This window comes from Nocardia sp. BSTN01 (assembly GCF_015354405.1).
Taxonomy (GTDB): domain Bacteria; phylum Actinomycetota; class Actinomycetes; order Mycobacteriales; family Mycobacteriaceae; genus Nocardia.
Genome location: NZ_JADKYP010000022.1, coordinates 56,398 through 103,785, shown reverse-complemented (window position 1 = coordinate 103,785; position 47,388 = coordinate 56,398). Strand labels below are relative to the sequence as shown.

At 68.3% G+C, this 47,388-nt stretch carries 50 protein-coding genes (1 of these 50 only partly in view); 32 read left to right on the top strand and 18 right to left on the bottom strand.

Annotated features, from left to right (window positions below; all coding sequences use genetic code 11):
• The first annotated feature begins 142 nt into the window (after positions 1-142).
• From IRT45_RS19400 to IRT45_RS37030, 3 genes are read left to right on the top strand one after another with little or no spacing between them, the layout of a single operon-like run.
• On the top strand, positions 143-886 hold the full coding sequence (locus IRT45_RS19400; RefSeq protein WP_194807256.1) for a rhomboid-like protein: 744 nt from the start codon (positions 143-145) through the stop codon (positions 884-886).
• Positions 887-931: 45 nt separating this feature from the next.
• Positions 932-1,621 (top strand): endonuclease NucS, encoded by a 690-nt coding sequence (nucS, locus tag IRT45_RS19395; protein WP_194807255.1) that lies wholly within the window; start codon positions 932-934, stop codon positions 1,619-1,621.
• A gap of 8 nt (positions 1,622-1,629) precedes the next feature.
• The gene (locus IRT45_RS37030; protein WP_375540124.1) at positions 1,630-1,932 is read left to right on the top strand and encodes an ATP/GTP-binding protein; all 303 of its coding nucleotides are present in this window, start codon (positions 1,630-1,632) and stop codon (positions 1,930-1,932) included.
• Positions 1,933-2,035: 103 nt separating this feature from the next.
• Here the strand turns inward: IRT45_RS37030 and IRT45_RS19390 are convergent, their stop codons facing one another.
• Positions 2,036-3,028: a hypothetical protein gene (locus tag IRT45_RS19390; protein ID WP_194807254.1), complete on the bottom strand. Its 993-nt coding sequence runs from the start codon at positions 3,026-3,028 to the stop codon at positions 2,036-2,038.
• A gap of 86 nt (positions 3,029-3,114) precedes the next feature.
• Positions 3,115-3,585: a methylmalonyl-CoA epimerase gene (gene mce / locus IRT45_RS19385; RefSeq protein WP_063001320.1), complete on the bottom strand. Its 471-nt coding sequence runs from the start codon at positions 3,583-3,585 to the stop codon at positions 3,115-3,117.
• 156 nt (positions 3,586-3,741) lie between these two features.
• Between mce and IRT45_RS19380 the strand changes: the two genes are divergently transcribed.
• From IRT45_RS19380 to IRT45_RS19360, 5 genes are all read left to right on the top strand, one after another.
• Entirely contained in the window at positions 3,742-4,923 is a 1,182-nt protein-coding gene (locus IRT45_RS19380; protein WP_223273639.1) for an acetyl-CoA C-acetyltransferase, read from the top strand.
• 70 nt (positions 4,924-4,993) lie between these two features.
• A complete protein-coding gene (locus IRT45_RS19375; RefSeq protein WP_036498619.1) occupies positions 4,994-5,347 on the top strand; it encodes a DUF3817 domain-containing protein in 354 nt (117 codons plus the stop codon).
• Positions 5,348-5,408: 61 nt separating this feature from the next.
• Positions 5,409-6,257, top strand: a complete 849-nt coding sequence (locus IRT45_RS19370) for a tetratricopeptide repeat protein (RefSeq protein ID WP_194807270.1) — start codon at positions 5,409-5,411, stop codon at positions 6,255-6,257.
• Positions 6,258-6,360: 103 nt separating this feature from the next.
• A complete protein-coding gene (locus tag IRT45_RS19365; RefSeq protein ID WP_194807253.1) occupies positions 6,361-6,729 on the top strand; it encodes an SSI family serine proteinase inhibitor in 369 nt (122 codons plus the stop codon).
• 6 nt (positions 6,730-6,735) lie between these two features.
• The gene (locus IRT45_RS19360) at positions 6,736-7,257 is read left to right on the top strand and encodes a hypothetical protein (RefSeq protein WP_194807252.1); all 522 of its coding nucleotides are present in this window, start codon (positions 6,736-6,738) and stop codon (positions 7,255-7,257) included.
• Here IRT45_RS19360 and glgB read toward each other — a convergent pair.
• Positions 7,221-9,407: a 1,4-alpha-glucan branching protein GlgB gene (glgB, locus tag IRT45_RS19355; protein WP_194807251.1), complete on the bottom strand. Its 2,187-nt coding sequence runs from the start codon at positions 9,405-9,407 to the stop codon at positions 7,221-7,223. The two genes, IRT45_RS19360 and glgB, sit on opposite strands and share 37 nt — an antisense overlap.
• Positions 9,408-9,441: 34 nt before the next feature.
• The gene (locus IRT45_RS19350) at positions 9,442-11,445 is read right to left on the bottom strand and encodes an alpha-1,4-glucan--maltose-1-phosphate maltosyltransferase (protein WP_194807250.1); all 2,004 of its coding nucleotides are present in this window, start codon (positions 11,443-11,445) and stop codon (positions 9,442-9,444) included.
• 188 nt (positions 11,446-11,633) lie between these two features.
• Between IRT45_RS19350 and IRT45_RS19345 the strand changes: the two genes are divergently transcribed.
• The 4 genes from IRT45_RS19345 (at position 11,634) to IRT45_RS19330 (ending at position 17,379) form a co-directional block, all read left to right on the top strand.
• Entirely contained in the window at positions 11,634-12,395 is a 762-nt protein-coding gene (locus IRT45_RS19345) for a dienelactone hydrolase family protein (protein WP_194807249.1), read from the top strand.
• Between the two features lie 81 nt (positions 12,396-12,476).
• Positions 12,477-15,137: an alpha-glucan family phosphorylase gene (gene glgP, locus IRT45_RS19340; protein WP_194807248.1), complete on the top strand. Its 2,661-nt coding sequence runs from the start codon at positions 12,477-12,479 to the stop codon at positions 15,135-15,137.
• Between the two features lie 137 nt (positions 15,138-15,274).
• Positions 15,275-16,639: an NCS2 family permease gene (locus IRT45_RS19335; protein ID WP_194807247.1), complete on the top strand. Its 1,365-nt coding sequence runs from the start codon at positions 15,275-15,277 to the stop codon at positions 16,637-16,639.
• A gap of 188 nt (positions 16,640-16,827) precedes the next feature.
• Complete coding sequence (locus IRT45_RS19330; RefSeq protein ID WP_194807246.1) at positions 16,828-17,379, top strand: DoxX family protein; 552 nt, start codon at positions 16,828-16,830, stop codon at positions 17,377-17,379.
• 174 nt (positions 17,380-17,553) lie between these two features.
• On the opposite strand, the gene IRT45_RS19325 is transcribed toward IRT45_RS19330, so the two are convergent.
• Positions 17,554-19,674, bottom strand: coding sequence for an ATP-dependent DNA helicase (locus IRT45_RS19325; protein ID WP_194807245.1), 2,121 nt, complete (start codon positions 19,672-19,674; stop codon positions 17,554-17,556).
• A 216-nt stretch (positions 19,675-19,890) separates the two neighbouring features.
• Between IRT45_RS19325 and IRT45_RS19320 the strand changes: the two genes are divergently transcribed.
• Positions 19,891-20,757: an alpha/beta fold hydrolase gene (locus tag IRT45_RS19320; RefSeq protein WP_194807244.1), complete on the top strand. Its 867-nt coding sequence runs from the start codon at positions 19,891-19,893 to the stop codon at positions 20,755-20,757.
• A gap of 12 nt (positions 20,758-20,769) precedes the next feature.
• Here the strand turns inward: IRT45_RS19320 and IRT45_RS19315 are convergent, their stop codons facing one another.
• Together IRT45_RS19315 and IRT45_RS19310 are read right to left on the bottom strand one after the other, a co-directional pair.
• A complete protein-coding gene (locus IRT45_RS19315; protein ID WP_194807243.1) occupies positions 20,770-21,348 on the bottom strand; it encodes an isochorismatase family protein in 579 nt (192 codons plus the stop codon).
• 33 nt (positions 21,349-21,381) lie between these two features.
• Positions 21,382-22,695: a nicotinate phosphoribosyltransferase gene (locus IRT45_RS19310; RefSeq protein WP_309241055.1), complete on the bottom strand. Its 1,314-nt coding sequence runs from the start codon at positions 22,693-22,695 to the stop codon at positions 21,382-21,384.
• A gap of 241 nt (positions 22,696-22,936) precedes the next feature.
• Here IRT45_RS19310 and clpS point away from each other — a divergent pair, with 241 nt between their 5' ends.
• The 10 genes from clpS (at position 22,937) to IRT45_RS19260 (ending at position 30,030) form a co-directional block, all read left to right on the top strand.
• On the top strand, positions 22,937-23,257 hold the full coding sequence (clpS, locus tag IRT45_RS19305) for an ATP-dependent Clp protease adapter ClpS (RefSeq protein WP_375540125.1): 321 nt from the start codon (positions 22,937-22,939) through the stop codon (positions 23,255-23,257).
• Positions 23,258-23,279: 22 nt separating this feature from the next.
• On the top strand, positions 23,280-23,849 hold the full coding sequence (locus IRT45_RS19300) for a DUF2017 domain-containing protein (RefSeq protein WP_194807241.1): 570 nt from the start codon (positions 23,280-23,282) through the stop codon (positions 23,847-23,849).
• 42 nt (positions 23,850-23,891) lie between these two features.
• A complete protein-coding gene (locus IRT45_RS19295) occupies positions 23,892-24,950 on the top strand; it encodes a P1 family peptidase (protein WP_309241054.1) in 1,059 nt (352 codons plus the stop codon).
• Between the two features lie 163 nt (positions 24,951-25,113).
• Positions 25,114-25,536 (top strand): Mov34/MPN/PAD-1 family protein, encoded by a 423-nt coding sequence (locus IRT45_RS19290; RefSeq protein WP_194807239.1) that lies wholly within the window; start codon positions 25,114-25,116, stop codon positions 25,534-25,536.
• A 47-nt stretch (positions 25,537-25,583) separates the two neighbouring features.
• Positions 25,584-25,895 carry a MoaD/ThiS family protein gene (locus IRT45_RS19285; protein ID WP_063001336.1) on the top strand — a complete coding sequence of 104 codons (312 nt, stop codon included), beginning with the start codon at positions 25,584-25,586 and terminating at the stop codon, positions 25,893-25,895.
• A gap of 5 nt (positions 25,896-25,900) precedes the next feature.
• Complete coding sequence (locus IRT45_RS19280) at positions 25,901-26,863, top strand: cysteine synthase (RefSeq protein WP_194807238.1); 963 nt, start codon at positions 25,901-25,903, stop codon at positions 26,861-26,863.
• A 117-nt stretch (positions 26,864-26,980) separates the two neighbouring features.
• Positions 26,981-27,745: a rhomboid family intramembrane serine protease gene (locus IRT45_RS19275; protein WP_194807268.1), complete on the top strand. Its 765-nt coding sequence runs from the start codon at positions 26,981-26,983 to the stop codon at positions 27,743-27,745.
• Between the two features lie 69 nt (positions 27,746-27,814).
• Positions 27,815-28,579: a cyclic nucleotide-degrading phosphodiesterase gene (locus IRT45_RS19270; RefSeq protein WP_194807237.1), complete on the top strand. Its 765-nt coding sequence runs from the start codon at positions 27,815-27,817 to the stop codon at positions 28,577-28,579.
• A gap of 75 nt (positions 28,580-28,654) precedes the next feature.
• Positions 28,655-29,422, top strand: a complete 768-nt coding sequence (gene rph, locus IRT45_RS19265) for a ribonuclease PH (protein ID WP_039776842.1) — start codon at positions 28,655-28,657, stop codon at positions 29,420-29,422.
• A complete protein-coding gene (locus IRT45_RS19260) occupies positions 29,422-30,030 on the top strand; it encodes a non-canonical purine NTP pyrophosphatase (RefSeq protein ID WP_194807236.1) in 609 nt (202 codons plus the stop codon). The genes rph and IRT45_RS19260 overlap by 1 nt, the downstream gene beginning before the upstream one ends.
• Positions 30,031-30,333: 303 nt before the next feature.
• On the opposite strand, the gene IRT45_RS19255 is transcribed toward IRT45_RS19260, so the two are convergent.
• The 3 genes from IRT45_RS19255 to IRT45_RS19245 all read right to left on the bottom strand — a co-directional run bounded on the left by IRT45_RS19255 (position 30,334) and on the right by IRT45_RS19245 (position 32,154).
• A complete protein-coding gene (locus IRT45_RS19255) occupies positions 30,334-30,741 on the bottom strand; it encodes a DUF3817 domain-containing protein (protein ID WP_194807235.1) in 408 nt (135 codons plus the stop codon).
• The gene (locus tag IRT45_RS19250; protein WP_309241053.1) at positions 30,738-31,214 is read right to left on the bottom strand and encodes a transcriptional regulator; all 477 of its coding nucleotides are present in this window, start codon (positions 31,212-31,214) and stop codon (positions 30,738-30,740) included. The genes IRT45_RS19255 and IRT45_RS19250 overlap by 4 nt, the downstream gene beginning before the upstream one ends.
• Before the next feature lie 64 nt (positions 31,215-31,278).
• Positions 31,279-32,154 carry an oxidoreductase gene (locus IRT45_RS19245; RefSeq protein WP_194807233.1) on the bottom strand — a complete coding sequence of 292 codons (876 nt, stop codon included), beginning with the start codon at positions 32,152-32,154 and terminating at the stop codon, positions 31,279-31,281.
• A 231-nt stretch (positions 32,155-32,385) separates the two neighbouring features.
• On the opposite strand from IRT45_RS19245, the gene IRT45_RS19240 reads away from it, so the two are divergent.
• Complete coding sequence (locus IRT45_RS19240) at positions 32,386-34,419, top strand: MDR family MFS transporter (RefSeq protein ID WP_194807232.1); 2,034 nt, start codon at positions 32,386-32,388, stop codon at positions 34,417-34,419.
• 54 nt (positions 34,420-34,473) lie between these two features.
• Here the strand turns inward: IRT45_RS19240 and IRT45_RS19235 are convergent, their stop codons facing one another.
• On the bottom strand, positions 34,474-35,682 hold the full coding sequence (locus tag IRT45_RS19235; RefSeq protein ID WP_194807231.1) for an NAD(P)/FAD-dependent oxidoreductase: 1,209 nt from the start codon (positions 35,680-35,682) through the stop codon (positions 34,474-34,476).
• Between the two features lie 186 nt (positions 35,683-35,868).
• Positions 35,869-36,528, bottom strand: a complete 660-nt coding sequence (locus tag IRT45_RS19230) for a PadR family transcriptional regulator (protein ID WP_194807230.1) — start codon at positions 36,526-36,528, stop codon at positions 35,869-35,871.
• Between the two features lie 378 nt (positions 36,529-36,906).
• Here IRT45_RS19230 and IRT45_RS19225 point away from each other — a divergent pair, with 378 nt between their 5' ends.
• Positions 36,907-37,521: an NAD-dependent epimerase/dehydratase family protein gene (locus tag IRT45_RS19225; RefSeq protein ID WP_194807229.1), complete on the top strand. Its 615-nt coding sequence runs from the start codon at positions 36,907-36,909 to the stop codon at positions 37,519-37,521.
• 31 nt (positions 37,522-37,552) lie between these two features.
• On the opposite strand, the gene IRT45_RS19220 is transcribed toward IRT45_RS19225, so the two are convergent.
• Positions 37,553-38,338 carry a helix-turn-helix domain-containing protein gene (locus tag IRT45_RS19220; protein ID WP_194807228.1) on the bottom strand — a complete coding sequence of 262 codons (786 nt, stop codon included), beginning with the start codon at positions 38,336-38,338 and terminating at the stop codon, positions 37,553-37,555.
• Between the two features lie 85 nt (positions 38,339-38,423).
• On the opposite strand from IRT45_RS19220, the gene IRT45_RS19215 reads away from it, so the two are divergent.
• Entirely contained in the window at positions 38,424-38,861 is a 438-nt protein-coding gene (locus tag IRT45_RS19215; RefSeq protein ID WP_194807227.1) for a hypothetical protein, read from the top strand.
• 41 nt (positions 38,862-38,902) lie between these two features.
• Positions 38,903-39,562 carry a pentapeptide repeat-containing protein gene (locus tag IRT45_RS19210; RefSeq protein ID WP_194807226.1) on the top strand — a complete coding sequence of 220 codons (660 nt, stop codon included), beginning with the start codon at positions 38,903-38,905 and terminating at the stop codon, positions 39,560-39,562.
• On the opposite strand, the gene IRT45_RS19205 is transcribed toward IRT45_RS19210, so the two are convergent.
• Entirely contained in the window at positions 39,559-40,299 is a 741-nt protein-coding gene (locus IRT45_RS19205) for a VIT family protein (RefSeq protein ID WP_309241052.1), read from the bottom strand. The genes IRT45_RS19210 and IRT45_RS19205 overlap by 4 nt on opposite strands.
• Before the next feature lie 101 nt (positions 40,300-40,400).
• Here IRT45_RS19205 and IRT45_RS19200 point away from each other — a divergent pair, with 101 nt between their 5' ends.
• Positions 40,401-41,048 (top strand): class I SAM-dependent methyltransferase, encoded by a 648-nt coding sequence (locus tag IRT45_RS19200; protein ID WP_194807225.1) that lies wholly within the window; start codon positions 40,401-40,403, stop codon positions 41,046-41,048.
• Here the strand turns inward: IRT45_RS19200 and IRT45_RS19195 are convergent.
• Positions 41,020-41,982: an MBL fold metallo-hydrolase gene (locus IRT45_RS19195; RefSeq protein ID WP_228534597.1), complete on the bottom strand. Its 963-nt coding sequence runs from the start codon at positions 41,980-41,982 to the stop codon at positions 41,020-41,022. The two genes, IRT45_RS19200 and IRT45_RS19195, sit on opposite strands and share 29 nt — an antisense overlap.
• A gap of 22 nt (positions 41,983-42,004) precedes the next feature.
• The gene (locus tag IRT45_RS19190; protein ID WP_051024370.1) at positions 42,005-42,451 is read right to left on the bottom strand and encodes a MarR family winged helix-turn-helix transcriptional regulator; all 447 of its coding nucleotides are present in this window, start codon (positions 42,449-42,451) and stop codon (positions 42,005-42,007) included.
• 93 nt (positions 42,452-42,544) lie between these two features.
• Here IRT45_RS19190 and IRT45_RS19185 point away from each other — a divergent pair, with 93 nt between their 5' ends.
• A complete protein-coding gene (locus IRT45_RS19185; RefSeq protein ID WP_194807224.1) occupies positions 42,545-43,492 on the top strand; it encodes a phosphotransferase in 948 nt (315 codons plus the stop codon).
• A 3-nt stretch (positions 43,493-43,495) separates the two neighbouring features.
• Here the strand turns inward: IRT45_RS19185 and IRT45_RS19180 are convergent, their stop codons facing one another.
• Complete coding sequence (locus IRT45_RS19180; RefSeq protein WP_194807223.1) at positions 43,496-44,062, bottom strand: YbhB/YbcL family Raf kinase inhibitor-like protein; 567 nt, start codon at positions 44,060-44,062, stop codon at positions 43,496-43,498.
• A complete protein-coding gene (locus IRT45_RS19175) occupies positions 44,059-44,961 on the bottom strand; it encodes a PHB depolymerase family esterase (protein ID WP_194807222.1) in 903 nt (300 codons plus the stop codon). The genes IRT45_RS19180 and IRT45_RS19175 overlap by 4 nt, the downstream gene beginning before the upstream one ends.
• 82 nt (positions 44,962-45,043) lie before the next feature.
• On the opposite strand from IRT45_RS19175, the gene IRT45_RS19170 reads away from it, so the two are divergent.
• The 3 genes from IRT45_RS19170 to IRT45_RS19160 all read left to right on the top strand — a co-directional run.
• Complete coding sequence (locus IRT45_RS19170) at positions 45,044-45,478, top strand: MarR family winged helix-turn-helix transcriptional regulator (protein WP_194807221.1); 435 nt, start codon at positions 45,044-45,046, stop codon at positions 45,476-45,478.
• A gap of 139 nt (positions 45,479-45,617) precedes the next feature.
• Complete coding sequence (locus IRT45_RS19165) at positions 45,618-46,739, top strand: MCE family protein (protein ID WP_194807220.1); 1,122 nt, start codon at positions 45,618-45,620, stop codon at positions 46,737-46,739.
• Positions 46,736-47,388, top strand: partial view of an MlaD family protein gene (locus IRT45_RS19160; protein WP_194807219.1) — the 5' portion only. Its footprint extends 409 nt past the window's final position; 653 of the gene's 1,062 nt are visible here — the first part of the coding sequence; its start codon is at positions 46,736-46,738; its stop codon lies off the right edge, out of view. The genes IRT45_RS19165 and IRT45_RS19160 overlap by 4 nt, the downstream gene beginning before the upstream one ends.

The window sequence follows — 47,388 nt, the reverse complement described above, 5'->3', positions numbered from 1 at the left end:
TTTGAGAACGATTCGGGTGGGTATCCCCGGGTTCACAGGACTTTCCTAAGTAAGCCTGACACCATTCGGGAGATCGATCGGGATCATGGAAGGTGTCGACCCGGTGCACGCGGTACCGGTCTGGTAGCGGAAGGTGATCCGAATGGTTCTACTCCAGGAGCCGGCCACACAGTCAGCACTGGAGTCCGGCCCCGTACAGGCCGGCCGTTCCCTCACGCTGCGGGATCGATTCAAGCTGCCGATGACCTACAGCTACGGCGCTCTGCTCATCGCGGTGACCGTGCTGGTGTCCGTGCTCAGCGATACGCAGCAGACCCGCGTCATCCAGCATGCGAGCACCAATCTGCACAACCTGCTGGCCGGCCGATTCGGCACCCTCTTCTCGAGCGCGTTCGTGATCGGCGACGGCACCGCGGGCGCTCTGCTCATCCCGCTACTGGTCTGTCTGCTCATTCTGGCGGAATGGCGCTTCGGGGCGCTGTCGCTGCTGCGCATCTTCCTCGCCGGTCATATCGGCGCCACGCTCGTCGTCGCCGGCGGCCTGTGGGTAGCGGTGAGCGTGAAATGGCTGCCGACGAGTATTTCCCTCGCCGAGGACGTCGGGGTCAGCTACGGCGCGATGGCGGTCATCGGATCGCTGATCGTGGTCCTGCCCGCCAAGTGGCGACCCACATGGGCGATCTCGCTGGGCGCGGTCGCCGTCGCGGGCGTCATCATGGGCCATACCTTCACCAACGTCGGGCATCTGATCGCCCTGACGATCGGCCTGCTGACCGGGTGGTTGCTGCTGCGCAGCGGTCATGTCCACGCACACCGGCTCAACCGGTTCGAGATGGGTCTGCTCGTGGTCGCGGCCGTACTCGGGTACATCCTGCTCGTCGGCTGATCGCCCCGCGCGCAAGCGGTCTCGGCGAGGGCCTAAACTCGACCGGTGCGCCTTGTGATTGCTCGTTGCCAGGTCGATTACGTGGGTCGGCTCACCGCACATCTCCCGATGGCCCGTCGGCTGCTGATGATGAAAGCGGACGGTTCGGTGCTGGTGCATTCCGACGGCGGTTCCTACAAACCGCTGAACTGGATGAGCCCGCCGTGCTGGCTGGAGGAGCGTGAGACCGATGTCGAGACGATGCCCGACGGCTCTCTGCTGTGGGTGGTGACCAACAAAGCCGGTGAGGAGCTGCGGATCACCGTCGAGGACATCGAACACGACTCCGCGCACGAGCTGGGCGTGGATCCCGGGCTCGTGAAAGACGGCGTGGAAGCGCATCTGCAGGAGCTGCTCGCCGAGCACATCGGCACGCTGGGTGACGGTTATACGCTGATCCGGCGCGAATACATGACGGCGATCGGCCCCGTGGACATCCTGTGTCGTGACGCCGACGGCGCCACCGTGGCGGTCGAGATCAAACGCCGCGGCGAGATCGACGGGGTGGAGCAGCTCACCCGGTATCTGGAACTGCTCAACCGGGATCCGCTGCTGGCACCGGTCACCGGTGTCTTCGCCGCACAACAGATCAAACCGCAGGCGCGGACCCTGGCCACCGATCGCGGGATCCGCTGCGTCACACTTGATTACGATGCCCTGCGCGGCACCGACAGTACCGAATTCCGGTTGTTCTGAGGGCGCTCGTGGCACGCCGGAAACCTCGTCCGAAATCGTCGCGGCTCCCCCGGGATCCGCGACCGATCGGTGACGTCTTCGGGCGCACCGAGGACGGGCCCGGCGGCGCGGAAATCTTTGTGGTGCGCACGATTCCGGGTTCGCGTGCGGTGAAGACCTATCGGTGCCCCGGCTGCGATCACGAGATCCCGCCGGGCACAGCGCATATCGTGGCCTGGCCCGCCGAGGGCGGCGAAAACGACCGCCGGCATTGGCATTCCGGCTGCTGGCGCGGGCGGCACACCCGCACGATCACGCGGCGTTGGTCGTAACCCGGGGGCCGGGTGCGGGGATAGAGAAGGCCGCCCCCGCGGTGCGGGAGCGGCCTCGAAACGGGTGGTGAATGTTGTCGCCCTGAGGGGGTGGCGCGTGTTGTCAGCTCGAGACTTCGGCGCTTTCGCGCTCTTCGTCGACGGACTCTTCGTTTTCCGCCTTGACCTCGGGGATGGCCTTCTGCCGGCCGGCTCCGGACTGCTTACCGGACAGCGAACGCTGCTCCGGTGCACCGTCGAGCAGTTCGCTCTCGCGGTTGACCGCGGCCAGCATGGCCGGGACCGAATCGAGCTGGCCGCGAATACCCAACAGCTGGGCCAGAACTCGGCCGCGCAGCACGCGCATTTCCTCGGCCAGTTCCTTGGCGTGCGCGATCTTGCGATCGGCGGACTGGGTGGCGGAGGTGACCAGGCGGTTGGCCTCGTCGGTGGCCTCCTTGATGCGCTGGGCGGCGTCGGAGCGGCTGGATGCCTCCAGCTCCTCCATGGCCTTGGTCAGCTTGGTCCGCTTCTCGGCCATCGTGGCCTCGAAGTCCTGCTGGGCGGCCTTGCGCTTGGCCTCGGCCTCCTTGGTGATGCGGGTGGCATCGGCCTGGGCGGCCTCGACGATCTTGGCCGATTCGGCGCGCGCGTTCGACAGCGTCTGCTCGAATTCGACCTCGAGCGCCTCGCGCTTCTCCTTGGTCTCGGCCAGCAGGGATTCGTACTTGCCACGCATCTCGGTGGCCTGCTGCTCCGCGATGGAGATCATCTCGGCGGCCTCGGCCTGCGCCTGCGCGCGGACCTCGGACGCCTCGTCGGATGCCAATCGCAGCATCCGGGAGATTCGGTCGCTCATGCCTTCCGCGGTGGTGGGCGGAACCGACAGGCGATCTACTTCCTTGCGAAGCTCATCGATCTCGTCGCGGGCGTCCTCCAGCTGGGCGGCCAGGTTACGGGCCTGAGCGGCGGCGGCATCGCGATCTGTTGCGGTGACCCTCAGCTCGGCATCGAAACGGTCGAAGTAATTGCGTACTTCGTCACGGTCGTAGCCTTTACGTACTACCGTGAAAGGCAACGCGACGAAGCGATTGCGATCGGGCTCAGTGGACGACATGCCCCACAAACTACAGCCTGTCGACCCACCATGGTGAGTCGACTGCGAATGTCGTTATGAACAGTTTCCGTGGCCGTATTGCGGTACTAGTGAGTAGGATTCGCGGCCGGTTCGACTAGTTCGACGAGCACACCGCCAGCATCCTTGGGGTGGATGAAATTGATCCGCGAGTTCGCGGTACCGGCGCGGGGGGCGTCGTACAGCAAACGGACGCCGCGGCCTCGCAGGAAGGTAGCTACCGCGTCGATATCGGTCACGCGGTAGGCCAGTTGCTGCAATCCGGGGCCGTTGCGGCCGATGAACTTGGCGATGGTGGACTCCTCGTTCAGCGGCGCCAGCAACTGCAGAGCAGTGGCGTCGTCGCCGGAACCGGGCAGCGACAGCATCGCCTCGTGCACACCCTGGGCCTCGTTGACCTCGCGATGGGTTTCGACCATGCCGAGATTGTCCGAATACCACGCCACGGCGGTATCGAGATCGGGCACGGCGATGCCGACGTGGTCGACGGCGATGACGTAATCGGCGGGAATGAACGCGGACGTATCGGTAGTGCTCACTCTACGAAGGTAGCGCGCACCTACCTGGAGCTGCCGCGACGGGACGGGTTACCGTTGAGTACGAGAGCGGCCCGTCGTCGAGTACGAGGGCGGCCCGCCACCGAGTGCGTGAGCGGCTCGCCGCTGCGTCCCTGAATGCGAGAAGCGAGGTTCATCGTGGCCACCACCTCTGTGATTGTTTCCGGCGCCCGTACTCCGGTCGGTCGGTTGCTCGGTGGGTTGTCCGGGTTCTCCGGTTCGGATCTGGGTGGTTTCGCGATCAAGGCGGCGCTCGAGCGTGGTGGGGTGGCGCCCGAGCAGGTCGATTACGTGATCATGGGTCAGGTGCTGACCGCTGGCGCTGGTCAGATTCCGGCGCGTCAGGCCGCGGTCGCGGGTGGTATTCCGATGGATGTGCCGGCGTTGACGCTGAACAAGGTGTGTTTGTCGGGTATCAATGCGATCGCGTTGGCGGATCAGCTGATTCGCGCCGGTGAGTACGAGATCGTGGTGGCCGGTGGTCAGGAGTCGATGAGCCGGGCCCCGCACATGCTGGAGAAGTCGCGGGAGGGCTTCAAATACGGCGATGTCACGTTGCGTGACCACATGGCCTACGACGGGCTGCACGACATCTTCACCGATCAGGCGATGGGTGCGCTGACCGAGTCCCGCAACGCCGGTGACGGGATCGGGCGCGCCGAGCAAGACGCGTTCGCCGCCGCCTCGCATCAGAAGGCCGCCGCGGCGTGGAAGAACGGTGTGTTCACCGACGAGGTCGTGCCGGTGTCGGTGCCGCAGCGCAAGGGCGACCCGATCGTGGTGAGCGAGGACGAGGGCGTGCGCGCGGATACGACGGTGGAGTCGCTGGGCAAGCTGCGTCCCGCGTTCGCCAAGGACGGCACGATCACCGCGGGGTCGGCGTCGCAGATTTCCGATGGTGCGGCCGCGGTGGTCGTGATGAGCAAGGCGAAGGCTCAGGAGCTGGGGTTGAGCTGGATCGCGGAGATCGGGGCCGCGGGTGTGGTGGCCGGTCCGGATTCCACGCTGCAGGACCAGCCCGCGAACGCGATCGCGAAAGCCTGCGCGAAGGAAGGTATCTCGCCGGCGGATCTGGATCTGGTGGAGATCAACGAGGCGTTCGCGGCGGTCGGGATCGCCTCGACCCGCAAGCTGGGGATCGATCCGGAGAAGGTCAACGTCAACGGTGGTGCGATCGCGATCGGTCACCCGCTGGGTATGTCGGGCGCGCGGATCGTGCTGCACCTGGCGCTGGAGTTGCAGCGCCGCGGTGGCGGTGTGGGTGCGGCCGCGCTGTGTGGTGGCGGCGGCCAGGGCGACGCCCTCATCGTCCGCGTCTGACCTCGGTTCGCGCTGTGGCATGACCCACACCTACTACGACGCTGCGTAGTCGTTGGGCACAATGGTGGCCATGGGCGAATTCTTCGACGTGAGCACCGTGGCCAAGCGGGTGCGTCTGTTCGGACTGCTGGAAGCGCCGTCGTGGGCGCTGTTGCTGCTCGGTTCGGTGCTCAAGCGGCTGCCCGAACCCATCACCTGGCCGGTGATGGTGTTCGGCATGCTGCACGGCATCATCTTCCTGCTGTACGCGGTGAGCCTGCTGCTGGCCTGGCGCGAATACGAATGGCCCGGCAAGACGATCCTGCTGGGTCTGGTGTCGACGGTGGTGCCGTTCACCTCGGTCTGGTTCGAGCGCTGGGCGATTCGGACCGGACAATTGGGAGAGCTGAGCCCGGCCGCGACCCCGGCGCCCGCCGCGTCGTGACAAACTGGATGTCGTGACTCGACCTGCTGCACGTCGTCCCTCGCCCGCCGCTGCCGCCGCCATGTCCGGCGCGGTGGATCTGTCCGCTCTGAAACAGCCGTCCGCCACGGACGTTCCGGGCGATCACGCCGTCACCGAGGCCGATTTCGAGACCAAGGTGCTGCGACGATCGCTCGAGGTGCCGGTTGTCGTCGTCCTGTATTCGCAGCGCAGCCCGGGAAGTGTCGAACTGGTCAAGCTGTTCGAGCGGCTGGTCGGCAGCGCCGGGGGCAGCTGGGAGCTGGCCACCATCGAGGCCGAGCCGAATATGCGGATCGCGCAGGCCTTCGGAGTGCAGGGCATTCCGACCGTGATCGCGGTGGCCGCCGGGCAGCCGCTGGCCGATTTCCAGGGCTCGCAGCCCGAGGAACAGGTCAAGCAGTGGCTTGCCGCGGTCGTCGACGCGGTGCGGGGCAAACTTCCCGGCGCCGGTGACGATCAGGGCCAGGCGCCCGCACCGGAGGATCCGCGGTTCGTGGCCGCCGAGGAGGCGCTCGATCGCGGTGACATCGCCGGGGCCGAGGCCGCCTACGAGGCGATCCTCGCCGCCGAACCGGGCAATGAGGAGGCCAAGGCGGCGCTGCGGCAGGTCCGATTCTTCGGCCGTGCCCGCGAACTGCCGGCCGACGCGATCGCGGTGGCCGACGCCGATCCGGGCAATATCGACGCCGCCTTCACCGCCGCCGATGCGGAACTGTTCAATCAGCAGCCCGATGCCGCCTTCGATCGGCTGATCGGGTTGATCAAGCGGACCGCGGGCGACGACCGCAATCGCGTGCGGACCCGGCTGGTCGAGCTGTTCGAGCTGTTCGACACCGCCGATCCGGTCGTGGTAGCGGCCCGGCGCAAGCTGGCGACGGCACTGTACTGAGCCGCGCCCGGTCGTCGCGGTGATCGACCGATCGGCCGCGACGACCGATAATCGGCGCAGGCGCCGGCGGAATCCGCCGTCGGCGTGGGGACGGGAGGCCGGTGTGAAGACAACGACGCGTGGTCTGATCGGCGCCGCATGCGCCGCGGCAATGCTGCTGCCGGCGAGCAGCGCCGCGGCCCACGATGCGGCCACCCGACTGATCTTCACCCGCACCGAACCCGACCGTTCGCCTCGCACCGTCACGTTGACCTGCGATCCGATCGGCGGCTCACATCCCGAGGCCTCCGCGGCCTGCGCGTATCTGGCCGATGCCGAACTGACGCTCCCGGATTCGGATTCCGGAGTCCGCTGCTTCCGGTACTACCCGGTGGAGTTGCGCGCGCACGGCACGGTTCGCGGCACTCCGGTGTCGATCGAGCACACCTATGGGTGCGTGGTCCCGGACCTGCCGGCGCCTTGGAAGTTCTGAGCCCGGATGGCCGTGCGAACCGAGCATCCGATCGTCACCGCGGTCCTCGACCGGCACCGCGACCACCTGGGCGACGATCTGACGACATACCGCAACCACGTGCTGCGCTGCCTCAACTACCACCGGGCGCTGCTCGATACCCCGCTGCCCGATGCGGCGGTGCTCGCGTGGGCCGTGCACGACCTCGGCATCTGGACCGCCGGGACCTTCGACTATCTGGCGCCCTCCGCCGCACTGGCCGAGGAGTGCGCGGCCGAGTTCGGAATCTCCGACCTCGAGGCGGTCCGGCGGATGGTGCTCGACCATCACCGGGTACGCGCGGTGGAGGATCCGATCACCGAGACCTTCCGGATCGCGGACCGTATCGACGTCAGCGGCGGCCTCCTGCGCGGCGGTGTGCCCCGGGCCGAGGTACGTGCCGTCGTCGCCGCGCTGCCGTATCACGGCTTTCATCGGTTTCTGGCCCACAGCGCCGCGCGGTGGGCGCTGCGTCATCCGTTGCGGCCGTTGCCGATGCTGCGGTGGTGATCAGGCGTCAGCCAGACGGCGCTGTTGGGTGCGATGGTGACCTCCGCCGAGTAGGGCCGGCCGTGCGAGGGACAGGCCGACGCCGATACCGCGCCGAGGTTTCCGGTGCCGCTGCCGCCGTAGGGGGTGGCGTCGGTGTTGAGGATTTCGTGCCAGGTGCCGGGAACGGGCAGTCCGATGCGGTAGTCGCGGTGTTCGATACCGGAGAAGTTGAAGACGCAGGCCACGACCGAGCCATCGGTGCCGTAGCGCAGGAAGGCGAGCACGTTGTGGACGTGGTCGTCGGCCTCGATCCAGGCGTAACCGCCGGGCGCGGTGTCCTGCGTCCACAGCGCGGGGTGGGCGCGGTAGGCGGCGTTGAGATCGGCGACGAGGACGCGGATACCGTCGTGCAGCGGGTTGGCGAGTTCGTCCCAGTCCAGCCCGCGGTCGTGTGACCACTCCCGGAACTGGCCGAACTCCTGGCCCATGAACAGCAGTTGTTTACCCGGATGTGCCCACATGTAGGCCAGGACCGCGCGGACGCCGCAGGCTTTGGCGTAGTCGTCGCCGGGCATGCGGGTCCACAGCGTGCCCTTGCCGTGCACCACCTCGTCGTGGCTGATCGGCAGCAGATAGTTCTCACTCCACGCGTAGACCGCCGAGAACGTGATCTCGTTGTGGTGCCAGCTGCGATGCACCTGATCGCGCCCGAGGTAGCCGAGCGTGTCGTGCATCCAGCCCATATTCCATTTCAGGGTGAAGCCCAGCCCGCCGACCTCCGTGGACCGGGTGACTCCCGGCCAGGTGGTGGATTCCTCGGCGATGGTCACCACGCCGGGATGATCGGCGTGGACGGCGGCGTTCAGTTCGCGCAGGAAGGCGACGGCCTCCAGATTCTCCCGTCCGCCGTGCACATTCGGCTCCCAGCCGCCGGGCGGACGCGAATAGTCCAGGTACAGCATCGAGGCGACGGCGTCGACGCGCAGCCCGTCGATATGGAACTCCTCGAGCCAGAACCGCGCGTTCGCGACCAGGAAGTTGCGCACCTCGTTGCGGCCGTAGTCGAAAATGTAGGTGCCCCACTCCAATTGCTCGCCGCGACGAGGATCGGGATGTTCGTAGAGGGCGGTGCCGTCGAAGCGGGCCAGGGCCCATTCGTCGCGTGGGAAGTGGCCGGGCACCCAGTCGAGGACGACGCCGATGCCGTGGGCATGCAGGTGATCGACGAACGCGCGGAAATCGTCGGGGGAGCCGAAGCGGGCGGTCGGCGCGTAGTAGGAGGTGACCTGGTACCCCCAGGAGCCGCCGAACGGGTGTTCCGCGACGGGCAGCAGTTCCACGTGGGTGAAACCTTGGGCCCGAACGTATTCCGCGAGCTGTTCGGCGGCGCTGCGATAGTCGAGCCCGGGCCGCCACGAGCCGAGATGAACCTCGTAGATGCTCATCGGCTCGCGAGTGGGGTCGCGCCGGGCGCGGGCGGCGCACCAGTCCTGATCCGACCACCGGTGAGTGGTGTCGGTGACGACCGATGCCGTCGCGGGCGGGGTTTCGGCGGCGAAGGCCAGGGGATCGGCGTGGTCGACGGTCCGCCCGTCGGCGCCGTGGACGCGATATTTGTATCGCGTGCCCGCCGCGACGCCGGGGACGAACACCTCCCACACCCCGGACGATCCGAGCCGGCGCATCGGCGTACTCGTTCCACTCCAGCTGTCGAAATCGCCGAAGACGGTGACACCGCGCGCATTCGGCGCCCATACCGCGAACGACGTGCCGGTGACCTCGCCGTCGAGGGTGGTGTAGCGGCGCGGATGGGCGCCGAGTACCTCCCAGAGCCGTCGATGCCGCCCCTCGCCGAGCAGGTGCAGATCGAGTTCGCCGACCGTAGGCAGGAAGCGGTATCCGTCGGCGGTGAGGACGGTCCGGCTGCCCGGATACGCCACGACCAGCCGGTAGTCCCACAGATCCGGAAATCCGACCACGCCCTCGAAGACGCCGTGGCCGATGTGGTGCAGCGGATGATCGTCGCCGCCGATGCGGGCCGACACCGAATCGGCGTGGGGCCGAAGGGTTCTGATCACCGTTCCGTCGGGATGCGGATGCGCGCCGAGGACCGTGTGCGGGTCGGTGTGGGTGCCGGCGGCCAGCAGCATCAGATCACGCCGATTCATCGGCGCGGCCGCCGGGCGGTGGTCCGGCGTGCGGTCACCGGAATGTCCTGCGGTAGGCCAATTCGGTGCGAGCGGCCGCGGAAATCGCTGGGAGTGCGAGGATGTGGGCGGGTGCTCGCACCGGATCCAGCCGCACGTAATTGGTTTGCGCCCAGTGGTATTCCTCGCCGCTGATCTCGTCGTGGACCGTCGGGCGATCGTGCCATTCCCGCCCGATGGCCGGCATATCGAGCGAGATCATGCCGTCCTCGGCGCCGAACGGATTGAGGTTGACCACGACCAGCACCGCGTCCCCGGAGCTCGGATCGACCTTCGAATACGCCAGCAGCGCCTCGTTGTCGACGTGGTGAAAGGTGATGCAGCGCACCTGTTGTAGTGCCGGATGTGCCCGGCGAATCTCGTTCAGCCGGGTGATGAGCGGTTCCAGCGATTCACCGCGCGCCGCGGCCTCGGCGAATCGTCGCGGGCGCAGCTGGTATTTCTCCGAATCGAGATATTCCTCGCTGCCGGGGCGCACCGCCCGATGTTCGAAAAGTTCGAAACCGGAGTACATTCCCCAGCTCGGACCCAGCGTGGCAGCGAGCACGGCGCGCACGGCGAACATGCCCGGACCGCCGTGCTGCAGGCTCTCGTGCAGGATATCGGGAGTGTTGACGAACAGATTGGGCCGGGCCTCGTCGGCCTTGGCGGCGAGTTCGCGACCGAATTCGGCCAGTTCGTAGGCGCCGGTGCGCCAGGTGAAATACGTATAGGACTGGGAGAATCCGCGCCGGGCCAGGCCGTAGAGGCGGGCCGGGCGGGTGAATGCCTCGGACAGGAAGATCACGTCGGGATCGGTCCGGCGCACCTGCGCGATCAGCCATTCCCAGAAGTCGGCCGGTTTGGTGTGTGGATTGTCGACCCGGAAAATCGTGACGCCCAGCGCGATCCAGTGCCGCACGACACCCAGGACCGCGGCATACAACCCATCCGGATCGTTGTCGAAATCCAGCGGGTAGATGTCCTGATACTTCTTCGGCGGATTCTCCGCGAACGCGATGGTGCCGTCGGGCAAAGTGGTGAACCATTCCGGATGGCTGCGCACCCACGGATGGTCGGGCGCGCACTGCAGCGCCAGATCCAGTGCCACTTCCAGGCCGAGTTCACCTGCGGCACGGACGAATTCGGCGAAATCCGCCTCGGTCCCCAGCAGTGGATGGACCGCGTCGTGGCCGCCCTCGGCCGATCCGATCGCCCACGGGGAGCCGAAATCGTCGGGCCCGCATGTCAGAGAGTTGTTGGGGCCCTTGCGATTCACGGTGCCGATCGGGTGGATCGGCGGCAGGTAGACGACGTCGAAACCCATGGCCGCGATGCGTGGCAGTTCCTTCGTCGCGGTGGCGAAGGTACCGTGCACCGGATTGCCGTCGGCGTCCCAGCCGCCGGTGGAGCGGGGGAAGAATTCGTACCACGAGCCGACCAGCGCGCGCCGCCGCTCGACCAGCACCGTGTGGGCCGGACCGCGGGTCACCAGGTCGCGCAGTGGCGTCTCGCGCAGGATCTCGGCCACCTCGGCGCTGAAGGCGGGCGCCACCCGCGCCGGCAGTTGCGCATCGCTGCGCAGCGCGGCCGCGGCGGCGCGCAGTTTCTCCCACTGGCGTTTCGGGACCGCCTGTGCCGCCCGTTCGAACAGCCGGGCGCCGATCTCGAGATCGTTGGCCAGATCCGCGGCGCTCTGGCCGACGGCGAGTTTCGCCTCGACCGCGGCCCGCCATCCGGTGATCGGATCGCCCCAGCCTTCCACGCGAAAGGTCCACAGCCCCGGCGTATTCGGGGTGAACACCGCATTGAAGACATCGGGTTCGAACTCGGGCGCCATCCGGATCCGCTGGGTGCGGCCGCCGCCCGGTCCGCGCACGGCCAGGGTGGCCGCCACCGCGTCGTGACCCTCGCGCCACACCACGGCCCGCACCGGGACCACCTCGCCGACGACGGCCTTGGCCGAATATCCGCCCGCGACGGCCGGGGCGGTGTCATCGATGGCGATGCGACCGGTCACGGCACCAACCGTACCGGTGTTCGAGGGCGACCACGAACACGCGCGACGCGGGCCTGCGCGATTGCGGGCCGGACAGGCCCGTGGCAGACTTTCCGGGGCGTTGGTTCCGTTTCTGGTGGACGCCGGTGCGGTGCGAACGGCCGGCACGATCGAATTCGCCGGGAGAGCCGAGAGAAAGGGAATCTCGCATGACAGCAGTGCAGGGGCAGACCGTGGAGATCACGACACCCGACGGTGTCGCCGACGCGTACGTCACCCATCCCGCGACGGGCGGGAGGTATCCCGGTGTGCTGCTGTACATGGACGCGTTCGGCCTACGTCCGAGTCTGCGCGCACTGGCCGACGATTTCGCCGCGGCCGGATACACCGTGCTGGTCCCCAACGTCTTCTACCGGCACGGCCGGGCGCCGCTGCTCGAGCTGCCCGATTTCATCGACCCGCAGCAGCGTCCGGACCTGTTCGCCACGATCGTCCCGATGCTGCGGGAGCTCACCCCGGATCTCGTGGTCCGCGATGCCGGCGCCTATCTGGACTGGCTCACCGCGTTCGAGCACACGGCCGACGGACCGATCGCCACGGCCGGCTATTGCATGGGCGGCCGGTTGGCGGTGTACACGGCCGGCGCGTTCGGTGACCGGATCGCGGCCGCGGCCGGGTTCCACACCGGCGGATTGGTGGTCGACGGCCCCGACAGCCCGCATCTGGCCGTCGAGAAGGCCACGGCCGAGATGTATTTCGGCCATGCCGACCAGGACCGCTCGCTGACGCCGGAACAGATCGAGACGTTCGACAAGGCTCTCGCCGCGGCCGGAGTGCGTTACCGCACCGAGGTCTACCCCGGCGCACACCACGGTTACACCCAGACCGACACCGCGGCCTACGACCGCGAAGCCGACGAGCGGCACCGGCGCGAACTGCTGGCCCTGCTCGATCGGACGCTGCGGGGATGACACCTTTCGCAGCAGGTCAGCGCGCTGGCTCGGCCTTGGCGTGCGGCGGACGGGCCGGTGCCGCCGTGTAGGGTCTACCCGGTGAAGGCATTGCGTCGTTTCACCGTCCGTGCCCATCTGCCGCAGCGGCTGGCCGCCCTCGGTGAGCTGGCCGCCAATCTGCGGTGGTCATGGCACGGGCCCACTCAGGATGTGTTCGCGCAGCTGGATCCCGAGTTGTGGGTGCGGGTCGGGCGCGATCCGGTGCGGATGCTCGGTGAGGTGGACGCGGACCGGCTCGACGAGTGGGCCGCGGATCCCGATTATCAGGCGGCCGTCGACGCCGCGCAGGCCGACCTGCGGGACTATCTGACCAGACCCCGCTGGTTCGCCGAACATATCGCCGCGGAGCCGGAAACCCCGGCGCCGCGCGGTATCGCCTATTTCTCCATGGAATTCGGTGTGACCGAGGTGCTGCCGAATTATTCGGGCGGCCTGGGGATTCTGGCCGGCGACCATCTCAAGGCGGCCTCGGATCTGGGATTGCCGCTGATCGGCGTCGGCCTGCTGTATCGATCCGGCTACTTCCGGCAGTCGCTCACCGCCGACGGCTGGCAGGCCGAACGCTATCCCGACCTCGATCCGCAAGGCCTGCCGCTGCGGCTGCTGGCCGAGGAGGGCGCGCCGGTGCTCGTCCACGTGCCCATGCCCGAGGGCCGGGTACTGCGCGCCCGGGTGTGGATCGCTCAGGTGGGACGAATTCCGTTGCTGCTGCTCGATTCCGATATCGGCGACAACGATCCGGAACTGCGCGCGGTGACCGACCGGCTGTACGGCGGCGACCAGGACCACCGCATCAAACAGGAGATTCTGGCCGGAATCGGCGGTGTGCGCGCGGTCCGCGCCTACACTCGGGCTCGCGGCCTGCCGGATCCGGACGTCTGGCATATGAACGAGGGCCACGCGGGATTCCTCGGGATCGAGCGGATCCGCGAATATATGGCGGGCGGAATGGATTTCGACTCCGCGCTGACCGCGGTCCGGGCCGCGACCGTCTTCACCACCCATACTCCGGTGCCCGCGGGCATCGATCGGTTCGCCGCCGGATTGGTCCGCCGTTACTTCGGCGGCGCCCACGGGGAACGGGAATCGCCACTGTTGCCGGGGATTTCGGTGGATCGGATCCTGGCGCTGGGACGTGAGGCCGATCCTTCGGTGTTCAACATGGCCCACCTCGGGTTACGACTCGCCCAGCGCGCCAACGGTGTTTCACGATTGCACGGTGAGGTCAGCCGCGACATGTTCGCGCCGCTGTGGCCCGGATTCGACGCAGCCGAGGTGCCGATCGGCTCGGTGACCAACGGTGTGCACGCCCCGACGTGGGCGGCTCGCGAATGGATCGACATCGCGGCACGAGCGACGGGCCCGGAGGAGGCAGCGAGCGTAACCACGGAGGGACCCGGGAGCGCCGCCGTGGATACAGCACGCGACCTCGTGGGCCCCGAACTCGTCGCCGAGGCACGCAGCGGGGGACAGCTGCGGTCCGTGGATCTGCACGAACTGTGGGAGACCCGGGCGACGCTGCGCGCGGTACTGGTCGCCGAGGTCCGTCGCCGGCTGCGGGAATCGTGGCTCGAACGCGGCGCTGCACCGGCCGAATTGGGTTGGGTGGACGAGGTTTTCGATCCCGGTGTGCTGACCGTCGGCTTCGCCCGACGGGTGCCCACCTACAAGCGGCTGACGCTGATGCTGCGCGATCCCGACCGGCTGCGCGCGCTGTTGCTCGATCCGGAGCGACCGCTGCAACTGGTGGTCGCCGGTAAGAGCCATCCCGCCGACGACGGGGGCAAGGCGCTGATCCAGCAGGTGGTGCGGTTCGCCGACGATCCGGCGGTGCGGCACCGGATCGTGTTCCTGCCCGATTACGACATGTCGATGGCCCGCTACCTGTACTGGGGTTGCGATGTGTGGTTGAACAATCCGCTGCGTCCGCTGGAGGCCTGCGGGACGTCCGGGATGAAGGCCGCACTCAACGGCGGGCTCAACCTCTCCATCCGCGACGGCTGGTGGGACGAGATGTACGACGGCGACAACGGCTGGGCCATCCCGACCGCCGACGGCGTCAGCGACGAACATCGGCGCGACGATCTGGAGGCGGCCGCGCTGTACGAGATGTTGCAGCGCTCGGTGCTCCCGCGGTTCTACGAGCGCGACGAATCCGGCCTGCCGGTGCGCTGGATGGAAATGGTGCGCCACACGCTGCGCACCCTCGGTCCGAAGGTGCTCGCCTCGCGCATGGTCCGCGACTACACCACCGGCTACTACCTCCCGGCCGCCGGGTCCTATGCCGCGGTCGCGGCCGGCGACTTCGCCGGGGCGCGGGCGCTGGCCGAATACCGCCGCCGCCTCGAGGGGGTGTGGTCGCAGGTGAAAGTGCTTCAGGTCGACAGCTCCGGCCTGCCCGATATTCCGGTGATCGGCGCGGAACTGTCGCTGCGGGCCCGCATCGATCTGGCCGGTCTGCCCACCGGCGACGTGGTGGTGCAGGCGGTTCTGGGCCGGGTCGGTTCCGATGACGAGCTGACCGATACGGAGGTCGTCGACATGGAGCACCTCTCGACGGATGCCGGCACCGAGCAGTACGCGGTCACCACGCCGGTGCCACATTCCGGTGCTGTCGGGTATACCGTCCGCGTGCTGCCCACACACCCTCTGCTGGCGGGCCCGGCGGAACTCGGACTGGTCGCCGCGGCGCGACCGTAGACCCTCTGGTCAGCGGCAAGATCGGGGAGCGTGATTTGCCACATGTTCGCCGATCTGAATGGCATCGAACGGTCGGAGACCGATACGGTGCCCTCGGCACAGTCCGATCGGTCCGGGGCGAGGGTGGAGAGCAGCAGATGAGCAGTGTCGACGTCCTGTCGCGGTCCAAGGGACGCCTCGATTCCTACTTCGGAATCGAGCGGCTCGGATCGACCATGAAGCGCGAGCTCATGGCGGGAACCGTCACCTTCCTGGCGATGTCCTATGTGCTCGCGGTCAACCCGGCGGTTCTCGGCGACCACGGTCAGCTCGGATCGCGCGGCATTCCGACCCAGGCGGTGTTCACCGCGACCGCGGTGGCCGCGGTGGTGGGCACGCTGGTGATGGGGGTGTGGGCGCGCTACCCGATCGCGCTCGCGCCCGGGATGGGGTTGAACGCCTTCTTCGCCTATTCGGTCGTGCTGGGAATGGGAATCGACTGGCAGGTGGCGCTGTCGGGCACGCTGCTGTCGGGCATCATCTTCTTCATCCTCGCGGTGACCAAGATCCGCGAGAAGATCATCGACGCGATTCCGCTGCAACTGAAGCTGGCCGTCGGCGCGGGGATCGGCATGTTCGTCGCCTTCCTCGGTCTCAAGAACGCCGGGATCGTGGTCTCCGATCCGGCGACCTTCGTCCACCTGGGTGACTTCACCAAGGGGACCACGCTGCTCGCGCTGTTCGGATTGGTGGTGACGGTCGTCTTCCTGGTGCTCGGCTGGCACGGCGCCGTGCTGTACGGCATCGTCTCCACGACGGTCGTCGGCATCGTCAGCGGGCTGGTGCATCTACCGCATCAGGTGATGGCGCTGCCGCACGGACTGGATCAGACCTTCGGCCAGGCCATCGTGAATCTGCCGCACGCGTTCACCGGCCAGATGGCGATCGTCGTGCTGACCATGCTGTTCGTCGACTTCTTCGACGCCTCGGGCACGCTGATCGGGATCGCCAACCAAGCCGGGCTGCTCGGACCCGACGGGAAACTGCCGCGCGCCGCGCAGGCGCTGGCCGCCGATTCGATCGGCACCGCCGCGGGCGCGATCATCGGCACCTCGACCACCACCGCCTATGTCGAGTCCACGGCCGGCGTCAGCGCGGGCGGGCGAACCGGGCTCACCGCGGTCTCGACCGCAGGCTGGTTCCTGGCCGCGATGTTCTTCTTCCCGATCTTCGCGGTGGTCGCCGATGTCCCCGCGGTGACGGCGCCGGCGCTGATCGTGGTGGGCGTGCTGATGTCGCGGGCGCTCGGTGACATCGATTGGAGCAAGCTCGAATACGCGATCCCGGCGTTCATCACCGTGATCATGATGCCGCTGACCTATTCGATCGCCAACGGGATCGCGATGGGACTGACCTTCTATCCCGTCGTCATGGTCGCGCGGCGGCGCGGGCGTGAGGTGCACCCGGTCATGTGGGTGTTGATGGCGGTCTTCCTCGCGTACTTCTTCTTCCTCGCCGAGTAGGTTTTCGCCGGTCGGGTCGCCTGGCCCGGCGCCGATGAGTTCGGCGCGCATTCCTCGTCTTACCGAACGAGGCCTTACCGGACGAGCCCCACGGAGCACGCCTTACGGAATAAGTCGTGAACCGGGTTCGGTTGGTCACCGTGTTATCAATCGGACCGCGGTCCGCTTTGCTTTCGTCAACTAACGAGATGAGGACTCCGACGATCATGACCGCCAATACCGAGCCCCGGACCGCCGCCCGCCCGCTGGAATTCCGGACCGCGGCCGATCCGGTCGCCGCCGATATCGGCCTGCTGCTGTTGCGGCTGGTCTTCGGCGGACTGCTGTTCGTGCACGGCACTCAGAAGCTCTTCGGCTGGTTCAACGGCCCCGGCCTGTCCGCGACGGCCGCCGGATTCCAGCACATGGATTACGACCCCGGAAAATTCTTCGCCACGCTCGCCGGGTTGTGTGAGGCGGTCGGCGGCGGTCTGCTGTTCCTCGGGCTGGTGACGCCCCTGGCCGCCGCGATCGTCCTCGGCACCATGATCAACGCGATGCATGTGACCTGGCCGCACGGGCTCGAGGGATACGAATCCGCGCTGTTGTTCGCGGTGGTCGCGGTGGCGCTGGGCTTCACCGGCCCGGGCCGCTTCTCGATCGATCACGGGCGGCCGTGGCAGCGGCACGGCATCGTGTGGGGAGTCGGCGCGGTCGTGATCGGTGTGGTGGCCGCGGTGATCACGCTGCTGGTGAAGTAGGTTCGCGTGCCGGGCGATATGAGTGTCCCCACGTCGCGTGCAGGGTTCGCGACGCGGGGACCTCGGATACTCCGATGTGGGAATTGGGGTGCACCGGAAGTATCGCCCGCCAACTTACTTCCGGATAGAAGTAGTTTGCCAGCCGATGTGGCTGGTGTCATATAACGGTTCGGTTCAGTTCTCGACGGCCACGGCCGGATCGGGGGCCGCGGCCGTCAATCGCCGCAGCGCCTTGGCGACGACCTCGGGGTCGGAGGTCTCCCAGTACGGCGGCAGGGAGGCCCGCAGATATCCGCCGTAGCGGGCGGTCACCAGCCGCGGATCCAGAATCGCGACCACACCGCGGTCGTGCACGCTGCGCAGCAGCCGACCGGTGCCCTGGGCCAGCAGCAGGGCGGCGTGGTTGGCCGCGATGGTCAGGAAGCCGTTGCCGCCGCGAGCCTGCACGGCCTGCTGCCGGGCGACCAGCAGCGGATCGTCGGGCCGGGGGAACGGAATGCGGTCGAGAATGACCAGGCTCAGCGACGGTCCGGGAACGTCCACGCCCTGCCACAGCGAGAGCGTGCCGAACAACGAGGTCGCGGGATCTTCGGCGAAGCGCCGGACCAGGGTGCCGGTGGCGTCCTCGCCCTGGCACAGGATCGGCGTGTCCAGGCGTTCGCGCAGGATTTCGCTGGCGGCCTTGGCGGCGCGCATCGAGGAGAACAACCCCAGTGTGCGGCCGCCGGCCGCCTCGATCAGCCGCTCGATCTCGTCCAGATAGGCCGGGGCCAGGCCGTCGCGGCCGGGAGCCGGGAGATGTTTGGCGACGTAGAGGATGCCGGATTTGGCGTGATCGAACGGCGAGCCCACATCCAGGGAGTTCCAGCGCATGGCCGAGGTGTCGGCGGGAGCTTCGGCTCCGTTCGCCAGCGCCGGGTCGATGCGGCGGCTGCCCTGATCCGCGCGGTCGGCGCCGGGGATGTCGGTCCCGGCGCGATCGGGCGTCTGCGGGGGCAGCCCCCACGTGACGGCCAGCCCGTCGAAGGAGCCGCCGACCTGCAGCGTGGCCGAGGTGAGCACGACCGTCGCGGTGCCGAACAACCGGCTGCGCAACAACCCGCCCACCGAGAGCGGGGCCATGTGCAGCGTGCGCCGGGCCACGCCGCGCACCTCGTCCACGGCCAGCCACAGCACATCGCGGCGGGCCGCCGGATCGGGTTCCTCGAACGCCGTCAGCGCGCGCACGGCGGTATCGTGCACTTCCTCGACCGCGGCCACCGCCATGTTGCGGGCGGCAGCGGCCTCCGGATCGCCTTGTGGCGCACCGGAACCGGGAGGCGCGAGGGCGGTCCGGACGGTCCAGGCGGCATCACGCAGCAGAGCCAGCACCTGGTCGCCGCCGGCGGGAAGCTGGTCCCAGCGGCCCGGCGGCAGATCCTCGAGCAGTTCGTGCCACGCCTCCGCCGCACCCTCGAGCCGGTCGAGGTCGCCCTCGTCGACGAGTTTGGTGCAGCGCTTGGCCGCCGCCGTGATGGTCGCGGTGGACAGTTCCGCGGTCGCCACGCCGGTGACCCGGTCCACCAGTTCGTGCGCCTCGTCGATGACGACCACGTCGTGTTCGGGCAGCACCTGGATTCCGCTGATGGCATCGATGGCCAGCAGCGCATGATTGGTGACCACCACATCGGCCTGCCCGGATTCCGCGCGGGCGCGTTCGGCGAAGCAGTCGGTGCCGAACGGGCAGCGCGATTTGCCCAGGCATTCCCGCGCCGACACGCTGACCTGACGCCAAGCCCGGTCGCTGACGCCGGGAACGAGTTCGTCGCGGTCGCCGGTCTCGGTGTCGGAGGCCCAGTCGTTGAGGCGCTGCACCTCGCGCCCGAGCCGGGAGATCGCGAAGGCGTCGAACAGTTCGGTCTCCGGGGCTTCGTCCGGAATCGCGCTGTTGATCTTGTGCAGGCACAGATAGTTGTTGCGGCCCTTGAGGATCGCGAAGCGGGCGCGCCGGCCCAGTGGTTTCTCCAGAGCCTGTGCCAGCCGCGGCAGATCGCGGTCGACCAACTGGCGCTGCAGCGCGATGGTGGCGGTGGAGACCACGACCGTCCGCCCGCTCTGCACCGCGTGCCGCAGACTCGGCACCAGATAGGCCAGCGACTTACCGGTGCCGGTCCCGGCCTGCACGGCCAGGTGTTCCTTGGTGTCGATGGAGTGCGCGACCGCGGCCGACATGGTCTGCTGGCCGGTACGCGCCGTACCGCCGAGTGCTTCCACGGCGGTCGCCAGCAACGTCGGTACGGGCGGGAGTTCGGGCACCCAGGAAGACTAGCGCCCCCTGCCGACAACCGGCCCGACCGGCGGCGGTCGCCGGCGGTTGCCCCCGCCCATTCGCGCGGAGTTGTCCACAGGTCGGCGGTTGTCCACAGGGCGCGTCGCGGTGACGCCGGATCCGGTGGCGGCGCCCGGGACGGCCAGTAGGGTTGGCGGTGATCCGCATCAGGGGGTGCGGACGCTACGGGGAAGGAGACGCGCGTGGAGCCGGATTACCGCACCTGGATCGCCGGGGGAACGCATCTCGAGCTGAGTGGCCACCGGATCTTCCATCGGCAGGACGGCCCGATCGACGGGCGGCCGGTGACGCTGCTGCACGGATATCCGACCTCCTCGCACGATTGGGTCTCGATTCTGCCCGCTCTCACCGAATCCGGCTGCCGGGTAACGACTCTGGATTTCCTCGGCTTCGGCGCCAGCGACAAACCGCGCGGGCACGACTATCGGATGACCGAACAGGCCACGCTGGTCGAACAGCTCTGGCAGCGGCTCGGAATCACCGGCACCGCGCTCGTGGCACACGATTACGGTGTCAGTGTGGCGCAGGAGTTGCTGGCCCGCGACAGTGCGCGGGTGCGGCGGATGGCCTGGCTCAACGGCGGCCTGTACCCGGATCTGTACCGGCCCTTGCCGATTCAGCATCTGATGATCACCCCGATCGGCAAGATACTGAATCCGCTCATGTCGGAGACGACCTTCCGGATGACGTTGCGCCGCATCCTCGGGCGCCCGGTCTCCGACACCGATCTGCACCAGATGTGGCTGGCGATGACCGACGGCGGCGGTAAGCGCGTGCAATGGGCGCTCAATCGCTACCACGCCGAGCGCCGGGCCAACGCGTCACGCTGGCAGCAGGCACTCGAAAGTTATTCCAAGCCGGTACTTTTCGTGTGGGGCCCGGCCGATCCGATCAGCGGTGGGCATCTGTTGCCGCGGCTGCGGGAACGACTGCCGCAGGCCCGGTTCGAGGTATTGGACGCGGCGCCCGCGACCGGTCATTACCCGCAGGTCGAGAACCCCGGGCCGGTAGCCGCCGCGCTCGTGGAATTCCTGGCCGCGCAGTCCTAGCCGATCTCGCGGTCAGGTGTTCGTGGGCAGGCTGCCCGCCAACTCCACTCCGGCGGCACGCAGACCGTCCAGCGCGGTGGTGGCCGTCTCCGGTGACACCGCCGCGGTGAGGTTCAGCAGCACCCGGGTGGTCAGTCCCGCCGCGCGGGCATCGGCGGCGGTGGCGCGGACACAGTGGTCGGTGGCTATACCGCAGATGTCGACGGCGTCGATGCCCTTGTCCCGCAACCATGTCGCGAGTTCGACCGCATCGTCGGTCGAACCCTCGAATCCGGAATAGGCAGCGCTGTAGGCGCCCTTGGAGAACACCGCGTCGAGAGCGGAGGTGTCGAGATTCGGATGGAAATCCGCACCGGGCGTGCCGGCCCGGCAGTGCGGCGGCCAACTGTCCACGTAATCGGGACGATCGGAGAAATGGGCACCCGGATCGATGTGGAAATCCCGGGTGGCGGCAATCGCGGCATAGTCGCCGCGGTGTGCGGCCAGATAGTCGCTGATCCGGCGGGCGACCGCAGCGCCGCCGGCGACGGCCAGGGAGCCGCCCTCGCAGAAATCGTTCTGCACATCGACGACGATGAGCGCTCTACCCATTTCCCGCACCTCGTTTCGCCGGTTGCCTCACGGTCATTGTAGGAACGTGGTCGGAACGGCCGGTTCGCCCGCGGAGAGCTTCAAGCCCTCCCACGGCAAACTGATCAGACCGCGGGCGACCAGGTCCCGGCTGTGCGCCAGATCCGGTGCATCGGCCGCCGGCTCACCCTTGCGAATGAGCGGAACCAGCAGATCCCGCACGTCGTATCCGTTGCCGGTGGGGCGCTGCGCGGTGGCCGGATACACGATCTCCTCGACGACGGTGCCGGTATCGCGGGACAGTCGCACCGCGCGCTTGGTGCCGCCTCGCGACTGTTTGTGGCTACTGCGCTTGGCCACCGGTACGCCCTCGACCTCCACCAGTTTGTAGACCATTCCGGCGGTCGGCGCCCCCGAGCCGGTGACCAGGGAAGTGCCCACGCCGTACGCGTCGACGGGTTCGGCGCGCAGCGCGGCGATCGCGTATTCATCCAGATCGCCGGACACCACGATGCGGGTTTTGTTCGCGCCGAGGGCGTCGAGCTGGTCGCGCACCTGCCGCGCCAGGACGCCCAGGTCGCCGGAATCGATTCGCACACCGCCCAATTCGGGCCCGGCGACCTCGATGGCGCGGGCCACCCCGGCGGTGATGTCGAAGGTGTCCACCAGCAGTGTGGTGCCGATGCCGAGCGTATCCACCTGACTGCGGAAGGCCGCCGCCTCGTGCTGCCCGTCCGGGCCGCTGTGCAACAGCGTGAAGGCGTGCGCACTGGTGCCGGCGCCGGGAATGCCGTAGCGCCGCACCGCCTCCAGATTCGAGGTGGCGTCGAACCCGGCGAGATACGCGGCGCGCGCGCAGGCGGGAGCGGCCAGTTCGTGGGTGCGGCGCGAACCCATCTCGATCATCCGGCGCCCCGCGGCGGCACTGACCATCCGCGCCGCCGCGGCGGCGATCGCGCTGTCGTGGTTGAGGATCGACAGGATCAGCGTTTCCAGCATCACGCACTCGGCGAAACTGCCGCGCACCGACAGGATGGGGGAGCCGGGGAAGTAGAGATCACCTTCCTGGTAGCCGTCGATGTCGCCGGTGAAGCGGAAATCGCGCAGCCACTCCAGCGTTCGCGCGTCCAGGAATCGCGCCGCGACGGCGAGTTCAGCATCGCCGAAACGGAAGTCGCGCAACGCGGTGAGCAACCGGTCGGTACCCGCGACAACGCCGTATCGGCGACCATGTGGCAACCGCCGAGCGAATACCTCGAAGGTGCATCGCCGCTGTGCCGAACCATCGGCCAGGGCGGCCGCGAGCATGGTCAGCTCGTACTGGTCGGTCAGCAGGGCTGTGCTCGCGGCGGCGGCCGAAGTGTCCACGCGGCCACTGTAGACATACCGGACGCGCGGCGGGCGCCGCGGCCGTCGCACAGGGCCTTCCGGAGGTGCTCGGCGCGGGTGTTGTTTATCCGGAGCCGCGTCGTACTCTGAGGGTATGGGTCTGTGCATCAGAGACGCCGTCCGGATCGCCGCCGGTCCGGCCGGCGCGAACCCGGCAGCGGCGCGAGCGACGGGCCCGCAGGACACGGCGTGGCGGGGACGGTCGTGGGCGGGGCGAGACATCCGCGTAGGCGTCGTGGCCGGACAATTGTCGGCGGCTCAGGCCACACCGGAGACCGTCGAGGTCACCGAGATCCTGGAGGCCGAGGACCGGCCGTGGGTCACGGTGGTCTGGGACGACCCGGTGAACCTGATGCACTACGTCACCTACATCTTCCAAAAGCTGTTCGGTTACAGCAAAGCCAAGGCAACCGAGCTGATGCTGCAGGTACACAACGAGGGCAAGGCGGTGGTGTCGTCGGGATCCCGGGACAGGATGGAGCACGACGTCCAGCGTCTGCACGCCGCCGGGCTCTGGGCGACCATGCAACGTGACCAGTGACCGCGACGGCTACGGTAGCCCCGTGCGCAAGTGGAGCAGGAAGAACTCGCTGAGCGGGCTCAAGCTGCGGTCGGAGATGGACCCCCGGGAGGCGGACGTCCTGCGTTCGCTGGTGGGGGCGGTAACCGGACTGCTCACCGACCGGGCTCAATCGTCCCCGGAGGACGATCTCGCGGAGCTGACCGGACTTCGCACCGGCAACAGCGTTCCCCCCGACGATCCGCGGCTGGCGCGGCTGCTGCCCGACTTCCATCGCAAGGAACCCGGTTCCCCGGACGCCGACCGCGCCGATCTCAACAGCGCCCTGCGCAGTCTGCACGAACCCGAGATCATCGACGCGAAGGTGGCCGCCGGCACGGTGGTCCTGGAAACCCTGCCCGAGCGCGGCGGCAAGATCGTGCTCACCCCCGAACAGGCCGACGCCTGGCTGAACGCCCTCAACGACGTGCGGCTGGCACTGGGCACCGCACTGGGCATCGACGCCGACACGCCCGACCAGCTCGATCCCGACGATCCGCGCGCCCCGCACCTGGACGTCTACCACTGGCTCACCTGGATGCAGGATTCGCTGCTGCACGCCCTGGCTCCCTGACTCCGCTCGCGCTCGCGGATGCCCACGTCTGCAGGAGGACATGTGACTTCGGTGCCGGGACCTCGAAATTCGATCACCGATGTCGCCGGCGTGCTCGTCGGCCACCACCACGAACTCGATCCGGACGCGACGCTGGGTTCCGGCGCCGCGACCGGATGCACCGTGGTGCGCGTGCCGGGCGGCGCCACCGCCTCGGTCGATGTGCGCGGCGGGGGTCCGGGCACCCGCGAGACCGATCTGCTCGATCCCGGACAGACGGTGCGGCAGGTGAACGCGGTGCTGCTCACCGGCGGCAGCGCCTACGGGCTGGCGGCCGCCGATGGGGTGATGCGCCGGCTCGAGGAGGACGGCGAGGGCATTGCGATGGATCCGGCCGATCCCTCGCGGGTGGTGCCGATCGTTCCCGCGGCGGTGATCTTCGATCTCCCGGTGGGAGCGTGGGATATCCGGCCGACCGCGGAATTCGGTTATCGCGCAACGCACTCGGCGAGCGAGACCTTCGACCGCGGCAGTGTGGGTGCCGGCGCCGGTGCGCGGGCCGGTTCCATCAAGGGCGGAATCGGTACGGCCAGTGTGCGTTTCACCGCGGGTCCGGCCGCCGGCCACACCGTCGGGGCGCTGGTGGTCGCCAATCCGGTCGGCTCGGTATTCGATCCGCGTACCGGCCTGCCCTGGGGCGCCGGTACCGACGGACCGGAGCATTTCGGTCTGGCACCCGCCGGCGCCGAAGCCCTGGCCCGCGCCAACGCGCTGCCGGTGAAGGGGACGGTGCTCAACACCACCATCGGCGTCGTCGCCACCGATGCCGCGCTGGATCCGGCGGGATGCCGCCGCCTCGCCGTCACGGCGCACGACGGGCTGGCCCGCGCAATCCGCCCCGCCCATTCCCCGCTCGACGGCGACACGCTGTTCGCACTGGCCACCGGCACGATCACCGCGGAGTCGAATATTCCACTGCCGCCGGCGTTTCCGGCCGATCTGTTGCTGCTCGACGAATTGTGCACCGCGGCGGCGGTCTGTGTGGAGCGGGCGATCGTGGACGCGATCCTGCGGGCGAACCCGGTGGCCGGCATCCCCACCTACCGCGAATTGTTCGGCTGAGCGTCGATCGCCCTCGATCGAGGCATTCGCCGCCGTAGGACGCGCTATATCAGGCCCGCCCGCGCGGTGGGTGGGAATAGCCGAATATCCTCGGCCGTTGACGGCAGCGATACGACCCGCGTGGGCCGGGTGCGTCGCGGGCGTGAGCGGAAGGATTCGAACTGTGCTGGTGATCAGGGCCGATCTCGTGGATGCGATGGTGGCGCACGCCCGCGCCGATCATCCCGACGAGGCCTGCGGTGTGATCGCCGGCGCCGAGGGCTCCGACCGTCCCGAGCGATTCGTGGCCATGATCAATGGCGAGCGCTCGCCCACCTTCTACCGGTTCGACTCCGGCGAACAGTTGCGGGTCTGGCGGGAGATGGACGACCGTGACGAGGAGCCGGTGGTGATCTACCACTCGCACACCGCCACGGAGGCCTATCCCAGCCGGACGGACATCTCGTACGCCTCCGAGCCGAACGCCCACTACGTGCTGGTGTCCACCCGCGACCCGCAGCAGCACGAACTGCGCAGCTACCGGATCCTAGACGGTGTGGTCACCGAGGAACCGGTCAAGATCGTGACCGAGTACCCCCGGGCCTGAGCCCGACGCGTCCGCGAATCAGGCGACCAGAAGAAACAGGAGCACCCATGTCGGTAACCGTGTCCATCCCGACCATCATGCGCACCCTCACCGGAGGTGAGAAGCGGGTCCAGGCGACCGGTTCCACCCTCGCCGAGGTGATCGGCGACCTCGAGGCCAACTACCCGGGACTGGAGCAGCGCCTGCTGTCCGACGGCAAGCTCAACCGCTACGTCAACATCTACGTCGACGACGAGGACGTGCGCTTCGCCGGTGGGCTGGAGGCCGAGGTCCCGGCCGGCGGATCGGTGACCATTCTTCCTGCCGTCGCCGGAGGCGGCCTGGACAGCACCGTCGCCGGCGGCGCGCTCGGCCGCTGATTTCCGTGGCACGCTACGAATCGCTGATCGAGACCCTCGGCAACACCCCGCTGGTGGGTCTGAAGACGCTGTCGCCCCGATGGGACGGTGCGGACCACGTCCGGTTGTGGGCCAAACTGGAGGACCGCAATCCGACTGGGTCGATCAAGGACCGCCCGGCCCTGCGCATGATCGAACAGGCCGAGGCCGACGGCACACTGCGGCCCGGCTGCACGATCCTGGAGCCGACCAGTGGCAACACCGGCATCTCGCTGGCGATGGCCGCCAAGCTCAAGGGTTATCGCCTGGTCTGTGTGATGCCGGAGAACACCTCGGTCGAGCGGCGGCAGTTGCTGACCATGTTCGGCGCCGAGATCATCGACTCCCCAGCCGCCGGTGGCTCCAATCAGGCCGTCGCGAAGGCCAAGCAGATCGCCGCCGAACATCCGGACTGGGTGATGCTGTACCAGTACGGCAATCCGGCCAATGCCGATGCGCACTATCAGGGCACGGGCCCGGAGCTCCTGGCGGACCTGCCGGAGATCACCCACTTCGTCGCCGGGCTGGGCACCACCGGGACCCTGATGGGGACCGGTCGCTACTTGCGTGAGAACGTCGCGGAGATCGATATCGTGGCCGCCGAGCCGCGGTACGGCGAGTTGGTCTACGGCCTGCGCAACATCGACGAGGGCTTCATTCCGGAGCTCTACGACGAATCGGTGCTGACCTCGCGGTTCTCGGTCGGCCCGTACGACGCGGTGCGGCGCACCCGGGAGCTGGTGCTGGAGGAGGGCATCTTCGCCGGTATCTCCACCGGTGCGATCCTGCATGCCGCCCTCGGCGTCGGCAACAAGGCGTTGCGCGCGGGTAAGCGGGCCGATATCGCGTTCGTGGTGGCCGACGGCGGCTGGAAATACCTGTCGACCGGCGCGTACGACGGCACGCTCGAGGAAGCCGAGGAACGGCTCGAAGGCCAGCTCTGGGCGTGATCCCGGTGGACCGGCCGCATCGCCGGTCCGAGTCCGGTCCCTCGCCGCAGCGGTACCGTTGAGGGCGAGCGACCGGACGGCCGGTCTCGCGAGGAGGTGATGGCGGTGGCCGAGCAGATGGGTCCGTCCTTCGACCCGGATCGGATTGCCGCGCTGCGGGCCGAACTGCAGAAGTCCGCGGGAACGCCCGCCGGTTCCGTACCGTCCGGTTCGCAGTTTCCCTCGCCCCGGCCCGCCCCCGCGGCGCCGGCGTCCACGTCGGAGCCCGGACGTACCGCCGCGCTGAAGTTGTTGTGGCAGCGGGCGATTGCGATGACGCTCACCTTCGTGGCGTTGCTGTACGCGGTCGAGGGAGTCGACACCGTCTCCCATCACGACCTCGACGGTGCGGGGGTGCGGCCCCGGACGGCCGAGGGTCTGGAGGGCATCGTCTTCGCCCCCGTGCTGCACGCGAACTGGGCGCATCTGATCGGCAACACCCTGCCGGTGATCGTGCTGGGACTGCTGACGCTGCTCACCGGGATCGGTCGCGGACTGGCCGCCACCGCGATCGTCTGGGTCGTGGCCGGAGTCGGCACCTGGCTCACCGGGGCGAGTGGTTCGGTGCACATCGGCGCCTCGGTCCTGGTGTTCGGCTGGCTCACCTATCTGATCTCGCGCGGCCTGTTCACCCGCAACCTCTGGCAGATCCTGGTGGGTGTCGTCGTGGGGCTGCTGTACGGCTCGATTCTGTGGGGTGTGCTGCCCGGCCAGCCCGGAATCTCTTGGCAAGGGCATCTTTTCGGTGCGTTGGGTGGACTGCTGGCCGGCTGGGTACTCTCGTCCAATGAACGTCGTCATCGTCGCGAGGAGAGTGCCGGCCGCCTCGCATCGTCGGGGTGACTGCGGAACTCGGCCGGCGATTTGGGGGATCCCCAGTTGAGTGAGAATGCAGCGTGGCAGCATGGGGGAATGCGACTCACCGTCCTCGGGTGTTCGGGCAGTGTGTCCGGCCCGGATTCCCCTGCGTCGGGCTATTTGCTGACGGGTCCGGATATGACTCCGACCGTGATCGATTTCGGTCCCGGCGTGCTGGGCGCGTTGCAGCGCTACCTGGACCCCGGCGAGGTCGACATCTTCCTCACTCACCTGCACGCCGATCACTGCCTGGACCTGCCCGGATTGCTGGTGTGGCGGCGGTATCACCCGAACCCGCCGACCGGGAAGGCCATCGTGCAGGGGCCCTCGGATTCGGCGCTGCGGATCGGCAACGCCTCGGCCGAGATCGGCGGCGAATGCGACGACTGGTCCGACGTGATCGATATGCGTTCCTGGCAGGAGGGCGCCGAGGTGCGTTTCGGTCCCGGCCATACGGTGGTCGCCCGCCGGATGTACCACCCGCCGGAGTCCTACGGCCTGCGCATCACCACCGCCGCCGGCCGGACCCTGGTCTACACCGGTGACACCGCATTGTGCCCCGCCGTGTTCGAACTCGCGGAGGGCGCCGACGTGTTGCTCTCGGAGGCGTCGTGGACCCACGATCCGGCCAATCGCCCACCGGGCATTCACCTTTCGGGTACCGAGGCCGGAATGATCGCCGCCCGTGCGGGTGTCGGCGAACTGCTGCTCACCCACATTCCGCCGTGGACATCGCGCGAGGACGTCATCGCGGAGGCCAAGGAGCAGTTCAGCGGACCCGTGCACGCCGTCTCGCCGGGTGAGGTCGTCGAAATCTGAGTCGCCCACCCCGCCGGGTGGATGTCGGTGCCCCGCCGGGGGAGGGGCGTCGTACCCATCCCTTAGGCTGGCGTTGTGTCTAGACGAGCCGATGGCAGAGCGGACGACGAACTCCGCGAGGTAAGGATCACCCGGGGATTCACCACGCATCCGGCGGGTTCGGTACTGGTCGAATTCGGTCAGACGCGGGTGATGTGCACCGCGAGCGTCACCGAGGGGGTGCCCCCGTGGCGGCGTGATTCCGGATTGGGCTGGCTCACAGCCGAATACGCGATGCTGCCGGCCGCCACCCACACCCGCAGCGGGCGCGAGTCGGTGAAGGGCAGGGTCGGCGGGCGCACCCAGGAGATCAGCCGTCTGGTCGGCCGGTCGCTGCGGGCATGTATCGACCTGGCCGCGATCGGCGAGAACACCATCGCCCTCGACTGCGACGTCCTGCAGGCCGACGGCGGCACCCGGACCGCCGCGATCACCGGCGCCTACGTGGCGCTGTCGGACGCGATCACCTACCTGGCCGCCGCCGGCCGCCTGGCCGACCCGCAGCCGATCTCGTGCATGATCGCCGCGGTCAGCGTCGGCGTGGTCGACGGGCGGGTGCGCCTGGACCTGCCGTATGAGGAGGATTCGCGCGCCGAGGTCGATATGAACGTGGTCGCGACCGACACCGGCACCCTGGTCGAGATCCAGGGCACCGGCGAGGGCGCCACCTTCCCGCGCTCCACCCTGGACAAGCTGCTGGATTCCGCGCTGGCCGGCTGCGAGCAGCTGTTCGAGGTGCAGAAGCAGGCGCTCGCGCTGCCGTATCCGGGGCAGCTGCCCGAGCCGGGCGAGAAGAGGAAGTAGTGGCGCGCCGGGTACTGGTGGCCAGCCGCAACGCCAAGAAGCTCGGCGAATTGCGCCGCATCCTCGACGAGGCGGGAGTCGCGGGTCTCGAGATCATCGGCCTGGACGAGGTGCCGCCGTTCCCGGAGGCACCGGAAACGGGTGCGACGTTCGAGGAGAACGCTCTCGCCAAGGCACGCGACGGCGCGGCGGCCACCGGATTACCTTGTGTGGCAGACGATTCCGGCCTCGCCGTCGATGCCCTCAACGGTATGCCCGGCGTGCTGTCCGCGCGCTGGTCGGGCCGCCACGGCGACGACGCGGCGAACAACGACCTGCTGCTCGCCCAGCTGGGAGACGTCCCCGACGACCGCCGCGGCGCCCGCTTCGTCTCGGCCTGCGCCCTGGTCGCCGACGGACGCGAGGTCGTCACGATCGGTGAATGGCCGGGCACGATCGCGCGAAAGCCGGCCGGCGACGGCGGTTTCGGCTACGACCCGCTGTTCGTCCCGGACGGTGGAACGGTGTCGGCGGCCCAGCTCACCCCGGCGGACAAGGACGCCGCCTCCCACCGCGGCCGGGCCCTACGCGCATTGCTCCCGGCCCTGGCAGCCCTGGCGAAGTCCTGAGCACTCCGTTCATCACCGCTCCCCGCGCGAACGAGGCGTTAGCCGACGTGCTGCACGACATCGCCGGTAGCGACGGTTCTGTACTGTTCCATTGCCCGGCCGATAAGGGACCGCACCGGCTGGACCGTTCCAGTCGTAGCGCCCGGCGCTGACCAACCGGGCGGAGGAGACAACTGATTACGCGAGCACATGGGTAACTCACCGGGTACGGGCTGACTGGCTACCGGACTGACCGCCGGCCGCCAGCGCGCGTCTCTGCGCACCCGAGTCTGGCCTGAAGACCCGGAGAGGCGGCTCAGCGGCTCAGCTCAAGAATTCGGCGCGGACCTGGCGGGTGCGGTAGTGCTCGCAGACGAAGGACAGGAACGGGATGGTGCCGGCCAGGGCGGTGACAACCAGCGTGAGCGGCTTCCAGCGCGTCTTGATGCCCAGGTCGATGGTGAACACCAGGTACAGCATGTAGAAGATGCCGTGGATCTGGCCGACGTAGAACAGCCAGTGCGGGGCCTTGCTGCTGTCGTCGAGCAGCAGGTACTTGTACACCATCTCCGCGCACAACAGCAGCAGCCAGACACCGGTGATGTAGGCGAGCACGCGGTAGCGGGTCAGCGCCGAGCGGATGCGGCCGGTGTCGCGGGCCGCGGGGGCCGGCGTGGCGGCCGGTGCCGGTGTGGTGGTGGCGGCCGGGGTGGTGGGGTGGTCGGCGCTCAACCGGCTCTCCTCTCGGTGTCGGGGCCGTCGAGCCCCACGGCGTGCATCCGCTCGCGCACATCCTGCGCGTGCAGATCGGCAAGATATTTGTTGTATTCGGCCAGCACCGGATCGTCGTCGCGTGCGGCGGTCGGTCGTTCGGGCAGGATCCCGGCCGGGATCTCGCGCGGGGCAGTCCGCTTGACGACCCTTCGCCGGGCCGGGGCCGCGGATTCGGCCGGGCTCGACGGCTCGGCGGTCTCCGGCGCCTCGGTGCCCTGGGCGGCGGTATCGCGCTCGAGTCGCACGAACCGGAAGTAGGCGAAGACCACGAATCCGGCGAACAGCGGCCATTGCAGCGCGTAGCCGAGGTTCTGCGCGGTTCCGGACGAGGATTCGAACCGTCCCCACTGCCACCAGCCCAGCCCCAGGCAGGCCAGCGCGGCCACGACCACCAAGATGATCAGAGCCGGGCGACGATGTGGTGCGGACACGCCTACCACGGTACCCGGTCTACTACACGGCCCGTAGTGTGAGGTGCCCGCCGATCACCGCTGGTCAGAATTTATAGGTGACGCCGGTCAGCCGTTCGGATTCCTCCCACAGCCGCCGCTGCAGATCGGTGTTCTTCGACAGCGAACTCGACGGTGACGGCCGGACCGGACCGCGGGAACCGAACAGCAGCGTCGGCCCCCAGTAGGTGTTCGGATCGGCGTCCGGCACGGTGGCCGCGAACAGGCTCGACTCGGCGGCCTTGCGCGGCGAGTGCCCGGCCAGGGCGATGAAGGGCTTGGCGACCTTGTCGAGCGGGGTCTCGGTACGGGTGAACAGATCGGTCGGCGAGACGCCGGGGTGTACGGCGTAGGACCGGATGGCCGATCCCGATTCGGCCAGGCGTCGCTGCAGTTCCCGGGCGAACATCAGATTCGACAGCTTCGATTGGGCGTAGGCGAGGTTGCGCTGGTAGCGGCGGCTCTCGTAGTTGAGATCGTCGATCCACAGCTTGGGGGTCTGCCGGTGCGCGATGCTGGCGAGGCTGATCACTCGGTCGCCGATGCGGTCCAGCAGCAGTCCCGTCAGCGCGAAGTGCCCGAGATGGTTGACCCCCCACTGGGTTTCGAATCCGTCCACGGTCCGCGAGAAGGGGATGTTCATCAGGCCGGCATTGTTGATCAGCACATCGAATTCCCCGGTGCGCTCGGCGAATTCGCGAATCGATGCGAGGTCGGCCAGATTCAGTGCGGATACCCGGACGTCCCCCTCGATACCGTCGGCGACCTGCTGTGCGGTTGAAGTGTTGCGGCAGGCCATGATCACGGTCGCCCCCTTGGCGGCCAGGGCCCGGGTGGTGTGCTTGCCGATACCGCCGTTGGCCCCGGTGATCACGAACGTGCGTCCGTGCTGCGCCGGGATCTCGCTGGGATTCCACGCCATGGTGAGACCTCACTGTTTACCGTTGGGAAAAGGAGCCTCGTCGCATCCTCACCACCCGACCTTACTCTAGAGTAAGTTCCGGCGGTAGGGTTCTGTCACAGAGTTCTCAGGGTATCGATCGTGGTCACGGCACGCCCGATTTGAGTGCCGAAGATTTGCGGTGTCGGCGAGCGAACTGGTGTATTGCCGTGTTGCGCCGACCGAATCGGGCTCAGGGCACATACTGAGCTAATGTCCGGTGTTGCCGCAGTCGCCGAATCGCCCGCACCCGTGAGTCATACCCGCGCCAACGTCGTCTTCATCACCGTGGTGCTGGGGATGTTGATGGCCGCGCTGGATCAGACCATCGTGTCGACCGCGTTGCCCACCATCGTCGCCGACCTGGGCGGCGCCGGGCATATGGCCTGGGTGGTGACGGCATATCTGCTGGCCGAGGCGGTCGCCACCGCGCTGGCCGGCAAATTCGGCGACCTGTTCGGCCGCAAACTGATCTTCCAGCTCAGTGGCGTGATCTTCATCGTCGGTTCCATGGTGGCGGGGCTCGCCCACGGCATGACGCTGTTGATCGTCGCGCGGGGTATCCAGGGCGTCGGCGCGGGTGGGTTGATGGTGACCTCGATGGCGCTGATAGCCGATGTGATCCCGCTGCGTGACCGGGGCAAATATCAGGGTGCGCTGGGTGCGGTCTTCGGCATCACCACTGTGGTCGGCCCGACGCTGGGCGGGCTGTTCACCGACCATGCCAGCTGGCGCTGGTGCTTCTACGTGAACGTGCCACTGGCGATTCTGATGATCGCCGTTGCGGCGCGGGCGATTCCGTCGATCCGCGCGGCGGTGCGGCCGGTGGTCGACTATGCCGGCATCGCGCTGGTCGCGATCGGTGTCAGCTGTCTGATCCTGGGACTGGAATGGGGCGGTCAGGAATATCCGTGGGGTTCGGCGACGATCATCGGACTGTTCGCGGCCGCGGTGGTGCTGCTGGCCGCGTTCGTCGTCGTCGAGGCGCGCGCGGCCGAGCCGATGTTGCCGATGCATCTGTTCCGCAGCAACGTCTTCACCGTCTGCTCGATCCTCAGCTTCATCGTCGGCTTCGCGATGCTCGGCGCGATGACCTATCTGCCGGCCTATCTGCAATACGTCAACGGTGTCTCGGCCACCGCGTCCGGATTGCGCACGCTGCCGTTGGTGGTGGGCCTGTTCACCACCTCGATCATCTCCGGGCAGGTGGTCGGCCGGACCGGCTATTACAAGTATTTCCCCGTTGCCGGCACCGCGGTCATGGCGGTTGGGCTGTATCTGATGTCGACCATGGGCCGGACCACGGGCTTCTGGCTGCAATCGCTGTACATGCTGATCCTGGGGCTGGGCATCGGCCTGGCGATGCAGGTGCTCACGATCGTCGTGCAGAACACCGTCCCGTATCAGGACCTGGGCACCGCCACCTCGGGTGTGACGTTCTTCCGGACCGTCGGGTCGACCTTCGGTACCGCGATCTTCGGCACGCTCTACAGCAATCAGCTGGAACCGAATCTGCGTCAGGCGCTCACCGAGGTGCCCGGAGTGCCGCCCGCGGTGGCGCAGAGTCCGCAACTGCTGCACCAGCTTCCGTACGCGCAGGCGATTCCGATCATCGACGCCTATGCCGACACCATCGACTACGTCTTCCGCTGGGTGGTGCCGGTGGCCGTGGTCGGCTTCGTCGTGGCGTGGTTCCTCAAACAGGTGCCGTTGCGCGACAGCGTCCGTGCGGAGGCGGCCGATGTGGGCGGCGGCTTCTCGGTGCCCGATTCCCCGGACCGCACTGTCCGCCTGGAACATTCGCTGGCCAACGTGCTGCGCAGGCTGCGGGACGACGAACTGCCCGACCCGCGGATCCTGGCGGCCGCCGACAGTCCGCTCGGCCGGGATCAGGCCTGGGCCATCGGGCAGGTGAAGATGTTGCAGCGCGCCCGCGGATCGGCAGATCTGGCAGCCGTGGCCCGTGCGCACTGGATGCCGCCGGAGGTGCTGGAACCGGTGTACGACAAGGCCATTCGATCCGGCTACATCGAAGTGGACGGCGACCGCATGGAATTGACCGCGAGCGGCCAGGCGGAATACGACCGCATTCTCGCCGCCTGGCGCAAGTGGATGTGCCGCTATCTCGACGATTGGGATTGCGCCGATCCGGAAGATCGCGCACTCTTCGACCGGGCGCTGGACAACATCGCGGCGAAACTGCTGGAGGAAGTGGAACGACCGGAGGCACTGCGGCTGACGGTGTGATCACCGCCGGCCGCAGCGCCGCGCCGAATCATTCTGCACTACAGGGCGGTACGCTCACGCGACAGCGAGTTCGGCGCGCTCGTCGACCGGTGCGTCCCAGTCGATGGTGTAACTCTGCTCGCGTGCCATGACCTCTTCCATCTTGAAGAGTTTGGTCGCCAGCGGCATGACCAGCGGCATCATCCGGCGCATCACCGGGCCGACGGTCTTCGACTGGTTGATCTTGGCCCCGCGGGCCGCGACCTTCTCCACCCGGGGACGGCGGATCCGTTCGTAGGCGGCGAAAGCCGTTGCCGGCGAATCGAAATCGCGCAGGCATCGAGCCAGCTGCACCGCGCTCTCGATGGCCAGCGACGCTCCCTGGCCGGTGCTGTTGGACGGCGCGTGCACCGCGTCGCCGACCAGAACCATACGGTCGCGATACCAGTGCGGCACCGGCGGCATGATGTGCAGGCCGCCGGTGACGACCAGCTCTTCCGGCGGGGTGTTGCGTACCAGGTCGGCGCCGGGGGTGTCCTCGGCGTAGACCTCCCGCAGTGTCCGCAACCACTGTTCGGCCGGAACCTCGCGAGCCTCGGTCATCGAGAGGTATTGCTTCTGCGGCAGATTCGCGCCCCAGGCGATCCGGCCGTCGGGCATGGACCAGTACAGGTAGTAGGCGTTGCGGCCGTAGGCGAACACCATGGTTTCCGGCGGGACCGGATACGAGCATTCGGTGTAGGCGCCGAATCCGAGCATGCCGGTGTAGTCGGCCCCCGGGGCGTTCGGATCGATGAGCGTGCGCACACGCGATTTGATGCCGTCGGCGCCGACGATGATATCGGCGGTCGCGGTGGAGCCGTCGGCGAAGCGAGCGGTCACACCGTCGCGATGTTCCTCGACGCCGACCAGGCGTTTGGAATATTCGACGGCCACACCGGCATCGACGGCATGATCGTGCAGGACCTGGTGCAGATCGCTGCGATCGATCGCGTGCAGTGGTTCCAGGCCGGCGGCCGTCGGCAGCTCGATATCCTTGTGGCCCAACGACATCACGGTGCGGGTGATCGGCAGAGCGACAGCGCGCACGGCATCGCCGGCGCCGATGATGTCCAAGGCCGCCAGGCCGTTGGGTGCGAAGCCCAGGGCGCTGCCGATGTTGTAGGCCGGTCCCGGATAGGCCTCGTAGACGGTGGCCTCGATCCCGGCCGCGCGCAGGGCGGTGGCGGCGACGGGGCCGGCGACGCCGCCTCCGATGACGAGGGCGGATGTGACTGCGGACATGGGAATTCTCCTCGAGTGGATGAACCCGATCCGATCCGCGCACGCGCTGCCCAGTTATCCTGAAGTTGCCATACTCGGGCTGGGTTCGCCTGCGTGAATGCGGTTCGAGAGGTAGGTGGATCGGGCTCGGCGCGGTGTTGCCGCACTGCGCCGGGCCCGGTTCGTATCGTGGTTTTCGTCCTGGATTCAGTCGTCGGTCGGCTGTCGGAACGTCCCCCCTTCCACCATCGCGGCGATCTCGGCGGGCGGAATCTGCTCCGAGTGGGCGCGCCGCCAGAAATCGATGTCGGGGAAGGTGCCGGAGGCGAGTTCGGTGCGCAGTCCGGCGACCCATGCCGCCTCGGCCTCGAGCATCGCCACGCCGAATTCGGCCTCGATCAGGAAGAGCCGGGGCAGGAATCGCGTCTGCTCCTCGATTTCGCGGCGCCGCACGGTGATCTCCGCGGCGAGCAGCCGGGTGCGTTCGTCGAGCAGTGGGATCACCTCGTCCGGCGGCAGCAGGGCCACCACGGACAGGCCCGCCACGAACCGATGGGGTTCGGGTTCGGGGGTCGAGATCAGTTCCCGGATCCAGTCCTCGGCCTCGGCGCGGCCGGTGTCGGTGAGTCGGTAGATCGTCCGCTCGGGCCGGGCGCCGTCGCGCTCGCTGCCGATGACCTCGACGAATCCGTGCTTCTCGAGATTCTGCACGACCGTGTAGAGCGATCCCCACTTGATGTCCATATCGCGGTCCTTGCCGCGTTCGCGCATCTGGGCCGCGATCTCGTAGCGGTGCATGGGACGTTCGATCAGCGTCGCCAGCACCGCCAGGGCCAGCAGATTGGCGACTTTTCGCTTCTTGGGCATCGCCCGCACCTCCTTACTCGTCTACGAATATACGTCTACGAGTATGGCTCCGGCAAGAGTCTGTCGGGTGATGGGGCATGGGCTGGCACGACGAGCACCCCCGGGAGGTGGCGTGCCGGCGCCGTCCCGGGGGTGGATCGTCACGAGCGACGCGCGCGACCGCCGAGGGGCGGACTGCCGGTGGGCGGCGACGACCGGGGCCGATGAGGGTTACCCCGTCGCTCGCGCCCCGCGCGAGACGGCGTGACGTTCGAGGGTGATGACGCGCGAGGCGGCACCACATCTACTATTTATGTACGTAGACAGTAGGTTAACCGCCCGGGCCGGTCAAGAGTGTCGAACCGGCCGATCGGCGCCGGGCGATTATCGTGATTCGTCGTGCGAATCTTTGTGGCGGGCGCGACCGGAGTGCTAGGCGCCAGACTGACACCCCTGCTGGTCTCGGCCGGATTCGAGGTGGCCGGGCTCACGCGCTCGGAGTCGAAGGCATCGATGCTGACCGATTTCGGCGCCCGGCCCGTTGTCTGCGATGTCTACGACGCGGCGGCGCTGGAACAGGCGGTGCGCGATTTCGCGCCCGATCTGGTGATGCATCAGCTCACCGACCTGCCCGACGATCCCGCCGATCTGCCCGCCGGCCGGGCGGCGAATTCGCGGATGCGCCGCGAGGGCACCGCCAACCTGCTCGCCGCGGCACAGGCGGCGGGCGCGAAACGCTTTCTCGCCCAGAGTGTCGCGTGGGAGATGACCGGAGAGGGACAGGCCGCCAAACAGTTCCTGGAGGACGCGGTGCTCGGCGTCCGCGGCGTCGTCCTGCGCTACGGCCAATTCTACGGTCCCGGCACCTACTATCCCGAGAACGCGGACCGGCCCGATCCGCCGCGCATTCATATCGCCGAGGCCGCGGCGCGGACCGTGGTCGCGCTGGATCTCGCCTCGGGCATCTACGCGGTGACCGAAGACGGCCGCGTGGATTTCGAACCGGTGCGGTAGTTTCCGAAGCCCGCCGATCGTCGGCGACAGTTCACCCGACGCGCTGCCGGAGCGCCTCGGCGGTGGACTCGTCGGCGGGCAGGAAGGCCTCGAGATGCAGTTCCGCCAGCGAGACGTCGGTGGCGGTGGCGAACGAGGTGAGTGTGGTGATCAATTGCAATTCACCGGCCTCGCTGCGCAATCGCAGCGGCACCGCGAAGCCGAGGTAGCCGGGTCCGGGGTCGGTCTCCGGGAGATAGCTCTCGAATTCGGCGACCAGTTCCTCGGCGCGCGGGTCCGGTGACGTGCGGTTGCGCGCCCGCATGGATTCGGTGACGTGCCGGCCCCATTCGGCGAAGTTGACCACCCGCGGCGCCAGGCCGTCCGGATGTAATGCCAAGCGGCGCACATTGATCGGCGCGGTGAGCAGTTCGGGCGCACAGCCGTCGGTGAAGACGTCGAAGGCGGCGTTCGCCTCGATCAGGCTTCCGTAGCGGTCGGCGATCAATGCCGGATAGGGCATATGCCCGGACAGGATCGTGCGCAGCGCCTCGCGTACCGGAGCCAATCGCGGTGCGTCGATGCCGGATTCGTCGTAGGCAGGGGTGAAGCCGGCCGTCGCCAGCAGTGCGTTGCGTTCGCGCAGCGACAGTTCCAGCGATTCGGCCAGCCGCAGCACGATGGCGCGACCCGGCCGGGAACGGCCCTGTTCGAGATAACTGAGATGGCGCTGTGTGGTGTCGGCGCGGATGGCCAGATCGAGTTGGCTCCACCGCCGCAGCCCTCGCCAGCGTCGCAGTTCCTGTGCGAAGGGGCCCGGTTGCGCGACTGTCGTCATGGGATCATCGTCGGCTTCGGCGTGGCGCGCCGCCATACCCTGCGGGGAATCGCGCGAGTGCGCGCCGGCGGACAGACTCGGCGGCATGAGCTACGAACCCACCGATATCGAACTGAAGCATCTGCTCGACCGCTGGATCGGCCAGTGGAACGAGCCCGATGCCGACCGGCGCCGCGAGCTGATCCGCGAGGTCTGGGCCGAGGACGGCTATCAGATCCTGGTCAACCCGCCGGAGGGTATTCGCGATACCGCCCGCCACTACGGGGTGTCCGCCCCGGCGGTCGAGGTCCGCGGCTACGACGCGATGTTCGCCCGCGTCACCCGGGCATACGAGATGTTCGTCGCCGATGGTGAGCACTTCTTCGAAGCCGAGGGCGGGCCGGTTCGCCACGCCGGGGCCGCCGTCGCGCTGACCTGGGTGATGCGCTCGCGCACGGACGGCACCGTCGCCGGCTCCGGACTCGAGGTGCTGACCTTCGATCCCGACGGGAGGGTGCGCACCGACCACGAATTCGTGAACTGAGCCGGCGTGGACCTGTCGGTGCGCCTGTCTAGGGTGCAGGAATGCCTCGCGACCTCACCGACCTGCCCTATGCCCGGAGCCTGACGCCGCTGCTGGAACCGCTCGCCCCCGATACCGAGTACGAGCGGGTCCACCTCGACGCCACCTCCGTCGACGAGGTGTCGGCCGGTGGCTCCTGGTTCAGTGAGTCGGCGCTGACCGGTGTGGTGCTCGGCGGCGGCAGTCTGAATCACTGCCGATTCGACGACGTCTGGCTATGCGGGGTGCGGTGGATCGGAATCGATGCCTGCGAAACCCGTTGGCAGGATGCCGAACTCGTCGACTCCGCATGGTCCGGAGTGGTCGCCGTCGACGCGCAGCTGCGCCGTATCCGTTTCGAGGGCTGCAAATTCGAATCGGTGAACTTCCGTGCGGCCACCCTGCAGAACGTCACCTTCGCCGAGTGCGTCTTCCGCGACACCGACTTCTCCGCCGCCACACTCCGGAAGGTCGATTTCCCCGGATCGCGGCTCGAAGGTGTCGCCCTGCACGGCGCCACCTTCAAGGATGTCGATCTGCGCGGCGCGGCGGCGCTGGACCTCATCGCCGATATCGGAACACTGAAGGGCGCGATCATCACCACACCCCAGCTGATGGAGATGGCTCCCGCCTTCGCGCGAGCGGCGGGAATCATCGTGCGCGACAACAGAATTCATGACTAGCCGGTGGAGACCACGGGGATCTGGCCGATAGCGTAGGTCACCGCCATGGCCAGCGCGCCACCGATCACCACCCGCAGCACGGCCCGGCGCCGATTGCCGCCGCCCAGTCGCGCGCTCACCGATCCGGTCGCGGCCAGCGCCACCAGCACCGCGGCGAAGGTCACCGGAATGCGCCAGGTCGGCGGCGGCAGCAGAATCGCGAGCAGCGGCAGCAGGGCGCCGCAGGTGAACGAGACCGCGGAGGAGAACGCGGCCTGCCACGGATTGGTCAACTCGTTCGGGTCCAGGCCCAATTCCGCCTCGGCGTGGGCGGCGAAGGCATCGTGTGCGGTCAATTCCCGCGCGACCTGCCGCGCGGTCGCCTCCGTGAGCCCCTTGTGCCGATAGATCTGGGTCAACTCGGCGAGTTCGTAATCGGGGTCTTCGGCGAGTTCGCGCTTCTCCTGCGACAGCAGGGCGCGTTCGCTGTCGCGCTGGGTGCTGACCGAGACGTATTCGCCGACCGCCATCGACAGCGCACCCGCGACCAGCCCGGCCACACCCGCGGTGAGGATGGGCGTGGTGGCCGCGGTGGCCGAGGCGACACCCACCACCAGGCCCGCGGTCGACACGATGCCGTCGTTGGCGCCCAGCACCCCGGCGCGCAACCAGTTCAGCCGGGACGCGAAACCTCCGCCGTGCGGTTCGTGCGGATGTTTCCAGCTCCCGGTGTCGCGCACATTGTCGGAGTCGTCCACGGATGCAGAGTAGGCCGCCGACCGGGCCGGGCGGTGGATCCGCGCCGCAGGCGAGCCGCGACCGCCGGTGCGGCGCACTCCCTATCGGTAGCATGCGTGGCATGAATTCCCTTGTCACGCGCGCTATGTCCACGGTCGCCGCGCAGCTGGGCAATCCGCACGGGGTGCTGGGCAAGGTGGTCGCGCGGATGCTGAACCGGGCCAATCGCTTCGCCATCGACGCCGCGATCGAGGCGGCCGAGGTGGGTGCGGGCCAGACCGCGGCCGATATCGGTTTCGGCGGCGGTGTGGGGCTGTCGATCCTGCTGCGCGAGGTCGGCGAGGCCGGGACCGTGCACGGTGTGGAGATCTCTCCGGATATGTCGGCGCGGGCCCGGGCTCGCTTCACCCGTGACATCGGCACCGGCCGGCTGCGGATCGTCGAGGGCGGACTCACCGAATTACCGCTCGCCTCGGCGAGCCTGGACGCGGCGATCACGGTGAATACCGTCTATTTCGTCGATGATCTGGACCGGGCCTGCGCGGAGTTGGCGCGCGTGCTGCGCCCCGGCGGCCGGGTGGTGGTCGGTATCGGGGATCCGGTGGCGATGGCGCGAATGCCGTTCACCGCGCACGGCTTCCGGTTGCGGCCGGTCGACGACGTATCGGATGCGCTGGAACGAGCCGGGCTGGCGGTCGAACACCGGCAGATCGACCGGCAGCCGATTCCGGCTCATCTGCTCATCGGCCGCCGGGTGCGCGAGGACTGAGCACCGGCAGGGCGACCACGTCGATCGCGCGGCTCACGGCGCCGATCTCGTCGGGCACCGAGGCCAGGGCGATATCGATGGTGAAGCCCATCGAGGCGTCGAGCGGCCGCAGGAAATCGTCGTAGTGCATGGGCACCACGGTGGCGGGGCGCAGCCGGGTCAGGATCCGGCGCCAGTAGTCCGGCGTCACCGACCGTCCGGCCACCCCGGCGAGGAAGATGTCGACGTCGCGATGCCGGATCGCCTCGTCGACGAGGTCGGCGCTGCCCTGGTGATAGATCTCGACACCGGCCACCGCGATGTGGATGCCCCAGGTCTGTCCGCAGCCGTAGGCCATCGGCGCCAGTGCGGCCAGGTAATCGCAACTGGTGTCGCCGGGGGACGGGATCCGGGTGCCGAAGGGGATCTTCGAATGCACGCTCGGCACGAAGGTCACCGTGAACGGCCCGAGTTCGTAGCGACGGTACGGTTCCACCTCCACACCGCGCTCGCCGAGCCCGTGCAGATCCATGAGATTGCGCACCGATCGTGAGCCGTAGACCGCGCAGCCGAAGCGGCGCGCGAGCTCGGGTGCGTCCAAGGCATGATCCCAATGACCGTGTCCGACAACGATTCCCGCCACCTTGTCGAGGCCCGGCAGGAAGCGGTCGATCGATGTGGGATCGGGAAGTGCCGTGCGGCGGCGTACCACCGTCGACAGCGGCACCCGGGTGAGGAACGGATCGACGAGCAGCGTCACGCCCTCGTAGGTCATCCGGTATCCGGCGGTGCCCAGCCATTCGATCTCCAGACCGGCCGGCAGCGGGAGCGGCCGGGCCTCGAGCTCGCGCAACGCCTGCGCGTCCTCGCGGTCGCGCGCGCTCTTGTTCAGGAAGTAGCGGGCATAGCCGGCGGTGTGCCGAAGCGGGTCGAGCACCGTCGAGAGAGCGGACATCGGTCCATTGTGCGCGACCGGGTCAAGGCCGGTCGTCGGCGAGCACCTTGTGCAGGGCGGTGGCGAGGGCGCCGAGTTCGTCGGCGGCCAGACCGGCGAAATGCTGATCGACGACCGCGTGGTGGTGCGGGGTGGCCTCGTGCAACCGCTGCCGCCCGGCCGCGGTGATGGCGACATACGCCGATCGGCCGTCCGCGGGATTGGTTTCGCGAGTGACCAGGCCGCGCGCCTCCAATTCGGTGACCAGCCGGCTCACCCGGGTGCGGCTGAGCACCATGGTCTCCCCGAGGTCGCTCATCCGCAGGCGGGTGGTGCCCGCGAGTTCCACGAGCATGTCGTACCAGCTGGCGGGCATGCCGTGGCCCCGGCGCAGTTCGGCATCCAGTTCCGGGCGCAGGTCGACGTACACCCGCTGCAGCGCCCGCCACACCTGGACCGAGGCGGGTACTGAGCTCCCGGATTCCGGCACGCCGCCGATCTTAGACGGCCGTCACCCCGCCCGCCCGCCTGCGCGGATCGCCGGGCGGCGATAACCGCTGGACACCGGTTCTACGATGCGGACATGGACATGCGCGCGAGCGTGGAACTTCCTCCCGATTGGCAGGCCCGGGTACGCGGCGCTCTGGCGGACTCGCCCCGGCCGGAGTTGGCGGACGGTGCACTGCGCCTGCTGGGCGCGGGTTTGGACAGCGTTGCGCTCCAGCTGGATTCGGCGGAAGAGGCCTATGTGCTGCGCCTGCCGCAGGACCCGCACGGGGCGGAAGGGATCGCCCGCGAGGCCGGGTTGCTTCCGGAGTTGGCCCCGCTGCTGCCGGTGCCGATTCCGCAGTTCCTGTTCACCGCGCCGAATCCGCTGGGGCCGGGGCAGTTCTGCGTGTATCCGCTCGTGCCGGGCGAATCGCTCGATGAAGCCGAATGGGCCGAGCGGGGACTGCTGCGTGCCGATACCGCACGGACGATCGCGGTGTTGATCGAACGGGTCCACTCGTTTCCGGTGGACCGCGCCCGGGACTTCGGTGTCGAGGTCACCGATCTGCGAGGTGATTTCGCCGCGGATCTGAAGTCCGTTCGTGCCGAGGTGCTTCCGTTGCTGGAGGCGGCCGAGGCCGCGGAGCTGTCCGGAGCATGGCAGCGATACCTCGACGACGATGCCAACTTCGCCTTCGAACCGACGCTCATCCATGCCGATCTGAGCCTGGATCACCTGTTGATCAGCGGCGGCACGATCAGCGGCTTGATCGACTTCGGCGATGTCGAGATCGGTGACCCCGACTACGACCTCTGCTACCTGTACCCGGAGGCGGGGCACGAGTTCGTGCGCGAGATCCAGCGGTGTCGGGCAAAGGATCTCGGGCCCGTCATCGAGAACAAGCTGCGCTTCTGGGCGTGTGCCGATCCCGCACTCGACGTGCTGGACGCCATCGAACAGGACCGGACGGACTTTCGCGAACAGCGTCTGACGGTCCTGCGGCAGGCGCTGCGCAGCTATCGGCCGAACGGCATGTCCTGAGCCTCAGCGACGTTCGTAGAATCCGTCGATCCTCGCCCGGCCCACCGCCTGTGCGGCCGCGAACACCTGCCGGGGTTTCGCACTCTCGACGGGTTTGCCCGCGGCGGTGGTGAGGGGTGCGCCGAGGGCGAACAACTCGAAGACGTACCGGTGCGGTCCGTGCCCCTTGACCGGCGCGGGGCCCAGGTACCCGCGGCCGAATCCGGACCGCAGTACCCGCACGCCCGCTTCGTCGGTATCGGCGCGTAACGCGTTGCGGGACAGGTTCCGCACCGACGGCTCGAGCAACGCGACGCAGTGCACGAACGGCTTCCGCATCGGAGCGTCGGGATCCTCGACGACCAGCAGATAGCCCGTCGCAGTGTCGGGCGCGCCGCTCCAGCTCAAGGCGGGAGACTCGTCGGCGCCGCCGATCCGGCGGGAGGCGTGCCGGATGTCGAGCGTGGTCTCCGGCTCGAAGTCCGGACTCGTGAGTCGAAAAGCAGTGCCGCCGAGCAAGTTCGGCTGATTCCATGCCAGTTCCGATTCACCGGCGCGGCGATGGGCGAGCAGCTTGCCGAGAATACTCATCGGTTCTCCTTCTCCGACCGGGGTGGAAGTAGCCGCCGCGCCGCCGGTCGCAGGAGCGGGCGGGCGAAGTGATGGATTTCGACTGTGGCATCGAATTCCAGGGTGGATGCCGCGCCGGGAGTACCGGCCCATTCCTCCGGCACGGCGACGCCCGGCCAGGTGTGGCCGCCGCCGAAAACCGTCCATGCCGTGACGGTGGTACCGGCGATGCCGTGGGCGGCGGTGACGCGGCGCGAGCCGGTGGTCGTGACGGTGGTTCGGTCGCTCGTGCACCGGTCGAGGCGCGCCCAGTGGTCGGCGGTCGCGGCGGCGCCGAGAATCCGTCCGCGCGGTTCACCGTTCGGCCCGCGGTGGCGGGAGTGGCCGCCCGCGAGCGGGACCAAGGGATCGGCATCGCCGTTGATCAGCATCGCCGACACCGCATGGGTCGGGCGCGCCGCGGTCAGGTCGGCGGGCAGCGCCCCGGCCACCGCGGCGAGGACGGCGACCCGTTCGCTGCATTCGAGCGCGAGTCGATGAGACATGAAGGCGCCGTTGGATATTCCGGCCACCAGTGTTCGATCGGCCGCGGTCCCGTACGTGTCCGCGCACCAGTCGATCAGGCTGCGCAGGAACCCCACATCGTCGACCCCGTTCTCCTCCGCGGCCGTGACGCCGCGGCCGTCGGCCCAACTGCCGCAGCAACCGTCGGGATACACGACACCGACGCCCCAGTCCTCGGCGTGATCGGCGAATCGGGTCCAGTCGTGCATGAGCAGACCGCCGCGTTCGGCATCCGGTCCCATATTTCCGTGCAACGCCACGATCAGCGGACTGTCCGGTTCCCGGGGTGACCGCAGGTGGAAGCTGCGCGGCCGGCCGTCGTGGGTCAGCTCGCCCGGAATCAGTGCGGCGCTCATCGGCTCCCCTCTGTGCGGCGTGCCCGTTCGCCGTCGAATCAATACAGTAACACTGCGCAGTTGTACTGTAGATTAATCGATCGTGGACGACGCGACGAACAATCGGGAGGCGATCGCCGAGGAGTTGCAGAGTGTGGTCGGCGCACTCGTGCGGCGCATGCGCTCGGCCTCACCGGCGCGCCGTATCTCGTTGTCGCAGTTGTCGATTCTCAAGCGGCTCGACCGTGAGGGGCCGGCCACGGTGGCCGATCTGGCGCGGGCCGACAAGATCCGCCATCAGACCGTCGCGGTGGCGGTCTCCGCCCTCGAAGACCGGGGACTGCTGAGGCGCACACCCGATCCCGACGATCAGCGGCGCAAGCGGTTGCACATCACCGACGCCGGGCGGGACCTGTTGTCCGAACGGCGCGAGGCCGGTTACGGCCACCTGGCCGAACTGATCGCCGCTCGCCTGACTCCCGCCGAACAGCGGCAACTGGCGGCGTCCCTTCCGGTTCTGGGCAAACTCCTGGACTGAATCGGGGAAGATCTCGGGGACCTTCCCGATGTGCCGGACGTGGCCGCGGTGGTCTATTCGGTCCCGGCGGATATCCGGTCCGCCGCGAGGCCGTGGGAGGGTCGTCGTGAACGCCGCCGTGGTGACGACGTGAATCTGGTTGATCTTCGAGATCGGACTGGCGCTCCGGGATCGGTTGCGCAGCAAGGGATCCACCGCTCGCGACCGCGGAACCCGTACCACCATCATGATTGTCGTCGCGGCAACGATCGGGGTGGCGAATGTGGTGTCGATCGTGCTGCCGGCGGACAGCGATCTGCGCTTCACGGCCGGTCACGACGTCGTCTGGCAAATCGCCGGAGTCGCGCTCATGGTCGCGGGGCTCGGTGTGCGAATCTGGGCTGTCGCGTTGCTGGGCAGGGCATTTCGCACCACCGTCGAGGTCGACACCGATCAGGCGGTCGTCGCCGACGCCGGTGCCACGACGCTGTCGGACAGCATCGTCGCCTCCCGTGAACTCGCGGTGGTATCCGGTGGTAAGGACACCGCGCGCTGGGATCCCGCCCACTGCCTCACCAGAACTCTGACCCCCAAGAGCATCAGCGACACCCTGAACGCGCTGGCCCAGCTGTCGTCGCAGATCCAGGGCCCCGACGCCGCGCACCCCGACGCGCTCGCCCGCGGACTCACCTCGCTGAACAACGCTACGGCGGGCACCGGACCGCAGATCAACGCGCTGGTGCGGAAGCTCGGCGCCGCGCTGTCCGCGCCGGACGCCGATATCGCGCATCTGGCAGGCATTTTCGATGCGTTCGCCTCGGTGTCCAAGGATGTGGAGGCGCACTGGGGTGAGCTGAAGATGATGCTCACCCGCCTGGGCCCGGTGCTGGACCAGGCCACCGAGGATCTGCTGCGGCCCGGCGCCGCGCTGTTCGACGGCCTCGGTCAGGTGCTGCCGATGCTCAACGACATCACCACCCTGTTCGGCGATCCGATCATGCGCGCCCTCGACGACACCGTGCCGCTGGTGAAATTCCTGCGGGCGAATGTGGGCTCGCTGGCCCAGATGATCTCGCTGACACCGGTTCTGGCCCAGGCCGTGCACACGGTCGGCGACTCCGGCATCGGCTACGCCCCGCCGAAGGTGGCGATTGCGCAGGACCACGCTGACCAGGTGTGCGCCGCGATCGACGCCCTCGCCCCCGGACGCTGCACCGCGGCCGACGGTCTGGCGAAGGTGGACATGGCGGCCCTGATATTCGGATTGGCAGGTGCGCGATGAGGTTTCGGCGATTCACGCTCGGCTCGGCGATCGTCGTGACGGCCGCGCTGTCGGCCGCCGGATGCGCGTTCGACCCGTCGTCGGTACCGGTGCCGGGAACCACGGTGTCCGGCCCGACCTACCGCGTGCGCATCGAGTTCTCGAATGTGCTGAACCTGCCGGCGCGCGCCAAGATCATGGCCAATGGTGCGCAGGTCGGCACGGTCTCCGGGGTGACCGTCGTGAAACCGGGCGCCGCGGGCGGCCGCGGTGGCTACGTCGTGGTCGACGCCGACATCTCGAAGTCCGTGCGCCTTCCCGCGTCCACCGTCGCCGAGCTGCGGCAGAACACGGTGCTCGGCGATATCCACGTCGCACTGACCACCCCGCCGAACGGTTTCGGCATCCTGCTGCACGACGGATCCACGATTCCGATGGCACAGTCGAAACCGCCTGTGCAACTGGAGGACACGATGGCGTTGATCGCCGCGTTCACCCAGGGCGGTGCGGTGACCCAACTGCAGGACGTCATCGAGCAGTTCAATCGCACGCTGCCGCAGGATCCGGCGCAGACCGCCCGGCTCTCGCACACCATGGCTACCGATGCCACGGATCTGGCGGACAACCTGGACAGCGTCGACGCGCTGCTCAACGGCCTGGGCACGAACGC

Coding starts and splice junctions, on each gene's coding strand:
- IRT45_RS19390 (WP_194807254.1), bottom strand. CDS start 3,028: ATGTCGTCCACTGAGCCCGATCGCAATCGCTTCGTCGCGTTGCCTTTC.
- IRT45_RS19245 (WP_194807233.1), bottom strand. CDS start 32,154: ATGGCGTGGAATCCCAGCGAGATCCCGGCGCAGCACGGACGCACGTTC.
- IRT45_RS19375 (WP_036498619.1), top strand. CDS start 4,994: ATGGGCGAATTCTTCGACGTGAGCACCGTGGCCAAGCGGGTGCGTCTG.
- IRT45_RS19195 (WP_228534597.1), bottom strand. CDS start 41,982: ATGTCCGCTCTCTCGACGGTGCTCGACCCGCTTCGGCACACCGCCGGC.
- IRT45_RS19335 (WP_194807247.1), top strand. CDS start 15,275: ATGAGCAGTGTCGACGTCCTGTCGCGGTCCAAGGGACGCCTCGATTCC.
- IRT45_RS19235 (WP_194807231.1), bottom strand. CDS start 35,682: ATGTCCGCAGTCACATCCGCCCTCGTCATCGGAGGCGGCGTCGCCGGC.
- IRT45_RS19315 (WP_194807243.1), bottom strand. CDS start 21,348: ATGGGTAGAGCGCTCATCGTCGTCGATGTGCAGAACGATTTCTGCGAG.
- IRT45_RS19360 (WP_194807252.1), top strand. CDS start 6,736: ATGGCCGTGCGAACCGAGCATCCGATCGTCACCGCGGTCCTCGACCGG.
- IRT45_RS19400 (WP_194807256.1), top strand. CDS start 143: ATGGTTCTACTCCAGGAGCCGGCCACACAGTCAGCACTGGAGTCCGGC.
- IRT45_RS19175 (WP_194807222.1), bottom strand. CDS start 44,961: ATGAGCGCCGCACTGATTCCGGGCGAGCTGACCCACGACGGCCGGCCG.
- IRT45_RS19345 (WP_194807249.1), top strand. CDS start 11,634: ATGACAGCAGTGCAGGGGCAGACCGTGGAGATCACGACACCCGACGGT.
- IRT45_RS19230 (WP_194807230.1), bottom strand. CDS start 36,528: ATGCCCAAGAAGCGAAAAGTCGCCAATCTGCTGGCCCTGGCGGTGCTG.
- IRT45_RS19370 (WP_194807270.1), top strand. CDS start 5,409: ATGTCCGGCGCGGTGGATCTGTCCGCTCTGAAACAGCCGTCCGCCACG.
- IRT45_RS19240 (WP_194807232.1), top strand. CDS start 32,386: ATGTCCGGTGTTGCCGCAGTCGCCGAATCGCCCGCACCCGTGAGTCAT.
- IRT45_RS19200 (WP_194807225.1), top strand. CDS start 40,401: ATGAATTCCCTTGTCACGCGCGCTATGTCCACGGTCGCCGCGCAGCTG.
- IRT45_RS19185 (WP_194807224.1), top strand. CDS start 42,545: ATGGACATGCGCGCGAGCGTGGAACTTCCTCCCGATTGGCAGGCCCGG.
- glgB (WP_194807251.1), bottom strand. CDS start 9,407: ATGAATCGGCGTGATCTGATGCTGCTGGCCGCCGGCACCCACACCGAC.
- IRT45_RS19275 (WP_194807268.1), top strand. CDS start 26,981: ATGGGTCCGTCCTTCGACCCGGATCGGATTGCCGCGCTGCGGGCCGAA.
- IRT45_RS19330 (WP_194807246.1), top strand. CDS start 16,828: ATGAGGACTCCGACGATCATGACCGCCAATACCGAGCCCCGGACCGCC.
- IRT45_RS19220 (WP_194807228.1), bottom strand. CDS start 38,338: ATGACGACAGTCGCGCAACCGGGCCCCTTCGCACAGGAACTGCGACGC.
- IRT45_RS19180 (WP_194807223.1), bottom strand. CDS start 44,062: ATGAGTATTCTCGGCAAGCTGCTCGCCCATCGCCGCGCCGGTGAATCG.
- IRT45_RS19270 (WP_194807237.1), top strand. CDS start 27,815: ATGCGACTCACCGTCCTCGGGTGTTCGGGCAGTGTGTCCGGCCCGGAT.
- IRT45_RS19210 (WP_194807226.1), top strand. CDS start 38,903: ATGCCTCGCGACCTCACCGACCTGCCCTATGCCCGGAGCCTGACGCCG.
- IRT45_RS19285 (WP_063001336.1), top strand. CDS start 25,584: ATGTCGGTAACCGTGTCCATCCCGACCATCATGCGCACCCTCACCGGA.
- IRT45_RS19215 (WP_194807227.1), top strand. CDS start 38,424: ATGAGCTACGAACCCACCGATATCGAACTGAAGCATCTGCTCGACCGC.